Consider the following 57,671-nt stretch of genomic DNA (forward strand, 5'->3'; position numbering starts at 1 on the left):
ACGCGCCGCGGGCGCCGATCAGCTCCTCGTACGTGCCGACCTCCTCGATCCGTCCGTTGTTCATGACGACGATGCGGTCGGCATCGCGGATGGTGGACAGCCGATGGGCGACGATGAACGTCGTCTTGTCCTTGATCAGCTCCTGCATCGCTTGCTGGACGACATGCTCCGATATGTTATCCAGCGCCGAAGTCGCTTCGTCGAGCAGGATGATGCGCGGCTCCCGAATCATCGCCCTGGCGATCGCGATCCGTTGACGCTGGCCGCCGGACAGCTTGCCGCCGTGCTCGCCGATCATCGTATCCAGCCCCTGCGGCATCCCGTCGATCACGTCCCGCAGATTCGCCAGCTCAATGACGCGCCGCAGCTTCTCCTCTGGCACCTGCTCCAGTCCGTACGTAATATTATCGCGAATCGTGCCGGAGAAGAGCACCGTCGACTGCGGGACGACGGCGAGATTGTGCCGGTAGCTGCGCATATCCAGCTCGTCGAACGGAATGCCGTCCACCTTCACCGTGCCCGAGTTCGGTCGATAGAAGCCGATCGCCATATTCAGCACGGTCGACTTGCCGGCGCCAGATGCGCCGACGAATGCGATCGTCTCGCCCGACTTTACCCGCAGGCTGAAGTCCTCCAGCACATGCTTATCGGTATCGCCGTAGCTGAACCGGACGCGGTCAAATTCGATGTCGCCCTTTACGGGGCCGCATGGTTTCGTCCCCTTATAGGCTTCCGTATCCGTGGACAGCAGCACCTCCGAGACGGAGTGGATCGACTCCAGACCTTTGGCGATCTGCGGGTACACGACGATGATCTGGTTCACTGCCATTAGAATCGAAGAGAAGAAGCCTTGATACATCACGACATCGCCGACGCCGATAACGCCTCGTCCCGCCTGCCAACAGCTGAAGCCGAGGCAAAGCATTTGGAACAGCGTGAACGTCACCCAGCTGGACGAGCCGAACCACGCTTCCATCACGTCCAGCTTATACCCTTTGGACTTGATGCTGCGCAGCGTGCGATCCATCTTGTGGATCGCAGTCTCTTCCAGCCCGTGCGCCCGCGTGACGGGAATCATCTCGACCGTCTCCGCCACCTGTCCGGACATCTGCTCCACTTCCTTGCGGAATTCGCGGTTGCCCAGCTGAATGCGCCGGCGGAACGCGAAGACGATCGCGACCGCGAACGGGATGACGAGAACGAAGAACGAGGCGATCGTCAGGCTGGTCGTCAGCGTGATGGCAAGCGCCACGACGACGTTCAGCACCGCCGGCACGAATGCGTACATCATTTGCTTGGACATCGTCTCGATCGCCTCGACGTCGCGGAGCACCTTGGACTGCATGCGGCCGGATTTCATGTCGCTATGATAGGACATGGACAACCGCTGCAGCTTGCGGATCAACGTGCCGCGCAGCGCCGCTTCGATGTGCCGGGAAGCCCGGCTCATGAAGCTGACGTGCGCGATCTGAGTCGGAATGTTCTGCATGATGACGACCGAGACGATCGCCAGATCGATCCACAGCCATCCGAACCCCTGCACGCTCGGATCGCTGAGGTGGTTGATCATGTCCGCCGTAATAATCGGAATGACCCACACGGGCGAATGCTTAATTAAGAAAAAGAACGTCGACAGCGCCAGGTTAAGGCGTTGGCCGCGGTACAGGCTGAGCAGCGCCCTTAACGCCCTGCCCTGCTTAATATGTCCTTGCTCGAACAGCTGCTCGACGTCAAGCGGCTGCATATCGGCGGAAGAGGCGGTGTTCATGGCGCGGTCGCGTGCTCCCTCGCTTCATGCTCCAGCCGCTCGAGCATCTCCAGACAGGCGCGGCCGTTATGGTACGGGCATTTCCACGGATTGGCTTTGACCTTCGAGAGCGGCTCGCCGTTCTCCGTGACGCTCCAATACCACTCGCCGTATTGCTTGTCGACCAAGAAGGCTCGGATGAAACGCCAGGAATGAAGCGCGGCTTCCCGATACCGGTCCTCACCCGTCAGCTGATAGGCATTATAGAACCCCACCATCGCTTCCGCCTGCGGCCACCAATCCTTGTTCCGGTCGATCAGCCCTTCCGGCGTGCCTTCGTTCCACAGTCCGCCGTCCTCGTCGACGCCTTCCTTCAAGGTCGCATCCGCCATCTGAATCGCGACCGCCTTGGCACGTCCGAATAATTCGGCTTCGCCCAGCACATCGGCCGCTTCCGTAATCAGCCAGCTGCCCTCGATGTCATGGCCGTAGGAGATATGGGCGGATTGCACGCACCACGCGTCATCGAAGAACAAATGGAAGTGTCCGTTCGCCTTGTTCACGATGCGATCCAGCGTCAATTCGATGACGGCCGCAAGCTTCTGCTTCAGCTCATCCTCCGGCCATACGCGGTACAGGTTCGTATAAGCCTCCATGATGTGGAGGTGATTATTCATCGTCTTGTCTGCCTTCACGCCGTGATGGCTCAAGCTGTAATCCTCGAACCGCTCCCAATTGCGCGCGAGCGCCTCGAAGTAGCCGCCATGAACAGGATCGAAGGCATGTCGCTCCATCTGACGGAAAATCCCGACCGCAAGCTCAAGCGCCTCCCGGCTGCCGGTCGCGCGGACGTATTCCGACAACGCGTACAACGCGAACGCCTGACCGTATACCTGCTTCTTCTCGTCTACCGGCACGCCGAACGCGTCGACCATCCAATACATGCCGCCGTGCTCCGAGTCCGTGAACTTCTCCGTCAAATACCGGTAGGCGCGCTCGGCCAATTCAAGGTAACGCTTGTCATGCTTCGTCCGAAACGCGGAAGCGAACGTCCACAGCAGCCGCGTGTTCAGCACCAAGCTGCGGTGCGCCGCCGGATTCGGCGTTCCGTCCTCCGCGATTTCGCCATGGAACCCGCCCTTATCCGCGTCGACCGCGTGCGTCATCCAGAATTCCAAAATGCCGTTCTTTAATTCTTGCCCGATCTCTTCTTGCCATGCCGCTAACGACAAGCTCATATAGAATGCTCCTCTACTCTGTTCGTTCACTCCTGTTGTTCAACCGCGTCATCATTTGGCTGTCCGCAAGACGTACGGCATCGCATCCCTGCCTCGTGGGCGGACCCGCCGCCAATATGGGCGGAATCCGCTTACCGGTGGCGGACCCCGCCATACGCGCCGTGCCTTGCGGAAGCCGTTATAGAAGTCGGTCCTACGTCAATTGATTGAGCTTCGTCTGCACATGCACGTCATCCGGGCGGCATACCGCCGTAAGCTCGCCTTTCCCGTCCGCGAAGAACAGCACGCTGCGCTCGCGCTCCAGCTTGAAGGCGTAGCTGGCCCCCGTCGCCGGATCGCCGACCTCGATATCCGCATCGGTGCCCAGCTCCGAGACGAAGACGAACAAGCTGCCTTCGTTGAACGCAAGCTTACGTCCGTATACGCCAGGCAATTCGCCGCCTTTATGCCACGTAAGCTCGCTGCTCACTTTCGCCTTCGCAAGCGCCTGCTCGTAGACCGCTTGAATAACGTCCTTGCGCTCGTTGAGCTCGATCGGCAGCGGACACCAGACGACCGTGCCGCGTCCGGCTTGAACCGTAATCAGCTTCGCCGCTCCCGCGTCTCCCGCCGGCACTTCCTTGTTCGTATCGGCAATCCGCTGGCCGCCGAAGGATACCGGATAGAGGCGGCCGTCCAGGTCGAGCAGCTCTTCCCGGCGAATGTTGACGACATCCGTCTCGCCGAGCACGTTCGCCAGCCGCTTGTTCACGCCCCAATAGGCATCCAGGCTGACCGGTCCCGTGAGAAGCAGCGTGCCGCCCTTCTCTGTGATCCGCTCGAGCAGCTGCGCCATGGCTTCGTCGCGGAAGTTGTGCGCGCTCGGCACGATGATCAGCGGCACGTGCTCGTCGCCAAGCCGATCCAACTGGTACTCGCCGATGCCGCGTACCGGCAGCTTCATGTCGTAAGCGAGGAGTCTGACAAGACGGCTCGTTGCGTCGTAAGCCAGCCTGCGGTTGCCCAGATCGTTGGAATAAGGGAACACGACCGCGATCTCTTCCAGCTTGCGGCCTTCGAATTGACCGCCGACCTGCTTCATGAACGCGCCGAATTGGTACGAGACGTCCGCCTCCGGCTTCTCCGTGCCGTCCGCGCGCAGCGCGCCGATGTTCGATTCGTTCACGTTGTTCATGTAGAAGTTCGTGTTCCACACCCATTGCACCGCGCCCGCTCCGCCCGTCGCGAACGCATAGGCGTATTTGCGCTCCAGAATGTTCCGGAGCTCCTCTTCGCTCCGCTTGGCCTTGCCGTCCGCCGTCTCGACGTACATGATGCCGGTCTCCTGCACGAGGTTCGGCTTCTGCGGATCCTTCGTGAACACGCCGTCCCAGACGAGATTGTCCATCTCCCACCACGTATGCACGGTTGTGTAATCGACCGCTTCGGCGTAGAAGAACGGCGTCGGCCGCTGCGACGGAAGCCCTTCGTCCTGTCCGACCGTGACGAGCTGGTTCGGGACGATCCGTTTGATGGAAGCCGTCAACTCGGATGCCCATACATTGTGCATATCCATGGAGAAGAGACAGTAGTCAAGCCAGCGAAGCCCCCGCTTCATCCCGCCGACGTCCTGCACGCTGAAGTTGATGTCGGATGGCTCCGGCGCGATCGCGGACTCGAAATCCGGCAGCTCCGCCGGCGTCATGTTCCACCGCTCCTGGAGCGCTTCGATCGTGCCGTGCCGCTGGCGCAGCCAAGCGGTGAAGCGCGCCTTCTCGAACGGATCGCGCGCCGAGCGCGGTCCTTGGAACAGCCGCTTCGGATCGAACATCGTCGGCTCGTTGATGAGATCCCACTGCACGTTCTTCGTCTCGGTATGCCGGGAGACGACCGAGGCGATGAACCGCTTCTGCGCCTCGACGCTGCGCGGGTCGAGGTACGGATTCGCGCCCTCCCACGCTTCCGGCGTGAAGGAGAAGAAGTTGAACGTCAGCTCCAGTCCGTGCCGAGCCGCCGTCAGGATGAACGCGTCGATCGCCCGCAGCGTCTCTTCCGTCGTGTGGCCGTCGACGAACGCGAAATTCCGCCATGCCGTCCAGATGCCGGTGCGGATCAGGTTGATGCCCGCCTTCTCCATCTGCGCCATATCGCGGTTCCAGGCGGCGACGTTCGGCAGGAACAGGAACTTGCGCGCCACGTCCGAAGTCATGTACGTCATGCCCACGATCGGCATCGGCTTGCCGTTCTTCACGAAATAATCGCGTCCGCAGCTTAGCGATTCGCCCTGGGCAAGCAGCTCGCGGTCCATCCCCCAGAAGCCTTGGCGCAGCGTCCGGCGCTCGCCGTCGCTTGCTGTGATTGTGCAGACGACCTCGTACAGGCCTGCCTCCACCCCGATCGGGAGCGCGGCGCGCAAGAAGCCGATGTCGTTCGACGTCCTCAAGTCGCCTTCTCCGCTCCATACCTCGGCGCCTTCGCGCAATACGCGCAGCGCGTAACGCCACGAGCGCGAGTCAGCGCGGCGAATCGTCTGATATTGCAGCGACAGCACCGGCTTCTCGCCCGGCTCATAGCTCGCGTAGTTCGGCTTGACCCACGCCTCTGTCACCGGCCGTCCGGCGAATGCCGCCCACGCCTGCAGCGCCTGCGCGCCGCCATTCGTCCAGAACGCCTCCTTCAGCTCCTGGTTGATCAGCACCCAGCGCCCGCCGGCAAAATCGCCTTTCGTATGCTCCAGGAGCACGGCCGGCGCAGCCACTTCGCGGCCATCCTTCGAGATTCCCTTCAGCAGCGGATAAATGTGCGCGTCCATCGGGCCGCTCGAGCCGAGCTGATCCGGATGGTCGTCGCTGCGCGTCACGTGCAGGACAAGACCGTAGGTGTCCTCGATGCCGAACAGGGATTCATGCGAGGCGAACAACGGAAGATCCGCGTTATGCGCAAGCGCAGCGATCGGATCGCGTTTGACGCGAAGCGTCTCGTGGATCAGCAGCTGCGCATGGTAAGCGGTCTGCTCGCGCTCGGCCTTCCAGACGCCTCCTTCGTCGTTCACCGGAATCTTGAACGGCGCGCCGCCCGCATGCAGCAGTCCCTTGCCCTGGCGCAGATAACCCAGAATCGCACTCCAAGCCGCCTTCGGGAAATATGGCCCGTGCAGATGAACCAGGCATTCGATATGATCGTCGGCCAGCGCTTCGGCCAGTTCGTTCGCCTTCACAATGCGGAATGCGGCGCTCAGCTGCTCGATCGTCTCGGAAGACAGCGGCTGACCCGGATATGGAAATGTTTCATCATAAAATAATATCGGCTTCATAGGAGAGCCTCCTTGTTAGGTATGTTTGGTTCATGTTATGATTTTCTCAGTCAATTTAAGCGCTTTGTTAGCAACCGTCAAGAGGAGAATCCAAACTTATGGCCAAAATATCGATGCAGACCATCGCGGATCATCTCGGTTTGTCCAAGTATTCCGTATCGCAGGCGTTGTCCGGAAAGTCCGGCGTCAGCGAGGAAACCCGGCAGCGCGTTTGGGCTGCAGCCAAAATGTTAGGTTATCGTTTGGCAAAATCAGACATTGAATCGGCCGCCGCCGCTACGCCAGCCTCTTATATTCTGGTCTGGACCGATGAACGCCAAGCGCAGGATCCGGCTTATTGGGGACGCGTCCTGTCCGGCATATCTGCGGGCGCGAGCGCCATGGGCTGGCATTATGTGATGATCTCCGGCAGCGGTGGCAATACCGGACGTCCCTCGTTCCCTCATTACCTCGACGAAGGGCTATGCCTTGGCCATCTGATCGTCGGCCGAATGCCGACGGCATCGGTCGCCTCCATCTATCAGATGGGACAGCCGATCGTGCTGATCGATCACCGCGATCCGCTCATCGAAGCCGATTCAGTGTTCAACGATAATGCGGAGAGCGGCGCCCGGCTGGTCCGGCACCTGGCGCAAGCCGGCCGGCGTTCGCTGCTGTTCGTCGGCGACGACTCGTTCGCCGTCAGCTTCCGCGACCGGTGGACAGGATGCCGGCAGGCCGTGGAGGAGTTAGGCGGACGGGCATCGGGCTGCGTGCTGCGCAAGCTCACCTTCCGCTACAAGGAGACGGGGTGGCAGGAGAATCTGGGGCGCAAAGCGGAGCAGCTGCTCGCCGAGCATGACATCGACGCCATCGTCTGCGCCAACGACCACATCGCGCTGGAGCTCATCCAGCTGCTGAAGAAACGCGGCGTCGACATTCCGGGACGGTGCGCGGTCGCCGGCTTCGACAATATCGAGCAGGCCGCCTACTTCGATCCTCCCCTGACGACAACGGAATTGGCGAAGGAAGCGCTCGGCTACCGCGGTGTCGAGCAGCTCGCCCGCCGTCGGGAGAACCCCGGCGCGCTCGCGGAACGCATCGCGCTGTCCTCCCGGCTGGTCGTGCGTCAGTCCGGATAGACGGTACGAAAGGGGTTCGCACCTTTGATCCCACTTTTGATGTTCCCTCCCCCTTCCCCCTCCGCCGAGGGGAACCATAGGGCTTCGCCCTCTGGACTCCCGTTTTCGTGCTGGCACGTAAGGTGGTGGAAAGCGGGGGCTTTAGAGCGTGGCACGCTTTTGTCCTGGAGGACAAAGCTTCAGTAGGTTTTGAAATCAATCCTAAGACATAGGCCTGTCATATAGTCCATGGGGGGCTTCATCTAAACGGCAAGAAGGCTCGCGGCCCCAGGCCGCGAGCCTTCTTCGGTTCGACTTCCTTGCCCTCGCCTCTGCCAGGCGCGGACGCTTACGAATGATGCTTCTCCTTGTACTCCTTCGGCGTCATGCCGAACGTCCGCTTGAACAGCTTATTGAAGTAGACGGGATCAAAGTAGCCGACCAGCTGCGAGATTTCGTAATTGCGCAAATGCGGGTGATCGGTCAGGAATTGCTTTGCCTTCTCCATCCGCAGGCCGATGACATAGTCGGTCAGCGTGAGCCCTGTCCGGTTGCGGAACAGCCGGCTAATGTAGCTGGCGCTCATGCCGACCGTCTTGGCCAGCTGCTCGAGCTCGAAGTTTTTGTTGTACTCCGCATTCAAGATCCGCTTGAGTTCTTCGACCGCGTAGTGGTCCCGCTCTTCGCCTTCCGCAAGCCCATCCTCCGCCGCGCCCGATTCGGCCGCAGTCCCTTGATGGACGGACGCGAGCAGCTCGTGCAGCTGCGCCGTATCGACCGGCTTCAGCAAATAATCCTTTACGCCCATGCGCATCGCCAGTCTGGCGTATTCGAATTCCCCGTAGCCGCTCAGCACGGCGATCGGCAGATCGCGCCGCGCTTCCCGCACCTGCTCGATCAGCTTCAAGCCGTCCATCATCGGCATTTTAATATCCGTAATGAGCAGATCCAGCGCGTCCGGGGCCAATTCGAGCACATGCGTCAGCGCGTCTCTGCCGTTGGCATGGGAGCCGACGACGTTGATCGGCAAGCTCATTCTCGACATGATTTTGGCTAGTCCCAGACGTATGAATTCCTCGTCGTCCACAATGATGATGTTCAAGCCTTAACGCCGCCCTTCCGCCGAACCTGTCTATTTCCCACCAGTGTGCCGCATCGGCGGGGAAGTTGCAAGTCCCGCCTTTATTTGACCGCGCCGTTGGTTACCCCCGCGAAGATGTAACGCTGCAGGAACAGATAGAGCAGCGCCGTCGGAATCATGATAATGAGCAGCGCCGCGGACACCATCTGCCAATCGCCGCTGTTGTTGCCGAAGAACCGCATAAGCGACGTGGACACGACGACCTTCTCCGGACTTGGCAAATACAAGAGCGGCACGAAGAAGTCGTTGTAGATGCTGATGACCTTCAAGATCGCGATCGTCGCCGTCGCCGGCACGAGCAGCGGGAAGATGATCGTCGTGAAAATCTTAAGCAGCGACGCGCCTTCGATCATCGCGCTCTCGTCCAGCTCGTACGGAATGTTGCGGATAAACTGCAGGTAGATGAAGATCATGAGCACGTCGGCGCCGACATACAGCAGCACCGGTCCGCCGAGATGGTCGTGCAGGCCGAGTCCCTGAATCGTTTTGAAGTTGACGACCTGCGTCGTAATGCCCGGGATGATCGTCGCGAACATGAACAGTCCGATAATCAAGCCGCTGCCTTTGAATTGGAACCGGCCGACCGCATAGCAGAACGCCGAGCCGAGCGCGATGTTCAGGACAAGCGTGCACACGATAATGATCAGCTGATTGCCGAACGCCGACGTCATGTCCGCAGCTTGGTAGGCTTGGCCGAAGTTGCTGAAATTCAGGAAGCTGTCCGGCAGCGACGTCGCCGGCTTGAGATTGAATTCTTCGCGCGTCTTGAAGGCATTCGCCACGATGATGTATGGCGGGTAGAGCACGCCGAATACCGCGACGAGCAGGGAGAGGTATTTGACCGTCGTCCAGATCGGAGTTCGTCTTTCCATGTTAGTCTTGGCCTCCCCGGTTCAGAAAATAACGTTGTATCGAAAGGAGCACGACGACGAATGCGAGCAGCACGACGCTCATCGCCGACGCCAGTCCATAATCGTTGAACTGGAACGCCGTCTCCACGATTTTCATGACAAAAGTTTCGCTTGCGCCCGCCGGTCCGCCCTTCGTGACGATATACGGCAGATCGAATACCTCGAGCGCGCCGGTCACGGTTAGGAACAAATTGAGCTCGATGATCTTGTACAAATTCGGCAGCGTAATATGAAGGAACGATCTCCAGCCGCCAGCCCCGTCGATCGCCGCCGCTTCGTAGATATCCGACGGAATCGCCTGCAGTGCCGCCAGATAGACGACCATGTTAAAGCCCATGAACCGCCAGAACCCGATCGAAGCCAGCGTGTAGTTGATCATGCTCTCGTTGCCGAGCCAGCTCGTGTCGCTGGCGAAGCCCAGATGGCCAAGCAGGAAATTGAGCGAGCCTTGCGTCGTGTCGAACACGTAGCTGAACAAATACGCGACCGCGACGCCGTTCAGGATATACGGCAGAAACAGCATGAGCCGGAAGAAATTCCGCCCTCTTAGCTTGCCGTTCAGAATGACCGCGAAGTAAATGGCGACGATGTTCTGCACGATACCGATCGCGAAATAGGCGAAATTGTTTTTGAACACGCCGAAAATCTCGGGATTGCTGAACACTTCCTTATAGTTCTCCCAGCCGATATAGTCCGAAGACGGACTCATGCCATCCCAGTTCGTGAAACTGAGGCGAATCAGCTCTAGCGCGGGATAGTAAGCGAACGTCAAGAGCAGCAGCACCGGAACGGCGACGAACCCGATGATAATGATTTTTTTCTGCGTGGAAAAGTTTAATCTGCCCAGCATGTGAACCCTCCCTCCGATTCCTAACGCCTGACAAGGGGGGCAAGGTCCGCATGCGCCCGGAAGCGCCGCGTCCTTGCCCGGTTCGTTAGCCCCGGTCAAGCTTCTCGTCTATTGAAGCTTTTTTCTCGCTTTTGCCCATTGCTCATTCGCCTTATCGATGACCTTGATCGGATCCTTCGCCAGCACGAATTCCTGCACGAGCGCTTCTTGGTCGATTTTCGCCTCGTTCTGGATTTGGGTCGCTTTGTCGTTACCCGCCACCGCTTCGACGAACGTCGGTTTATAGCCTTTGAACTCGGCCAGCTGCGCAAGACCGGATTGCTTGTTCTTCAGCGTCGGGATGAAGCCCGCGAAGTCCTCGTAGCCGGATTCCTCGATCATCCAGTGAATGAACGCTTTGGCTGCCGCCGTGTTGCCGTCCTTGTTGACCGCGTAGAAGAAGTCGGAGCCAAGCGGCGCCTTCGGTGTGCCGCTATTGTCGGCTGGGAATGGGAAGAAGCCGACGTCCTCGGATTTCGCGCCCGCGCCGATGACCTGGTTGATGACCCAGTTGCCAAGGCCGTACATGGCGAATTTGCCGGTCGCGATGTCTTTCTTCGATTGCTCCCAGTTCGTGGAGTTGACGTCTTTCTCGAGGAAGCCCTTGTTGTACATCTCGCGGATGATGCTCCACGATTGGAAGTAAATGCTGTCCTGGGCGTAAGGCGTATCCGTCTCGGCGCGCAGGTTGGCGATGTCCGGCTTGCCGGAGATGATCGAGACGACGTCATTGGACCAAGCGCCGAGCGGCCATTTGTCCTTGAAGTTGGAGGCGAACGGCACGATGCCGGCGTCCTTCAGCTTCTGGCTCGCCGCGTAGAATTCGTCGAGCGTCTTCGGCGCTTCCGTAACACCCGCTTTCGCGAACGCCTGCTTGTTGTACACGATGCCGAATGTGTTGCCGCCGGATGAGACGCCGTAATTCTTGCCTTCGAACGACTTCAGGTCCTTGAAGTTCAGTTCGCCGGAGAACGGGATATCGTCGAGCGGCGCGAAATATTTCGGGAAGTCCGCGTTCGGGATCGCGTCGGCGATCAGCACGACATCCGGGTAGGTGCCGGAGGCGATGCGCACTTTGAGCTGCGCGTTATAATCGTTCGCGATCGACTCGAATTTAAGGTCGACGCCCGGGTATTTGGCTTCGAACTTCTTCTCGTAATCGTTGTACTCCTTGTCGATCATGTCCGTGCGGTTCGTCAGGAACGTAACCTCGCCCTTCACCTCGGTGTTGGCAGCGCCTTCATTCGTCGCCGCGCCCTCGCCTTCGGCATTGCCGCCAGCTGCGGCGTTCGTGTTGGCATTCGTGCCGGCATTGCCGCCTTCGGCAGCTTCCCGGTTATTCCCGCCGTTGTTGCCGCCCGAGCAAGCCGACAACGAAAGCATGGCGACAAGCGTCATCGCAAGCAGTGCTGATTTTCTCATTTTCCCATTCCCCCTGAAATATTGGTATCGCTTTCATCGAGCACATGGTTAGTGTATCTCACGACCAAACGAGTGGAAATGGTCTGAATTGTTATTTATAGTCTTACTTTTACTTTTGCTAAAAAAATCATAATTTTTGCCTAACTCGACCACTAAAATCACTTTTAACCGTTTTCATTTCGTGAATTTCCGAAATAATTAGGAGATTACAAAACAAATTGACGTTTTGTTATTCAATTGTTATGATCAGGGGCAAACGCATGAATATCTTAACTAGAGTGAGGCGATGTATGATGAGCATGAAGGATGAGCATGGCAGGAACGAACGGCTTGACATGAGAGACGAATACTTCGCGGGCATGACGTGGGGGTGGACCGGCGTCCGCGGGACGTGGGCCGCTCCCGAAGCGGAACGATCGATGACGTTGATGGCCGAGCGGCTCGGCGTCAATTGGACCGCCATATCGTTCGGGGCGCTGCAGGATCATCCCCAAGCGACCGAGATCAAATTCGAGGAAGAGCCGACGGTGACGGACGACGAAGTGCGCGGCGCGATCCGCCAGGCGAAGTCGCTCGGGCTGAAGGTCGTGCTGAAGCCGGTCGTCAATTGCCGGAACGGCACCTGGCGCGCGCACATTAATTTCTTCGACATTGACGTGCCGTGCGAGCCGAAGTGGTCGGATTGGTTCGCCTCCTATACCCGCTTCATGCTTCATTACGCGCGCATCGCCGAAGAGATGGGCGCCGATATGCTCTGCATCGGCTGCGAGATGGTGCAGACCGACCGCCGCGAGCGGGAATGGCGGCAGCTCATCGCGGACGTTCGCGAGGTATACTCCGGCCCGATTACGTATAACTGCGACAAATATCAGGAGAATCAGGTTGCTTGGTGGGATGCCGTCGACATCATCTCCTCGAGCGGCTACTACCCGATCGACGATTGGGAGGCGCAGCTGGATCGGATCGAGCCGACCGTGCGCAAGTTCGGCAAGCCTTTCTTCTTCATGGAGGCCGGCTGTCCGAGCCGCGAAGGGTCGCCTTATGTCCCGAACGACTGGGGGCTTGAAGGCGCGCCGAGCGAGCAAGCTCAGGCCGACTGGTACGCCGCCGCATTCGCGGCTTGCGACGCCCGCCCTTGGGTGCAGGGCTTCATGCTGTGGGATTGGCCGCCGAAGCTGTACGCGCCCGAGGATGCCGCAGGCAATGACGATTACTGCATGTACGCGAAGAAAGCCGAGCCGATCGTGCGCGATTATTACGGCAAACGCTTGAAGCAAGCGGTGTCCGGCCAACCGGAAGCGCGGTAATGGCCTGAGAAGCTCAAGTTATCTAGCACTCTTATCTCCCAATATTCACCATGCGACAAAAAGCCGACTTCGTGAAATCCGAAGTCGGCTTTTGTTGTGTATGCAAACCGGCTACCGTAATCCGGTCATCGCATAATAACACGGTACGCAAATGAATCTTTCGGGGGGCGTCACGACGTCCTTCTCCTCTTCTCTGGCGGTGCGGCCGCCATAAGGCATTAGCTCCATCTCGTTATCCGACCCGCATTGACAGCAGCGTTTGACTTCCATTTTGATCTCCTTCGCATGCCTTGCTCTCGATCATTTCACCTGCCTCCTGCATCCAAACCTTGTCGTATAGACGCACGAGCGGTATATCGTGGTCCCTGCTCACCTTCTCGCCCTTGCTTCCTTCCACTTCGCGTTCATGGACTGGAAGCCTTCGTCAAGATTCTTGGCCGCGACAAGCTCTTGAATGAAATCGCCGGACCAGAAGGCGATCTTCGCCTTGTTGGCGATCGAGAGGAACGTCTCGCTCGGCACCGTGCTCTCCAGCAGAATCGGATCATATGACAGAAATTCCTTGTACTGCGGCAGCGTCGGCTCTTTGTTCGTCTCCACGGACAGGAAGCCCGATTGCTCCACGTAGCCCGATTCGCGCACGAAGAACGTGATCCACGCCTCGGCCAGCGGCTTGTTCTCGCTGAACTTGCTGATGCCGACGAACCAATCCGGCGAGATCGGCGCGTATCGTCTGCCCGGCTTGTTATCGTAGGGGAACGGGAAGAAACCGATATCCTCGGGCTTCGCCCCCGCTTCGATCACCTGCTTGATCGACCAGTTGCCCATCAAATACATCGCGGCGCGTCCGGTGGCCAGCTCGGCCTTGGACGTCTCCCAGCTATTGGACATCAGATCCCGCTCCGTAAAGCCTTGATCGACCAGCGTGCGCACGATCGTCAGCGCTTGTCCCCATGCGTTGTCCGTTCGCCACGGGTCGTCGACCTCCGCCATCGCATTCAGCGTGTTCGGATCGCCGGTCATGAAGCTGACGAGCCGCTCGCCCCATTCCGTCATCGGCCACTGCGCGCCGTAGTTGATATAGACCGGCACGATGCCCTTCGCCTTCAGCCTCCGGCACGCCTCGTAGAATTGCTCCAGTGTTAACGGCACCTCGGTTACGCCCGCCGCGGCGAATGCCCGTTTGTTGTATACGATGCCGTCGGATGAGATGCCGGTCGCGATGCCGTACCGATTCCCCTGATACGATTTGAAATCCGCAAAATGGACGTTCTCGAACATCGACGCCGGAAGCGGCTCGAAATAACCGGACAGCTCCTTCGTCGACAGCTGGTTCGGCAGCAGCAGCACATCGCCTGCTGTTCGCGTCGCAAGCCGCATCATGACGTCGCTCTCGTAATTGGTCAACCCCTCGAAACGGATATCCACGCCCGGATGCGACTGCTCGAATTCGCGGGCATATGCGTCCATGGTACCGTTCTCCATGAGATCGATCCGGTTAGTGAGCACCGTCAGCCTGTTCCCCGCTCCCGCCGATTCGATGACAGAGCCGCCTGCCGGCTCCTTGTTCGCCTGCCCGCCTACGTCCCCCGCGCCGCTGCAGCTTGCCGCCAGCATTCCCGCGACGGCCACGGAGACGGTCAGCTTCATGTATCGCCAAGTCGTGCTCATCCCGCATCCCCTCCTCTCTCTACGCGTGTCATGCCGATGTCCGTTTGTTCGCCGCGCCTGGCCGCCATGAGCGGCAGCCGTATCGTGACCGCCGTGAAAAGCCCGGGCATGCTCTCGATGTCGAGCCCATACGCGATCCCCCCGTGCAGTTTGATCCGTTCGTTGACATTGACCAGCCCGATCCCCTCTTCGCCATCCGGCGCCCCGCGCATGAGCTTGGCGCGAAGCCGTTCGAGCGTCTCCGGTTCCATGCCAAGGCCATCGTCCTTCACGGTGATCTCCACGTAACGCTCCGTCTGCCGCGCCTCGATCTCGAGCGACATGTACGGCTTGTTGTCGTCCAGGCCGTGCAGCGTGGCATTCTCCACAAGCGGCTGCAGCAGCAGCTTGGCCATCGGATAAGCGAGCAGCTCGGGCGGGATTCGCGTCTGCAGCCGGAACCGGTTCGGATAGCGTCGGTTCAACAGCTGCACATAATGGCCGATATGGGCCAGCTCGCGCTCCAGCGTCACCTCTTCGTTCACGTTGCTGATGCTGTAGCGCAGCTGCTTGCCGAGCAATTGAATCATATCCGCCGCGTCGACGTCGTCGTTGAGTTCGGCGGCCATGCGGATCGTCTCCAGCGTGTTGTACATGAAATGCGGATTGATCTGGCTTTGCAGCGCATGCATCTCCGCTTCCCTTCGGCGGCTCTCGCTTCGGAAGATATCTTGAATCAGCTCCTCGATGCGCGCGATCATCCGATTAAACTGTCTGCCGAGTTGACCGATCTCGTCTCCGTATCGCACCTGGAATTTCGCCTTGAAATCGCCGTCCTGCACCGTTCGCATCAGCTGCATCATCTTGCGCAGCGGCTTCGTCAACGCGAACGACACCAGGGTGGAGATCAGCAGCGCGAGCGCGACGGTCCCGAGCGTGGCGGCCAGCGTGACGTTGCGGATGACTCTGGAATCCTTGGTCAGCGCGCGTTCGGGAATGGCCGCGATCGCCTTCCACTCCGTATTGGGGCTTGTCATATAGATGAACAGCTGGCGTTCGCCTGCCAGTTCCCCGTAGAAACTGCCTTGTTCGCCCTTCGCGTTCGCGTACATCGGCTCGTCCGATATATCGGCGGCCATCCGGGTCCGATCGGCGCTATAGATGACGCGCCCTGTCTCGTCCACGATGATGGTCTCGCCCTGCGTCACGTCATCCAGCGTCTTGATCTGGGCCTGAATGACCGACATATCCGCATCGACCGCGATTAAGCCGATCGGCTGAAGCGCCTTGTCGATGATTTTGCGGACGACGGTGAACGCGTACTTATCGCTGTTCAGCATGCTGACGTACTTCCGGGTTCCGAGCAGCACCGCTTCTCCTCCGGATACCGACGCCGCCGATTCCCACGCCCGATAGCTGTCCGCGAGGTTCTGCCGAAGTCCGCCGGATTCCGCCTGGCTGTAAGCGTTGCCATACAAATCGAAAATATAGACTGATGTCGCCCCGCGCTTAATGTTGTTGATGAACGAAACGTTGCCCTGAATGCCCCGCTGAATTTGCAGCAGCTGATCGAATGCCGGCGTCGCGGCCGCGTTCCCGTCCACGCCGATCTGCTCGCGCTGGGCGTAATATTCATTCGATCGGGACAGATTGAATTTGATGTCATCCTGATAGGCCGGAACGGAGGTCATGCTGACCATATCCTCGATGTAATCGTCGACCCGCCCCATCATGCCCTCCAGCATGTTCGTCGAATATCGGATGGCCGTCCGCTGCGTGGACTCCGCATAATTCACGTACGAGAAGTAGCTGATGAACGTCAGCGGCATGGTGACCAGCAGCAGGAACACCAGCAGCAGCTTCCGCTCCATGCGCATCTCGATCACCCGCGTCCATTGGCGGCGCAGGAATTGGCTCATTCTGTCATGTTCCTCTCTCTCGCGTTAGTCCCTTAAGTGTAAGCGATTTCGCTTGGCATGCCTAGAGGTGAGGGAAGGGGCTTCGCCCCTTTGAGCCCAGCTACTACCAACCTTTTCAAAACTTTCACTCTCGACATTTAGAACACCCTCGCCTCTTCAAGCTTTTTCCCTCGCCCCTTCCCCCTCCGCCGAGGGGAACCAAGGGCCCCGGCCCTTTGGATACCCGAATGTAGCGTGACTCGATACGCGGCCGTCTTCGATGTGTCCTTTCGTGCGTATACCGCATGTCCTAACGGACAAAGCTTTCGTTCGAGCTTCGTACGACACGTTATGCCTGGGGTGGTGACTCGTCTGTTCGAGTTGAAATGGCGCTTATGTGCTGACCATCGCTTTCGTCTGCTTCCGCAGACACGCTTTACTTTTTGGTTCACTATTAAAGACGCCGGCCGCTCTTTAAGCGACGGTCCGGCGTAAATGCGTTATTCCGCTTCGATCCGCGAGGCCACGACGCGGTCGCGGCCGCCGCGCTTGGCGGCATACAGGTTCCGGTCGGCTTCCGCGAGCAGTGTGGATGCTGCAGCCATGCCGGCGGCGGCCGTACAGACGCCCAGACTCGCCGTGACGGCTAAGCCCGGCGCGATCGCCCCCCAATCCGCCGTACGAATCGCCCCGCGCAGACGCTCCGCGAAGGCGAGGCCTTTGACCGCGTCATAGCCGGGACAGAGCAGCAGAAACTCCTCGCCTCCGAGCCTTGCGGCTTTGGCCGGCTCGATCGCCGCCGCATCCAAGATTTTGGCAACCTGCACCAGTACTTGATCGCCCTTCTCGTGTGACAGGGTATCGTTGATCTGTTTGAAATGATCCACGTCCATGAGCACGGCGGTCACATGCTGACCGCGCGTCGCGTTCATGAGCATGGCGTCGAGCCGTTCGCCGATGACGCGCCGATTGAACAGGCCCGTGAGCGGATCGCGCTGGGCCAGCTCGCGGAATCGATCACTGCTGCGTCGCGCCTCCTCGGTCTCGAACACGGCATGCAGGATCCGTGCTCTGGCCTCCCGTTCGGACGAACGGAGCGCGTCGGCTTCCGCATGATATTCCCGGTATTCTTCATACGCTTCCTTGTAGCGGTCCATGGCGGCGTATAGCTGGGCTTGCTCCAGCCGAATGCGGGCTACGAAGCCTTGAAAGCCGTGCTTCAAGCAATTGTCCCGGGCTTCATTCAATGTCTCTTGCGCGCGCTCGTGATGGCCTTGCAGGCGCTGCGCTTCCGCGACCGTTATTTGGCATTCGAACATCGCGAACAGATCGCCGAGCTTGCCGCCGCTCCGGTAGGCGTCGAGCAGCGGTTGGAGCGTGCGTTCCGCGGCATCCGGCCTACCCGCCAGCAGCCCGATGCGAGAGATCGTATCCAGCTGCGAGGGCACGAGCGGAATCCCGTGCCGCGAGGCGAAGGCGACCATCTGGCCCGCGAGACGCTCCGCTTCCTCCGCGTCCCCGACTTCATATCTCGTATACGCCATGTTGTTCAGCAGGTAGAGCTCCTGCTGCACGTGATGGATGGCGGCGTCGATCGCCATGATTTCTTGATATCTGCGCCTAGCTTCCTCGTATTCGCCGTTGGCATCGAGGGTGAGCGCAAGGACCATCAGATGATTGCCGCGCGTCTGCGGCAGCGAATCCTCCGGCAAATACTCCAGGGAATGAAGCGCGTGCTCAAGGGCGCTGGACATGTCGCCCAAGCGAAAGAAGAACGCCGACAGATGCCGGCAGCATCGGGCCAGCACGGCCATATCGCGATTCCGCTCCGCCCAAGCATGGATCCGCCGAATCGTCTGTCCGGCTTCCGCGAGATCCCCGCCGCGCATGACGGCGTTCGCTTTGATCAGCTGCGCCCTGCTGTGATACGCATCCGGCAGGCCGTTGGCCGTCAAGTCGCACGCCGCTTGGCCGACGGCAACCGCCAAGTCGACGTTCTCATAATGAATCATTTCCAAGTCGTTCAGCAATCGCGCATAGTCGTCCTCGTTCCGAAGCGTCGATCGTTGCGCCGTCGCCGCTTGCCGCCAATGCTCGTCGAGCAGGGTGAAGCAATACGGACAGCGACTCGTCACGGCCTGAAGCTCGGACCAGCCGATCATGATCTTGCATTGCGGGCAGCGATCAAAATGGAACTGCAAACGAAATAACCCCCCGCCTAATCTCTCGGATAATTCACGCTCATAATATCCATGAAAGGCACTTTATCGGTTCCTTCGGCAGTCTCGACATGAACCCGCCCCGTTCGGGAATCCATCTTGACGATCTGTCCGCGAACCGCCTCCTCGCGTCCCCAGACCGTCAGCAAGATGACGGAACTCTCTTGATACGCCTCCGTTAGCTGATTGCCCAGCTCTTCCAGCACGAACTCGTCCCGCGTAGGACGCTTTGGAATTTTTGCTTTCGCCATAATGTAATCCTCTTCTCTATCCGCGACCTATCGTCCGAATCTCGCAATAGGCAATAGTATACCATGAAGCGCCTACAGAAACGAAGCAAAACCGACATTTCTTCCTCGACAAACTTTTCCTCTATCAGGCGAAGCCCGACAAGACGAAATAAGAGTATAAACCACTTTCACAATGTCGCGACATGAGAAGGATAGAACAACGATGATGGGGGAAACATGACGTGAAGAATAGCCAGGATTTCCGTTCGCTCGAACTCATGCTGCGCGAGTACGGACATAACGGGCACTCCCACCTTTATTTTTCGGGAGACAAGCGGTTATTTTGGGCGAAGAGCGGCAAAGCGGTTATCGTATACCGCGATTATCATAACCGAAGCGTTGTCCTTGGCGATCCGATCGGAGAACCGGAAGACGTCAGCGCGCTGATCGGCGAGTTTGCGAACGCCTGCAAGAAGCAGCGTAGAATCCCCGTCTTCTATCAAGTCAAGACTGCGCTGCTCCAGGATTACCGGAATTCCGGCTTGAACCTGGTCAAACTCGGTGAAGAGGCACGGATCGACCTGGAAGGCTTCCATACGAACGGCAAGGCATGGGTCAAGCTGCGTACGCGGGTAAACAAGTTCGAGCGCAACGGCTGCCGCCTCGAAGTGCTTCGTCCGCCTTTCGCGCCGGACTTCATGGCGGAACTCGCGGCGATCTCGGCGGAGTGGCTCGGCAAGCGTAAAGAGAAAAGCTTCTCTGTCGGTGCATTCTCTGAGAAGTACGTGCGTCGTTTCCCGATAGCCGTCCTCCGCGAAGAAGACGGATCGATCGTCGCCTTCGCTACGCTAGGAGGCGGGGAACATAGGCCAAGCGAGCTTGCGGACCCTGCGTCCGCTCATTTGACGATCGACCTGATGCGCCATCGCGCGAGCTGCGCTCACGGTACGATGGACGTGCTGTTCATCCTGCTGCTGCATTGGGCCAAGCAAGCGGGATACCGTGAATGCAGTCTTGGCATGGCTCCCCTTGCGAACGCAGGCGAATCGACGATCGCGCGGCTTATTTATAAATACGGGAACCGCTTCTATAACTTCAAGGGACTTTACGAATATAAAAACAAGTTCGGCCCGCAGTGGGACGACGTGTTCGTAGCCGCGCCGGCTGGCTCCATGCCGGTGACGATGCTGCTGCTCGCCCTCATGATCAATAAAGGCAAAGCGAACCATGCCGGCGCGTTAGCAGCCGAACCGGCCGCCATTCTTACGATGCCCGAAAACCGCGTTGTTGCCGAGATTGGCGAAATGCAAACGTTTCGGTAAAGAAGCTCGCAAGGTAGAAAACATGACGCTCGAACGTTTATCGCAGACAATTGCTCATGAATGATCAAAAAAGCCGGCCACCTAGGCCGGCTTTTCCGCGTTGGTTCCACTCATCTCTTCGCGTTCCCGCTTCCAGTCCTCATGCTGCTTCAGCACTCGCGCCCAGATCGAATCCCGTTCGTCATCCGTATAAGCGACGAAACGTTCGCCGAACACATCCGCGAGCAGCGCCTGCCAATCCTCCTTCTTCTCGACCAGCGTCGTCGTGCAGCCGTCGGCATCCCACGCTTTCCAGACGCAGCCCCGCAGCTCGTTCATCGCCCGTTCGCCGCGCTGCCGCACAAGGAACTGATTCATCCACGGCGAATCCGGCGATTGGCTGTAATGCGCGTGATTCGGGTGGAACAACGCAAGATCCGAGACCGGCTCCGGCGCGAAATCGACGCCGATATAGCCGTGATGCGGATCATGCTCCAGCCGCCAGCCGCCTTCCGCCACGGCCGAAGGCTTCAGCTCATACGTGAACGGACCTTGCGGATAGCGTCCGTACGCAAGTGGAATCGGTTCGAACGGCATATCGCCTAAGCCGACGTCAATGACATAGCGTCGGGCGCCTTCATCGTCCGGCCAAGCAACCGTCAAGCCTAAATGAAAATTGTTGACGCCCGCTTCCCGTCCGATCGGCTGTACGCCCGCGCGATGCCAGGCGACGTCGTAGCCGAGCGTGCGCAGCAGCGCGCTGAATGCGCCATTCAGGTGAAAGCAGTAGCCGCTTCTTCCGTTCGTCATCAGACCGACGGAATCGCGAAGCGCCATCGATACCGGCCGTCCGGTATAAATATCGATCGTCTGCCACGGAATGCGTTCGACATGCGCGCGATGCAGCGCGAACAGAAAGTCCTTCGTCGGCGCTTCCGCGCCTTCGAAGCCAAGTCGGCGTAAATACGCATCGGCTTCCGTACTCGTTAACATGGAAATTCCCCCTTGCGCGTGACCCGCTTATGATAAGATAAGCGTATTCGAAATCTGTCCTGCCCGTAATGGTCAGTTTGAAGTTATTTCGAAAGACAGCTTGGCGAGGTGATCGTTATATTCAGCTTCCATCTTCATGATAATAGCCATGCGCCGCTCTATCAGCAATTGTATGCGCAGCTGCGGGATCAAATACGGTCGGGATCGCTGCCATACGGCTCTCGCCTGCCTTCGGTGCGCGCGCTGCAGGCCCACTTCAATATAAGTAAGACGCCGATCGAAACCGCCTATCAAATGCTCGTCGCCGAAGGGTATGCCGTCAGCCGGCCGCGCTCCGGTCTGTTCGTCTTGAATGAGCTGCAGCCTTTGCTTCGGGAAGATGTCCTCCTCACGGAGGAAGCGGAGTCCCGCATGTCCAACATCCGGTCGGGGACGCAATCCAACCCGCTTCGCCATGCCGACCGCAATCCGCTACCGCCCGTCCAGCCAAGCCAAATCGTCGATTTCCGGGCGTCTCGCGTCGACGCTTCCGCCTTCCCGCTGCGTCTGTGGCGCAGAAGCGTGCAGGAAGCGCTCGAGCAGCACGCGTTGGAGCTCGGGGCATACGGCGATCCGCAGGGGGAGTACGCCTTCCGGGCGACTATCGCGGACTATCTGCGTCAGTCTCGCGGCGTCCAATGCGGTCCGGATCAGATCGTGATCGGCAGCGGCATCCGCTACGCCGCGTCCTTGCTCGTGAAGCTGCTTCACAACGTGGACACGCTCGCTTGCGAGGATCCGGGCTTCGCCCCGTTCCCCGACTATTTCCGCCGAAGCGGCAAGCAGGTGATCGCTTTGCCAGCCGAGCAAATCGCGGCGCAGATCCGTCAGTCCGATGCGGGGGCCGTCTACATAACCCCTTCGCACCAGTTCCCGACGGGCAGCGTCCTCTCATACGGCGACCGCGAGCGTATGCTCCAATGGGCGTATTCGCGAAATGCTTATATTATCGAAGACGATTACGACGGCGAGTTCCGTTATAGCGGCAAACCGATTCCATCGCTGCAAAGCTTGGACCGAAGCGGCCGGGTCATCTATATCGGAACCTTCTCGAAGGCGTTCTCGCCCGCACTGCGCATGAACTATATCGTACTTCCGCAGGAGCTCGTCTCGCGCATGAGATCTGAACGGCTTCCGCTGGACGCCCCTTCGCGCATCGATCAATGGGCGATGACGCGCTTTATCGAGCAGGGCCATTGGTTCCGCCATATTCGGCGAATACGCGGTTTATACGGCAAGAAGCATGACCGCCTGCTGGCGCGAATCCAGGAATATTTCGGCGATCATGCCGCCGTTACGGGACATAGCGCGGGTCTCCATATTCAAGTGACGGTAAGGACGAACGCGAGCAGCCGCGAGCTCATTCGATTGGCTGCCGAAGCAGGGGTTGCCGTTTATGACGATAGCAACATGCTTGTCGGTTCGGACAGCATTGGCGCGAACGATGCGCCGGTTATCTATCTCGGCTTCGCGGGCTTAATGGAAAAGCAGATCGACGACGGGATTCGCTTGCTGCGCGAAGCATGGGCAGGGATACTTGACGAATAGCGGAAAGGCCAGCATCGCGATGGATGCTGGCCTTTCTTCTTGCTAACGTACAATTGCTCTTACTCGACAACGTTTGCCGGCGCCGCCGGTTTCGTCGCCAGCTCGGCAATACGCTCGGCGGACAACGCTTCTTTGAACACGTACAGCTCATCGATCAGGCCTTGGTACGGCGTATCCCAGAAATTAACGCCAAGACCGAACGATGCGGCGTTGGTGGAGAACAGATTCGGGAAGCCCGCGCCTTCGTACTTCTGCACGCCGTCCACGAATACTTTCAACATGCCCGAATCAACCGTGAACGCGACGTGATGCCACTCGTTCAGCGGAATTCTGGATTTCGTCGTCCCGTCGATCCAAGGGCTGCTGCCGGACCAAAGCATGGTATTGTCGTCCGGCCCTTGCGGGGTAAGAGACAGCCAGCTGCCATCCGTGCCGCCGAAGAACGCCGTCGTATACTTGGTGAACGCCGTTGGATTCAGCCACATCGACACTGTATATTTGTTGCCGGTAATCAACCCTGCCGGGAGCTTCACGCCGGAATTGCCGTCGAAGACGGCAGCTTGGCCGACTACGCCTTCGGCGTAGTTGATCGTTCCGCCTGTATTGTTCAGGCGATTGCCCGTTACTGTACCGTCTGCGGACTTGCCTGCGGCATCCTTCAAATGGCTGTCGAAGTTGTAGTGGGCGCTCAGCCGGTAATTCGGGTCGTAAGGCGCGACCGTGACTTGGAACGTCTTCGTGGCGGTCTGCTCGCCCTTCTTAATCGTAGCCGTCAGCGTCGCGTTCACGCTTGCTGCGCCTTCCGCCGGCTGATGGATGGTGCCGTTGGCCTCGATGACCGAAGCGTCGGACGTCGTCCATGCGATCTCGGCGCCGCGCGCGCCAACTGCCGGAAGCGCCAGGTTGTCCTGCAGCTTCGACGTATCGCCAAGCGTAAGCGCGCTCGTGACGTTCGCGACAAGCTGATTGTCGGAGATGCTTGGCTGCTGGATGCCCCATACGCTCACGCCTTCTCCGGAGATCGCGGAGAACGTCATCGTCTCGCGCTGCTGGAATTCATCCCAGCCGCGGACGAACACGCCTTCATAGCTGACTTCGCCTGCCGTGATCGTCGCGCGGTAGCCGTCCTTCAGCTCCCATGTGCCTTGAATCGAACCGGATACGGTATGGTCGGCGTTCAAGCGGATGTCCACGGAATTCGCGATATCGCCCGAGTACGTCAAGCCGTGGTTGACCCATTTGTAATCGCCCGGAATCAACTGCTCGTTTACCGACTGCGCTTTCTCGCCCGTATAGCGGGTCGGCGCGACGACGAGCCAGCCATCCTTGTTCATGAACATCTGATGCACGCGAAGCTCGTGGAACTCGCCCTTTTGCGGGAAGCGCGTATGGAAGAACAAGAAATATTTGCCTGCCGCCTCGTCGTAATAGACCGAATTGTGGCCGGAGGAGACGTAGCCGTAGCCAAGACCCAGATCCGGATCGCCGATCTCCCGCTTGAACTGGAAGTTGCCGATCATTTTGGCACCGTGTGCCGCGTTGTCGGTCCTGTCGTCAGGCAGTACCGCAGGCTGCTTGTCCGTATCCACGTAAGGACCGTCGGGGCTCGTGGAGCGGAATTGGCGCATGTTGTAGCCGCCTGTCGCGCCGAGCCAGCCGTACGTGACGTTCAAGTAATAATACTTCGTGGCTTCATCGTATACGATGAACGGCCCTTCGCCGGACTTGAAGTAACCGCCCGCGATTTTCGTGCCGAAGTACCGGTCGATCATGCGGCCGTCCGCGGTGACGCCGTCCGTCTTGGGATAGATGGCTTTGCCCGTCGCAGGATCGATCTCGAGCAGGAAGATACCGCCCGACCAAGAGCCGTACGTCATCCACAGCTTGCCTTCCGCGTCCTCGAGAATCGTTGCATCGATCGCATTCGGATAGTCCTTGTTGTTGAACGTCCCATCGGCGTTGAACCAATTCGAGTTCGTTCCGTCCAGCTTTTGCGCATCGATTAAAGATTTGATGTTCGTGTTGTCCCACTTCTTGTCCACGTTGCTGTTCGCGTCTTTGGCCGAATCGCGGGTAAATCCGGAATAGACGAGCGTATCGGCATAAATATAAGGGCCTTCGATCGTCTTCGATACGGCCAGGCCGATCGCCGAGCGAATGTACGTCGAGGATGCGCTGTAATACATCATGTACGCGCCCTTCGAGCCGTCCGCGTTCACGTAATCTTCATTCCAGAACACGTCCGGCGCCCAGACGGCGAAGCCGCCTTTGCTATCGGCGTCGTTCTCGCCCGCCCATTTGAACGAACCTGCGAGATTAGCGGACAAGTCGCCGAAGATTACGTTGTTCGGCGTTGTATAGCCGTTCGTGAAGGTCGTCCAGTTCATCAGGTTAGTCGATTTGGCCGCTTCGATGTGCGAGCCGAACACGTAGTAGGTGCTGCCGTTCTTAATCACCGACGGATCATGCACGGACACGTTGCCGAAGGTCGGTCCTGCCGGCGTCGTAGGCGGCGTGCTCGTGCCCGGCGACGGTGTCGTTGGCGGCACGACGACCGGCACGCCTCCGTCCTTGCGGACAACCCGCTTGTCGGTCGATTCGATCTTGCCTTTGCCGGTGACCGAGATTTCCTTGTCCACATGGATCTCCAAGCCTGCGATCGATGCATGCTCCCCTATGCTGAGAGCAGCGGCGCCATCCAGTACGAGCTTGTTAATCCGTCCGCTCGCCAGATCCAGGTTCGGCGAGGATTGCGACAGCACCTTGACCTGTTCGAACTCGCCGCTGAGTTGAACGGAAGACTTCTCCGGAAGCGATGGGCCGAGTTCGACGGATTTGAAACCGCCGCTTGCTTGCGTTCCTTCCTCTTCCAGCTTTGCGCCGGACGAGAGCGTCGTGTTGTTCACGGAGGTGCCGCCCTTGCTCGCGATTCTGATTTTGCCGTCCGCCTTGTCGACGTTCAGCGATTGAATGGAAGCGTCTTCAAGCGTAACCGTATGCTCGCCGCCGCCTGTGACGTAAACCCGACCTTCGACTTTGACGTTATCCAGCGTCACGTCGCCATCTCCCACGCCTTCGGTAATGTACAGATTGCCCTTCACCGTCGTATCGCGCAGCGTTACGCCGTCTTGGCAGATCACCACGTTGCGGGTGCTCAGCTCGCCGAATTCACCGGCCTTGTTCAGCACCGAACCGGCCAGCTCACGGAGCATGACGATCGCTTCCGCCCTGCTGAGCAGATTAGCCGGTTTGAACGTGCCGTCCGGTAAGCCTTTGATGTAGCCTTCTCCTCCGAGCGCTTGGACGGCCGACTGGCTCCATGCGGGCAGCGAGGCTGCATCCTTGAACGCCGGCGCCGTGCCCGTTCCCGCTTGCAGCGAGAATACGCGAGCGAGCATGACGGCTGCTTCCGCTCTCGTCATCGTCGCGCTCGGGCGGACGCGTCCTTGATCATCGCCTTCCAGATAGCCAGCGGCAAACGCTTTCATAATTTCCTTATAAAAGAAGTCGCTCTCCTTGATATCGGCGAACGTCGCCGAGCCAGCGGTCGTGAATCCGAACGCGCGGTTGATCAGCGTCGCGAACTCCGCTCTCGTTATCGTTTGATCCGGCTTGTAATGCCCTTCGCCGTAACCGTTCACCAGACCGCTCGCGGCCCACTCTGTAAATTCCTTCTCCGACCAATGTCCGGCAAGATCACTTGCTGCGGCGGGTTGCGAAGTCTGCGCCGTCGTCTCCGAAGCCATTGCCGTCCCTGGCAGCAGCATAGTCATCGCGACCGTCGCGGCCGCGTATTTCTTCATTTTCGATTTCATCCGTTCGCGTCTCCTTTTATGTCGAATAACGATCTTAGCGTTGAGATGATGCCCCGATTTCACCTCCTGCTCAGCTGGCACAGTCTTAATTAAATTAATATTTGTATTACCTATAAACATATTACTTAACTAATAGAATAGTAACTGTAAGCGCTTATTAAAGTCAATAACATGTCGAAAAGTTTTTGTAGCGTTTTCATTAATCTTTACGCAAATTCATTAATGTTAAATGCACCGTGCGATTCTGAACGCAAATTTAGCCATGCAGTCAAAAGGTGCTCGCATTCATGAATACTTATCATTCTCTAGCAAAAAGAAATGATAGAATGTGTTTACTTATACGAGATTCAACTGTGCGAGGGCGTATAAGTGCCTGTTCAAAAAGCCTAGCCTGCTTCCTGCTCTATAGCTGACTTTTTGAACGATCTTCACAAAACACCGAATATGGGAGGAAAGTTGATGATGTTCTCCAATCGTAAAGTCCGAAGGTATTTAGCGGCCGCGCTATCGGCCCAGGTAGCCTTGGCGGCGCTGCTGCCGTTCTCCGTTCCCGCGATGGCGGAAGGCCCCGCCGATCCCGCGCCCGTCATCCAGCCCGCCGGCACCGCGAACGGGAAGAAAGTGCTGTTCGATAATACGCACGGCCAGACCGCCGGCGCCGCGGATTGGGTCATCGACGGCGGGTTTTCGGATTTTGGCAACGCGCTCGCCACAGGCGGCTATTACGTCAAGGAACTGCGCAAGGCAGCCCCTATCACCCTCGCTGACCTGCAGGACTATGATGTGTTCGTCATTCCCGAGGCCAACATTCCGTACAAGACGAGCGAGCAAGCGGCGATGCTGCAGTACGTTCAAGGCGGGGGCAGCATTTTCTTCGTCTCCGACCATTACAACGCCGACCGCAACAAGAACCGCTGGGACGCCTCCGAGGTGTTCAACGGCTATCGCCGCGGCGCCTGGTCGAACCCCGCGCAGGGCATGAGCGCGGAGGAAGCCGGCTCGGCGGCCATGCAGGGCGTCGCAAGCTCCGACTGGCTGGCGGCGAACTTCGGCGTCCGGTTCCGCTACAATGCGATCGGCGACGTCGGCGCTACGAATATCGTCGCGCCCGCCCAGGCGTTCAACATTACGAGCGGCGTGACCTCCGTCGCGATGCATGCCGGCTCCACCCTCGCCATCATCGATCCGAACAAGGCGAAGGGGATCGTCTATCTCCCGTCCACGACCGCCAAGTGGGGCAACGCCGTCGATCAAGGCGTCTATGCGGGCGGCGGAGTCGCCGAAGGCCCTTACGTCGCCGTCTCCAAGGTTGGCGCGGGCAAGGCCGGGTTCATTGGCGACTCTTCGCCGGTTGAAGATGTGACGCCCAAGTATTTACGAGAGGAAACGGGCGGTACGAAGACCACCTATGACGGCTTCAAGGAAGCAAGCGACGCGAAGCTGCTCGTGAACATGGTGAACTGGCTGGCGACGCCGGAGAGCTATACGTCGCTGAACCAGGTAGCCGGCCTTACGCTCGATCAACCGACGCCGCTGCTGGCGATCGAGACGCCGCAGACGTCCACCGAACCGCAAGCCGAGCCATGGGCCGCACCGGCAGCCGGCTACAAATGGTGGGATTCCGCCACGTTCAAGTCCGGCTCCTACGGCTACGCTTCGACTCCCGGCGGCGGAGGCGGCACCGGCACGAACGTCTTCATCTCGGAATACGTCGAAGGCAGCAGCAACAATAAGGCGATCGAAATTTATAACGGCTCCGGCGCCTCGATCAGCTTGAGCGGGTATACGATCGCGCAGTCCAACACGACGGCGACGATCAGCCTGAGCGGTACGCTGGCCAGCGGCGGCACGTACGTCGTGGCGAACGCGAGCGCGTCCAGCGCCCTATTGGCCAAAGCCAACTTGACCAGCGCCTCGCTCTCGTTCAACGGCGACGATGCCGTGACCTTGAAGCAGAACGGAACGACGATCGATGTCATCGGCACGGCCGGCACGTCATTCGGCGCGGATAAAACCCTCGTGCGCAAGAGCACGGTCGCCGCAGGCAGCACGTCATATGTCGCGACGCAGTGGGATACCTTCGCGACCGATACGATTACCTATCTCGGCGCGCATGCTGGCGGTACGTCGAACTCGGCGCCGACCGTCGCCGCGCCCATCGCGGATCGATCCGCAACGGCAGGCGGCGGCTCGTTCACGATCGATGCTTCGGGGACGTTCCAGGATGCCAACGGCGATGCGCTCACATTGACGGCGGCATCGAACAACACATCGGTCGCCACTGTCTCGGTGAGCGGCAAGACGCTGACCGTCGCACCGGTCGCCGTCGGCACGACCGCGATAACGGTGACCGCCAGCGACGGCAAAGGCGGCACGGCCAGCGACGCGTTCACCGTCACGGTCACGAGCGCAACCGCCGCTTCGCTGTCCGAATCGTTCGACAACGGAACCAAGACCGCCTACACGGCAGGCAGCGTCACGCTGGGCAGCGGCGCCTGGTATTTCGACAACGCGCTGATCGGCAATTCGACCTCCGATCAGAAGAATGGCACGCAGTCGGCACGGGTTAGATCGGCAGGCTCCATCGCCATGAGCTTCAACGCCGCCAAAGCCGTCAGCGTCAAAGTCAAGCACGCCAATTTCGGATCAGACACCGGCGCGACGTGGAAGCTGCAGAAGTCGGTCAACAACGGCTCGACGTGGACGGATGTATCCGCCTCGTTCAGCAGCACGGCCTCCTTGACGGAACAGACCATCGCCGTCAACGAGACCGGCGCGGTGCGCTTCCGCCTTCTCGTCGCGGGGACTTCCGGCAGCCGTCTGAATTTCGATGATTTCCAGATCGTGAACTAAAGATAGCTGATACACGAAGAAGAGGCCGCGACGCTCGTCTATGCAACAACGACGAGCACGCGGCCTTTTCCTATGGTTGGTCGTAGATGATCTCTTCCAGACTTTCGGACAATCCGGCCGGGATTCGATAGCCCACATTCGTGTTCTCGAGCCGAACGAGCAATCCGTTCTGCTCCTCCTCGGTTCGTTGAATGTTCAAGTGGAACTCGCGCGAGTTCCCGTTATCCAGCTGAACCGTCATCTGAAAATACGCGCCATAATCGATGGCGCCGGCCATTTCTTCTGCCTCGTTAACCGCACGCGCGAATGCCGCGATCGATTGTCCGTCGTCGAATATCCGTTCCGTGAACGGCTTCCGCTCATCTTCCAGACAGCTCTGAATGCAGGTTAACCGAACGTCCGCGATTTGTTCGACATCCAGAACCGGTTCCTTGCTGCACCCTGTCAATATCACGGTCAGCGTTAGAACCCATACTGACGCAGCCACCAGCCATCTCATTGCTAACTCCCTCCTTCTAGTGAATACGATTCCGCCCACCTCCTGCCCTCCCGCGTCCCGTCGACGGCGACGAGCTCGGATGATTCGCTCAGCGCTAACGCAAACACCCCTGCACGGTTCGCAACCATGCAGGGGTGTTCGCTTGCCGCATGCAACAGACGGTGCGACTTTACTGTGCGGACGCGAGCTCGCGAATCGCGCCGTCCTCTTGCCCGACGATCAGCTTGTCCGCCATATCGATGAACAGACCGTGCTCCACGACGCCGGGAATGCCGTGCAGCGACAGCCCCAATGCCCGTGCATCCTCGATCGCGCCGAAGTGGCAGTCGACGATCAGATTGCCGTTGTCCGTGCGGTACGCGCCGCCGTCCTTCTGGCGGATCACCGGCTCGCAGCCAAGCGCGGCCAGCTTGCGGAGCGTCAGCTCATGAGCGAATGGGATCACCTCGACCGGCAGCGGGAATTTGCCCAGCCGTTCGACGACCTTGCTCGCGTCGGCGATGATGATTAACCGTTGGCTCGAAGCCGCGACGATCTTCTCGCGAAGCAGCGCGCCGCCCCCGCCCTTGATCAAGTGCAGCGCCCCATCCGCCTCGTCGGCGCCGTCGATCGTGACGTCGATTGCCTCGACCTCTGCGAACGGCACGATCGGAATTTGAAGCGATACGGCTAGTTCCTCGGACTGCACAGACGTCGCCACCGCGCGAATCCGCAGACCCTCGGCGACTCTACGGCCGATCTCCACGATCGCGTAATAGGCCGTCGAGCCGGTCCCCAGCCCGACGACCATGCCGTCCTTGATTTCCTTCACGGCTTCCACAGCCGCCAAACGTTTCGATTCCACTTGCGCTTCCTCCCTATATCGCTACGATTCCTCTATTCTACCTCGTCTTCCCCGACGAAGCCAGAGAAAAGGCAGCAGCGCAAACACCAGCACCAGCAGCAGCGCGAGGAGCAGCGCCGGTCCGAACCCGCGAGTTAGCCGATCGCCCAGCATGCTATAGGCGATGGTGACCGGGGCCGTGCCGATCACAGTCGCTCCGATGTACGGCAAGAATCGCACGGACGACAAGCCTGCGGCTACGCTCGTCACGTCGAACGGGACGACCGGAATGAGCCGCAGGGTGAAGACGGTGATGAAGCTGCGCTTCTCCAGCCGCTCCCGCCACGCCAAGATGCGGCCGGTCGGAGCCGAGAAGAGACGGCCGCCGAACTTGCGAGCCAAGACGAACACGAGAATCGAATCGCACGTGAACCCGATCATCGTGTAGACGGTTCCCCGGACGGGCCCGAAGGCGAGGCCCCCAGCCAAACACAGCACGGTCGCCGGGAAGAACAGCAGCGGTCGGATCGTGTACACGATGATATAGATGAGCGGCGACCAAACGCCGAAAGACAAAATATGCCGCTTCACGCCCTCCGGCGTGAAATGGAAGTAACGGTGATTCAGCAGCCACAGCGCGGCGGCGAGCAGCAGGAACGCCGCCGCTTTGACGATTTTCATGTTGCCGCTCCTATCGGTTAAGTTCGATTAGTCCTTCATATCGTTCCCAACCGAACCGGCATCTAACGGGAGCGGCGCCATTTTCAATCATCAGATCGGCACATGGGCCCGCCCCGCCAACCAGCCCCTCGCCAAAAAGGTTCAGGATTCCGCTTGGCCAGTCGCCTCCTTCAGCGCCTCGATATAAGCGACCGCCAGCTTGGACAACGCAAGATTGCGGTGACAGATCCAGCCGACTTGAATCGTCTCATCACAATCGAGCGGCACTGGAATGATGGCATTGCCGTTCAGGTCGGCGCTAAGCACGCCCGTCGAGATCGTGTAGCCGTTCAAGCCGATCAACAGGTTGAACAGCGTCGCGCGGTCGCTTACCCGGATTCGCTTCGGGTAGGTCAAGGTGCTCATAATTTCCTCCGCGAAATGAAACGAATTGAACTCTCCCTGCTCGAACGACAAATACGGATAGTCCTGCAGTTGATCGATCGTCACGCTCCGCTGCTTCGCCAGCGGGTTATGCACGCTAATGAAGATATGCGGCTTCGCGGTAAACAAGGGATGGAATACCAAATTTCCCGCCTTCAATAGCGACTGGATCACTTTCGAATTGAAATCATTCAAATACAAAATGCCGATCTCGCTTCGCATCGTCCGGACATCCTCGATAATCTCGTGCGTCTTCGTCTCCCTGAGCGCCATCTCGTATTGCGACTGCCCGTATTCCCGGACCAGCGAGACGAACGCATTCACCGCGAACGAGTAATGCTGGGTCGATACGGAGAAATGCTGCGGCGACGGCTTCGCGTCCATATAGCGGCTCTCCAGCAGCTCCGCTTGCTCGACCACTTGTCTCGCGTAGCCAAGAAACTCGGTCCCCTCCACCGATAACGAGATGCCCTTGTTCGTCCGCTCGAAAATCGTGATGCCGAGCTCTTCCTCCAAATCCTTGATGGCGTTCGACAAGCTCGGCTGCGAGATAAACAATCGCTTGGCCGCCTCGTTCATCGAGCCCCTGCGGGCGATTTCGATGACGTATTTCAATTGCTGCAGCGTCAACTGAATCCACTCCTCCGGCGGCATTCATTTGCAGACCGCGTATAGGTTAATAGCTACCATTATACTGACATCAAGAAGCAATGGGGACATGTGAACTTAAATTTTTTGAATTTCCCATGTCACCGTACTTGCTTTAACGCAATAAACTACTGAGGTGAAAGCGAGGCGAAAGCCCATCATTCCTCATGTTATTGGAGGCTATAACAACATGTCGACAACTGTAGTGGTACCGCAGAGCTATGAGCCGAGATTGAATCTGCTTCAGACCGAACGCGCCATTAAAGAGGTCAAAGATTATTTCGAGGGGGCTCTTGCGAATGCCCTTCAATTGACGCGGGTATCCGCTCCGATCCTGCTGAAGAACGGCAACGGGATCAACGATAACCTGAACGGCGTTGAGCGGATCGTCTCGTTCGATGCGCCGGCCGTCAAGGATGCGCAGCTGGAGGTCGTCCAGTCGCTGGCGAAATGGAAGCGCATGGCGCTTGCCCGATACGGAATCCCGGTCGGCGAAGGACTCTACACCGATATGAACGCCATCCGGCGCGACGAAGCGCTTGACAACCTGCACTCCTTATATGTCGATCAATGGGACTGGGAGAAAGTTATCGCATACGAGAATCGGACGCTCAATACGCTGAAAGCGGAAGTGCTGAAAATCTACGCGGCCGTTCGCCAAACCGAAGCGCATATTTGCAGCCGCTTCCCGCAGCTGACGCCGATTCTTCCGGAGAAATTGCAGTTCATCACGACGCAGGAGCTGGAGACGCTCTATCCAGACCTGACGCCGAAGCAGCGCGAGGACGCCATCGCCCAGCAATACGGCGCGGTATTCGTCATGCAAATCGGCGGCCTGCTGCGCTCCGGCGAGAAGCATGACGGCCGCTCGCCCGACTATGACGACTGGCAGCTGAACGGCGATATCGTCCTGTGGTACCCGGTATTGGAACGCGCCTTCGAAATCTCCTCCATGGGCATCCGCGTCGACAAGAATAGCCTTCTTCAGCAGTTGGCCGAAGCGGGCGAAGAGGCTCGTCAATCGCTGGAGTTCCATCAAGCGATCCTCAACGGCAAGCTGCCCTATACGATCGGCGGCGGCATCGGTCAATCCCGGCTGTGCATGTTCCTCCTGCGCAAAGCGCATATCGGCGAGGTGCAGGCTTCGGTCTGGAACGATGAAGTGCTCGCAGCATGCGAGGCAGGCAATATCCCGTTACTATAAAGCTTGGCTCCTTAAAGCCATACAAAAAAAAGAAGCAGGCCTTATCCTCAGGCCTGCTTCTTCGCGTTCTGCTTGTTCCATATTTTCTTCTGCATGATCAGCGTGACCATCGCGATAATGCCGGACAGGCCGAGGCTGATAAAAAATCCCCAGCGGATATCCGATTCCAGCACGACGCCGATGACCGCCGCCAGCAGCAGCGCGAGCCCGATGGCCGCGAACGTCTTGTCCTTCGCTTTCAGCTGGAGCACCTTGAGCGCGGAGACGATAATAAAGCCCCAGTTATACATCTGCATGATCCCCGCAGCCGTTGTGATGTAGGCGTATATTTTGCCAGGCAGCAGCAGCGCCGTCACGATGGATACCGAGATCCCTGCCGTGGCGAGCGCCAGCGAAGGCAGCGGAAGCTCCCGGAATTTCAGCTTGCGCTCGAACAGCTTCGGCGCATCGCAGTCTTTGGCCAGCGTGACGAGCAAATTCGTAACCGCGAACAGCGAGGCTGTCATCGTCGAGAACCCGGCGGTCACGATCGCCGCATTGAAGACATGCGGGAAGAACGACAGATCGTAGCTCTTTAGCGCCGTGACGAACGGACTTTCCTTCTCGCTGATCGCGTCGTGCGCGACCATGAAAGTGACCAGACCGATCGAGATCACATAGATGATCGTCAGCCCGATCAGCATGACGCTGCCGGCCTTCGACGCCTCCTCCTTCTTCTTCAGCTGCATCGACATCAGTCCGATCGTCTCGATCCCGCCGTAAGCATAGAACGCATAGATCAAGGAAGACCAGAATCCCCGGTAACCACCGGGTGCGAATGCATGCCAATGATCCGGCCAACCCGGCCTGGCATCGCTGCCGCCATGAATCCAGCCGAATAACGCCACCGCGGCCAGGATAATGAACATGAAGATCGCGGCCGTCTTCGTCACGGCCAAGATATTCTCGACCTTGTCGAAGCCTTTCGTGCCGAGCAGCACGACCGCGATGGCCAGCACCGCATAGATGGCGGCGAAGACCCACAGCGGAATCTTAGGGAACCAGAACTGCGACATCAGTCCGAGCGCCGTCAACTGGCTGCCCATAATCAAAATTTTGGAGCTCCAATAGTTCCAGCCGCTCCCGAAGCCGGCCCACTTCCCGTACGCTTTGCCCGCATAGTAACAGAAAGACCCTTCCTGCGGGTCTTCGCCGGTCATCTTGGCCAGCAAATGGAACACGATATACGTGCCGGCCGCCGCGATGATGAACGAAGCGACCATGGATGGACCCGTCATCTTGATCCCGATTCCGGAACCAAGGAAGTATCCGGTCCCGATCGTGCAGCCGATGCCGAGCAGGGAGAGCTGCCACCAGGCCAGCTCTCCTTGGCTTTTGTTGTCCCCGGGTTTCGTCGATGACTTGGAAGTTTGGGACATTGTTTGCACCGGCCTCTTAGCGGTTCATGTCCGTCAAGCCGGGGCTATGCTCGTTCGGCAGCTCCGGATTGTACGGCAGCGGGTAACCCGGAGGCGGTGGCACGACCTGCAGCTCTCCGCCGCTGCGGCTTGGTGATTCGCCGTTGAAGACTTCGGCAATACGCGTGTCGTCAAGACGGAAATTGAACAGCGCGTTGTTGAAGCCCATATCGATGTATTTGCGGCATTCCGGGTATTTGTTCAAGTCGTAATTCGGCACCGGGAACAGCTTGCCCCACTCGACGCCGAGCTTCTCGAGCGCTTTGGCGAACGCGTTCTGATGCGCGTTGTCGCGTACGATCAGGAAGGCAAGCGTCTCGCGAAGCGTTTTGTTCGCGCTCATCTCATAGATGCGCGACTTCTGCAGGACGCCGGTGGATTCCAGTACGAGATTGTCCATCAAATCGGCAATCAGATTGCCGTGCGCATAGACGTAGCTGCCCTGCCACGGCAACCCGGCCGCGTCGACCGGCAGCGAGCTTTGCGCCCCGACGATGAAGTGATGCGGATTGGCATGCTTGACCGATTCGTCCAGCGGAGCGCCATCGACGCCGGCGTTTCCCGGCAGCTCTTCGCCCGTGCCCGTAAGCAGCTGGTTGATCGTGTTCTGGACCAGCTCGACGTGCGCGATTTCCTCCAGGAAGATACCGCGGACCAAATCCCGGAATTCCGTGCGGTTACCGCGGAAATTGCTGCTTTGGAAAAAGAACTGCATCATCGTGCGCATCTCGCCGAACCGTCCGCCGAGCGCTTCCTGCAGAACCCGGGCCGCGGCCGGATCCGGCTTGTCCGGGACGATGATATTAATGAGATCTTCTTTGTAAAAATACATGCTTATTCCTCCCTAAAGGTAATGGACCGAAACCGACGTTCTATTTTGCTTTGTTGGCGGTCACCTTATGCCCGTGATAATCCGCTCATAAAACGGCGACGAACTCGCCATTATACTTAAAGGCCTGATTGCAGCCGCGACCATGAGCACGGCGGGCATTTTCCGACACAAAAGGAGGATTACGGGTGAGTTTTCGAAAGTACGCGGCCATAGCGGCGCTGGCCTCCGTTCCGCTCATGATGACCCTTGGGAATTCCATGCTCATTCCCATTCTTCCGGAGTTGGCTCGCGAGTTGGATGTCCAAGCCTTCCAGATTAGTCTGATCATTACTATTTATTCGGTCGTGGCCATTATATTGATTCCGATCGCGGGCTACTTATCAGACCGGTTCGGACGCAAGAAGGTCATGATCCCCGCTCTGACGTTGGCCGCCGCCGGCGGGCTGTTGTCCGCGCTCGCCTCTTCCATCGGCGACGGATCTTACATGCTCGTCATGGTGGGCAGATTCATTCAAGGCGCCGGAGCCGCAGGAGCCTTTCCGATTGTATTTCCGCTTACCGGAGATCTGTTTAAGGAGGAAGAAGAAGCCAGCTCGGTACTTGGGCTGGTGGAGACCTCCAACACGTTCGGCAAGGTGCTAAGTCCGATATTGGGCTCGCTGATCGCTTTATGGGCGTGGTACATGCCGTTTTATGCCATTCCGGTGCTCAGCATCATATCCGCGGCCATGATTTTGTTTCTCATCCATACGCCCAAACAGGAAAGCGACGAAGAGAAGCCGAAGTTCTCCGCGTTCCGGAAGCAGATCAAAACCATTTTTAAGAACGAAGGAAAATGGTTGTCGGGCGTGTTCATCAGCGGCGGCGCCGGCATGTTCGCCATCTTTACCACGCTCTTTTACTTATCCGAACAGTTAGAGACGCAATACGGGTATAAAGGCGTGTTGAAAGGCTCATTGCTGGCCATTCCGTTGTCTGCTTTGTGTCTGGCGTCTTTCCTTACGGGCAAATGGATCGGCGAGAAGAAAACGCTCATGAAATGGTTATCGGTTGGCGGCATGGCGCTTTTGTCCGCCACCTCGGTGCTGTGCGCCATTTCTCCACCTGCCACGCTTGTGATGTGGTTCGTCTGGATCGGCATCGGCTCCATCGGCATTGGCGTCATGCTCCCTTCTATGGATGCGCTCATCACCGAAGGCATTGAGAAGGAACAGCGCGGTACCGTGACGTCGCTATACAGCAGTATGCGATTCATCGGCGTGGCGGCAGGTCCGCCGCTCGCGGCCCTGCTGATGAAAAACGGCGCGAGCCCCGTTTTCTGGACGGTCGCCGGCGTATCGCTCTTTACCGTGGTCTCGATTCTGTGGCTCATCAAGCCTGAGTCGGAAGCCAAGAAGACGAAAGGCGGCGGCGCCGATCGTTTCGAACCGAAACGACAAAGCGCACCGGCCGCGAACAAAATGACGTAAAAATTCAATAAGACAGACAAGAGACCATGGCGCTGCTATGGCCTCTTTTTATTTATTTGGGGTAAGCCGTCTATAGACTGCGCGTGCAAGGCAATACTTGATGACGAACCGGACATTCATAAAGGAGTGCGAGAATGGGTATTCTGAAAGGAAATCCGAAAGACCAGCCGCTGCATTACGGCGAAATTTTCAACTTATGGACCTACTCGGCAAGAAAAAAATCGGCCATCTCGACGTATCAGCTTTATCTGTCGCACGCGGGCGACGATGACCTTAAACATCTGGTGGACAATCTCTTGACGCAGGCGCGGCAATCCGCGGCGGAATGCGACGAGCTGCTCATCCATAACGGCCACCTGCCGCCGCCGGCGCTTCCCGAGCGGCCGCCGGTTAAGCTGGAGGATATACCAGCGGGCGCGCGCTTGACCGATCCGGAGATCGCCATAGCCGTCGGCGACGATATCGCAACCGGACTTGTCGCCTGCAGCCAGGTCATCGCCAGCGCCATACGTCTGGACGTCGGTGCGCTGTTCGTCAAATATCACGCGCTGCATCTTGCATCGGCAGCCGCGGCGCTGGAGCTTAGCAAAGAAAAGGGATGGCTCATCCCGCCGCCCCTACAGATCCAGCGGCCGGAGCATTAATCTCGTTAACATCAAGAAGGGGGTGTCCCAAAAGTCATCAAAAGATGACCTTGGGATACCCCCGTTTTTTAAAAACAATGTCTGGGTTACCGCACCCACTGCGCGGTCACATGTTCTTCCGATCGCTGTTGTTCCCGGATTCCCTGAATGTAATGGGCGAAGGTAGGAATCCGCTCACAAAGGCGAACGCTGACGCTTCTCCAGAATCATGCGACCTGCTCCGTTTTGGCTAACCATTCATTAAAATTTCAAAACAAAAGAAGCCTGTCCTTGTTAGAATGGAAGTACCACCAACCATCTAACCAAAGGAGAGGCTTCTTTTGTACAAAGAATATACCATGGACCAACTGTCCTTGCCAATGGACTTGCAAGAAGATATCCCTCAAAACCATCTCGTTCGCATCGTCAATGATGCGGTCGACCGCTTAAATATGAACCTCTTCACCAAGGCCTATCCCGGCGGCGGTCGGGACAGCTACCACCCCAAAATGCTGACGAAGATCATCATCTACGCTTACACGCAGCGGATTTACTCCTCACGCCAAATTGCCAAAGCCGTTCGGGAGAACATCATGTTCATGTGGCTGGCTGCGCGGCAGCGCCCAGACTTCCGCACCATTAATCGCTTTCGTTCCGAGCGCATGAAAGACGTATTGGAATCCATTTTCACCGCCGTTCTTCAGTTTCTCATCGAAGCGAAGTACGTCAAACTCGAGCATTACTTCGTAGACGGGACCAAGATTGAAGCCAATGCGAACCGCTACACCTTCGTCTGGGGTAAGGCGGTCATTAAACACAAAATGAAACTGCAGGAGAAAGTACAGACCTTGTTCGCGACCATCGAAGAAGCGGAGAAGCAGGAAGATCAAGTCCTCCGCGGTCTGGATCTAAGTGAGCTTGGTGAAGCAGCAGACATGACGAGCGAAAAGCTGGAACATGCGGTGCAGCAGCTCGAACAACGACTCGAAGCGAAACCAAAGGACAAGCCGCTCAAGAAAACAGTTCGCATCCTTCGTAAAGACCTGCTGCCGCGACTCCAAAAGTACGAATCCCAGCAAACCATCTTGGGGAGCCGCAACAGTTTCAGCAAAACAGATCCAGACGCCACCTTCATGCGCATGAAAGAAGACCATATGCGAAATGGTCAGCTCAAACCCGGCTACAATGTACAGATCGGAACCGAGAACCAATTCATCCTAGGGTACAGCGTTCACCATCGTCCAACGGACACCAGATGCCTGAAGCCGCATCTGGAGAAAGTGAAACACGCATTAGGTGTACTACCTGGCACGATCATCGCGGACGCCGGCTATGGCGGAGAAGAGAACTACGCGTACCTGGAGCAAGAAAACGTGGAAGCCATTGTGAAGTACGCAACGTACCATCGCGAGAACACCAAGGCTTGGCAGCAAGACGTGAGCAAACTAGATAACTGGACGTACACCGCTGAAGAGGACAGCTGGGTATGTGTGGCGGGACAAACGCTTACCTTCCGCAGAGAAAGCAAAGAACGTACGGAAAGCGGTTATGAACTTCGCCACCGTCATTACCGTAGTGCCAGCTGCGAAGGATGTCCGCTAAAAGTAAACTGCACAAAGGCAGCTGGTGACCGCGAGATTAAAGTGAGCTTGGATTATCTTCGCTACAAGCAACAGGCACGTGAGCGCTTGAAGAGCGAAGAAGGCTACGCACTCTCGGTTCGACGAATGCATGAACCCGAGAGCGTATTTGGACAGATGAAGAACAACCGGGGATTCCGAAGATTCCTGCTTCGGGGCTTGCCAAAAGTGAGCCTGGAGGTCGGGTGGCTTTCGCTCGCCCATAATTTGCTGAAGAAAGCCGCAATGGACCGAAAATGGCAAATGGCGTCACAGGGATAAGACCCTGTAACGCCATTTTTTGTGCAATTGGAGGCCATTCGCGAGTTAGGAGTCACTTACTTCAACCCTTTTGAGACGGCCTCTCTTTGCACACGACGCGTGATGCATCGCCAATTGCCTATGAGCGTTCCTGCGAATTAGACGCCGGCGCCGACGGCCTCCGGACGTTTGATTTGCAGCGGCGGCGGCATCAGCCATCCTTTTTCTTTGCTCAGGCGCAGCATTTTCACGCCGATCGCGGCTTTGGTCGCATGATACTTGCCGAATAACGCGCCTACGTCCTCACGAACCGACATCCCCATCACCGTGCTGGCGGCAACCAGCCCGGCGGCCAGGTCGGCCGACACCATCGGGGCGATCTCCTGATCGGCGAATCTTGCGCCGATCGGAATCTCCTCGAGCTTCGCCTCGGGACGCTCCGGCAGCGTAGGGGCCGGCGTAAGGCCGTTGGCGATCAAAATTTCATCCAGTTCGCTGATTTCCAGCTTCGCTTGACGAATGTTCTCTTCGAGAATGTCGCGCAGCTCTTTATCGCCTGTATGGAATTTCAGCGCGCTGTACGAGGAAACGCAGCCCTTCGCTGTCGTCGACGCTTGCCAAATCGCGAAAATCTCGCCGTAGTGCAGCGGTTCGTCTTTCGGGTTGCCGCTTAATACGCCCATGTCGTGAACGCTCCTTTGAAGTGAGATAATGGCGTGCTCGGGCTGGTTCAGCCGAGAACATGATTAATATCTCCAACACCTTCGCGGCTATCCGATTGAGGAAACCTGCATTATTTTCCACGCCCAAAGTAGACATTGCGAGACTAGTCTCGCGATTAACCAGCCAATGCTTGGATGCCTTGATAGCCGAAATACGCGCCGAATCCGATCAGCGACACCCCTGACAGCACGGAAATCCCCATCAGGCTCTTCTCGTTCAGGAATCTGCGCATGCCGGTCGTCAGTGAAGCCACGCAGATATCCCAGAGCATCAACCCCAAGAAAATCATGCTGCTGTAGAGCAGCAGGTGGCTCGTGCCATAACTCGTGGCGGTTTTCGCTAGTATCGAACCATAGATGCCAAGCCAGAACAGGATGGACATGGGGCTCGTGATCGAGAGCATGAAGCCGACGAGGAAGCTTCGCCACAGCGAATCCTTGCGTCTGCCTTGGTACGCGATCGGAATTTTGTTGGCGGACTGAATGCTCTCGAAGCCGGAATAAATGAGGATGATCCCCCCGAAGAGCCACAGGAAGATTTGCACGATCGGAATGTTCAGAAACTGCACGACGCCCATGTAAATAAGCAGCATGAAGACGGCATCCGCCATCATCGACCCCGTCCCCACGATCCACGCATGCCAGAAGCCGTTCTTGATCCCCTTGTCCAGACGTGCGGAGTTGACGGGTCCGATCGGCGCTGCAAGCGTTAAGCCAAGCAATACGTAACTGATCAACAGCTGGATACTCAAGTCGCTATTCACTCCCGGCCCCTAAAGTGCAAACTTGTACACTGTATGCCCGGTTGTCCGATTTTATCCGCTTGTCCTGCATAAACCTACTACCAAAAAAACCTCTCGCAACCGGCATAGCCAGTCGTCGAGAGGTTCGCGTGCACGCGAGTGCCGCAGCGATCGCTTACGGAATCGCGGTCGGAGCCGAAGACCACTGCGCGCGGTCCCGGTTCCGGTCGAAGTGCCGAATGGTGAAGAGAATCGATACGAGTAAGAGGAGCTCGAAAATATTCGTCAGCGCGGAGCTGTCGATGTCGATCGGGATGGCTCTTCCTAGGACGAGCACGCCGACGCCGACCAGCATCCACGGCCATCGGCGCCGGAAGGTAAGAATCGCGCCGACGAGCAGCACGGCTGCGGCCGCAGCTAGCACCATGATCGGGTAGGAGGCTTCCGCCGACGTGCCGTAACGCAGCGCGCCGTATTCGTCCTCCAGCTTCAAGTTCGCCACCTCGCGGCTAGTGACGGCCAGCGACTGGTACACGATCAACCCCAGCGTGACGACCCATGCCAAGACGATCGGCAGCGACCGGTTGAACCATCCGCGAATGCGGGCGCTTCGTGCGATATCGACGGCGACGACGACGAGCAGCGGCGTGAACAAGGCGTGCAGCCAGAAGCGCGGATAGCTGAGGACGCGAAGCGTATCCCCTTCGCCGATCGCGCTGCCGACCGCGATGACCGCGTTGTCGTAGAACAGTCCGAACAAGACAAGCAGCACCAAGTCCCGCTGCTCCACCGTGCCTCTTCTCCTCATGACGGATAAACCGACGAACAGCAAGACCGCATAAGCGATCGCCATGGCGGCATAAATGTAACGGTCGATCGGAATCATTCCTTTCCGGCGAAAATGCGGTTCATGCGTCGGATTCGGAGGCATGACGTCCCTTAGGTTCTGCATGCCTCGAATTCCAGATACGTTTCTATACCCCGATTCTGCCGGTATGCCTCAGCTTCGACCGCTCTTCTTCCCTACCCCGCTTGTTGGCCTTGCGAATGTTCGTACAGCTCCCGATATTGGCCGCCGAGCTCGATGAGCTCCTGATGGCTGCCCTGCTCGACGATCTCGCCATGGCTCATCACGATAATTCGATCCGCCTGCATGATCGTCGACAGCCGGTGCGCGATGACAATCGTCGTGCGCTGCTTCGATACGATGCTGAGCGCATGCTGGATCAGCTGCTCGGTCTGGGAGTCGAGGTTCGCGCTCGCCTCGTCGAGGATCAACACCTTCGGCTTGAAGACGATGATGCGAGCGAAGGAGATCAGCTGCCGCTCGCCGGCGGACAAGCCGCTTCCCCGCTCTGACAGACGGGTGTCGTAACCGTCCGGCAGCTTCTGTACGATCGCGTCCGCCCCCACGAATTCGCACGCCCGCATGACGTCCTCGCGGCTGATCGACTCGTCGAACATACGCACGTTGTCGACGATGCTGCCCGAGTAGAGGTAAGGCTCCTGCTGGACGAGCCCGATCAGACGGTGCAGCGTCGCCTGCGGAATATCGCGCACGTCCGTCCCGTCGATGCGGATGCTGCCCTCCTTCACGTCGTAGAACCGGCACAGCAGGCTGATGAGCGAGCTCTTACCCGCCCCCGTAGTGCCCACGACGCCGATCATTTCGCCGGGATTAATATGCAGGTCGAGGCCTTGGATGATCGGGATGCCTTCTTCGTAGGAGAAGGAGATATGCTCGAAGTCGATCTCCCCTCTCACGCTGCCGAGCGGCTGCGCTTCTTCGGAGGCGCCTTGGCTCCCCTCAGTCGTGAGCGTCATTAGCTTGCGTGTAACAGCCCGCTCGGCCGACCGGGGCGCATCTTCCGTTTTGTCCGTGATCTCCGGCTCGGTGCCGAAAATCGTCCAGATGCGGGATACCGCCACGGTAGCGGATTGCAGCGTATTCCATTGCTGCGTAATCGTATTGATCGGCTGGAAGAACTGCCGGATATACGTGATGAACGCGTACAGGACGCCGAACTCCAGCTGCTTCCCGAGCACCGCGAATCCGCCGATCCACGTCACGAGCGCGATCGCGAGGTTGCTTAGGATATCGAACGTCCGGCCGAACAAGACATTCGTGCGGATCTCCCGCAAATTCGCGCGAAAATAGAGCGCGTTGCGTTCGTCGAACTGCCGCTCCTGCTCCTTCTGTTGATGAAACGCCTGTATGAGCCCCATGCCGGACAGATTCTCGGCTACGAATGCGACCATGCGGGATAACCGGGTCCGTGCAAGCTGGTACGTCGTGCGCATGAACGACCGGAACGCAATCGCAATCAGGAAGATGACAGGCAGCAGCACGAGGCTGTATAACGCCAGCGTCGTATCCAGCTGGAACATCAGCACGAGGATGAACAACAGCGTCAAGCCGTCCCGGAACAGGCTGAGCAGCACTTGGCTGAAAAATTGATTGAGCGCCTCGGTATCGCTGGATACGTGTGTAATGAGACTGCCGCTGGACATGCGGTCGAAGTAGCCCATCGACTGCTTCATGATATGACCGAACAGCTGCTTGCGGATTCGCGCGACGATGCTTTGGCCGATCTGCTGCAGCAGATTGTTCTGCAGATAAGCGAAGACGAAGCTGCTGACCGACAATCCCAGGTATACGGCGCAAATCAGCAGCAGTCCGCGAAAATCGTTCTTGCCCGCGAGCAAATTGTCGTCGATCGCGATCTTCATCAAGTATGGCTGCAGCAGTTCCGATAGAATGGCGACGACGGTGCATACCATAACGCCGGCAAGCGCCCATCGATGCGGCTTCACATAGCCGGACAGCGCCTTGAAGGCGGATATATATTGGGGCTTCTCGTCCTGCCGTCCGGGATCGCCCTTCTGATCCGCTTGCCAATTATGAATCGCTTGTGCCGGTCGCATGCTGGCTCCCCTCCTCTTGAATGGCGTGAAGATCGGCGTAAAGTCCCGGCTGCTCCAGCAGCTCTCGATGCGTGCCGCGCTGTACAATCACCCCATCGTCCATCACGATGATCTCGTCCGCGTGCTTGATCGCGCTAATCCGGTGGGCTATGATGATCGTCGTCTTGCTGCGGCGCTCCTGCTGAATCGAGTCGATAATGTCCTTCTCGGTCACCGCGTCGACGGCGCTGACGCTGTCGTCGAGGATCATGACGGGCGCCCGCTTGATCAAGCCGCGCGCCAGGCTCGTGCGCTGACGCTGACCGCCGGACAAGGTAAGCCCGCGCTCGCCCAGCCTCGTCTCGAAGCGCTCCGGTAGCTCGTCGATATTGGCATAGATCTGCGCTTGGCGCGCGGCGGTCTCGATCAGCTCCGCAGCGGCCGTCCGGTCGGAGAAGGCGATATTCTCCCGAATCGTCGTGCTGAACAAGAAGCCATCCTGCGGCACGTAGGCGATCTGGCCGCGAAGACTTGCGAGCGTCAGCTCTCTCACGTCCGCGCGCCCATAACGAATGGTGCCCGACGGCGGATCGTAGATCCGGAGCAGCAGCTTCATTAGCGTCGTCTTCCCGCTCCCCGTTCGGCCGATGATGCCGAGCGTCGAGCCCGGCGCGATCCGGACGCTGACGTCCTTCAGCACCGGCTCGGCGGACGGACTGTAGGCATAGGTCAATCGATCGATCTCGATGGCGGCGGCCGATAGATCCGCTTCTGTCGCCGCGGCCGATTCGACGATATCCGGCGTCTGCGAGAGCAGCCCGTTCAATCGCTCGAGCGACGCCCGCGAGCGTTGGATCGAGTTGATGACGTTCCCGATCTGCTGCAGCGGGTTCATCAGCATCCGGACATACAGCGTCAGCGCGACGAAGTTGCCGAGCGACAAGCTGCCCGCGATCGTTAAATATCCGCCGAACGCAAGCGCGATGATCAGCGCGATGGTGCCCAGGAACGGCACGAGCGACTGGAAGAAGGACGACACCCGCACCAGGCGCAGCTGCGCGGCGCGTATATCGTCGACGGTCTGCCCGAACCGCTTGTTCATGATCGGCTCCACCGCGAATTTCTTCGTGACGCGGATGCCGCCGAACTGCTCTTCCGCGGTCTCCGTCATCTTACCGAGCGCCTCCTGCACGTCAAGCGATCGCTGTCTGATAATCGGTCCAAGATAGACGACGATGAACGGAATGAGCAGCAGCGGGAACACGCTGGCCCCGATAAGATACAACGGGATGCCGCTGATGATCATCATCGTCATGGCCGACAACAGCAGCATCGTCGCGTTCGCCGTCTGATTAATGCCCATGGCGATCGACTCTCGGACCGCCGTCACGTCGTTCATGAAATAACTAAGCAGCTTGCCGACGCCATTCTTCGCGTAGAAGCGCTCGCCCATGCGCGTGAAGTGGCGGAATAGAAGACCTCGCACGTTGCGTTCGAATTGGCGTCCCACATACATGACGAGGTACATGGCGATGCCGCTGAACACGACGCTGCCAAGGCCAATCGCGAGCAGCTGCAGGCTGTAATCCGCGACAAGTCCGCGCGTCAGCTCGCCGCCGGACAGCTTGTCGGTGAAGGCGCCGAGCACCTTCGGATAGAACACGTTGATCAGGTTGGAGACGAGGTGAAACGTAATCGACAGCACATAGACGGGCCAGCTTTGGCGGAAGAAGTCCGCCAAAATCCGTTGCGATTTCACGTAGCGCTCACTTCCCTATTCCTTTAGGTTGGCTATGCTATGGGGGATGCGGGTTCCGCGGACTTTATGGGGCTTCGTCCGCTTCCGTCCGGTCCTCTTCGAGAATTTGACGGAGCGAGAAGCGCAAGCCGTGCAGCGCGGCGCGCAGCATGGCCGCTTTGGCCGGGTCCTGGAGCGCCTCGCGCTCCGCTGCTTTCATCAGATGGATAAGTTCCTTCCCCGCCGGTGTCAGACGGCGTTTGCGCTGAGGGGGCTCCACCGGCGGCTGCTCCTCTCCGACCTCTGATGCCGGCTGTTCGGCTTCCCGAACAATCGCTTGCCCTGCATGATCCTGAAGCTGCTGGAACTCCTTCTCCGCCTGCAAATACGCCTTGCCTTCCGAGGTGATCTCGAATACTTTCTTGCCGTCCACCTTGGATGCGGTGACGAAGCCTTGATCGCGCAGCATCTGGAGCGTCGGGTAGATCGTGCCCGCGCTAGGCTTGTAGGTGCCGTCCGACTGCTCTTCAAGCGCTTTCATCATTTGGTAGCCGTGCATGCCGGAGCGCAGCAGCAGCTCGAGCAGCGCGTATTTCACGCCGCCGCGGCTGAAATATCTCCGACCCGTACCGGTCGAATCGCGCTCGGAGCCGTCGTGTATGAACAGACGTTCCTCCTCTTGCCAGACACTTGCCATAGCCTGCCTCCTTTCCCGATATATCGTATTACCACCGATTCTATACGATATATCGCAAACTGGCAATTGCTGCCGTCTATTCTTGCGCGACCGCGTGGCGCGCAGCAATAAGGCTGATCGCCGAAGCTCCGCCTAGTCGCGACTTATTCGCCGGTCGATCGGATCGACCGCCCGTTGGCTAAGCCGTAAATGTATTAGCAGCAAAAAAAAGATGACACCTGCACGTACAGGCATCATCTCGGTTATGAGGCGCAAGTCTTTCTAGCAAAGACTGCTAGTAGATTAGGAGGCTTTACATGCTAACGCTGGCTAGCCTCCTCTTGGCAGCTTAGACATCCGCCGCGCAGCGGAATCCCATATGCCCTGTCGAGCTGTCCGGCGTGTTCGACGTTCGGGCCGCGACCCGGTAGCGGTTGCAATAGGACCGATGGCAGAGATACGATCCGCCCTTGAGGGTTCGCGTCGCGCCCGCCGCGACTCCGCGCGGATTGACGCTCTCTCCGGAGCGGTGGTATTCCGGGCTGAACCAATCGCTGCACCACTCCCATACATTGCCGGCCATATTATACAACCCATAGCCGTTCGGTTCGAACGACCGCGCCGGTGCCGTGCCGGCATACCCATCCTCCGCCTCGTTGACGCGCGGGAACGTGCCCTGCCAAATATTGCAGCGGTGCTCGCCGTCCGGCGTCAGCTCGTCCCCCCATGGATAACGCCTGCCGTCCAGTCCGCCCCTTGCCGCATACTCCCACTCCGCCTCGGTCGGCAGCCGCTTGCCCGCCCACTTCGCATAAGCAGAAGCGTCATGCCAGGAGATATGCACGGCCGGATGCTCCAATCGGTCTTCGATGCTTGTCCCGGGGCCTTCCGGCGCTCGCCAATACGTGCCCTCTACGCTCCACCACCAGGGCGCGCTCTGCACGACCGAGGTGACGCTCGGACGGAGACGCTCCGGCACGAACAGATGAAAGACGAACGACCAGCCGAACTGCTCCGCTTCCGTCACATAGCCGGTCGCGTCGACGAACGCCTGAAATTGCGCGTTGGTCACGGCCGTCTCGTCGATATAGAACGGGTCAACGGTCACGAGACGGGACGGGCCTTCTCCGTCCAGCGGGAATACGTCCTTGTCGTCGGTTCCCATACGGAATTCGCCGCCGGGAAGCAAGACCATGCCGGCTCTGACTATGGCCCCCGCAGCCCCGTCTGCAGACGCGTCCCGCTCCGCTCGCTCCGGGTGCTCGAGCACCACCGGATCCCCTTCCCTGGAGGAAGCCACCAACTCCGCTGCCGACGCCGCTTCCGCTCCTGACGCGATCGGCTTAAGCTCCGTCCCTCGGCTTGCAGCGCACCCGCACCCGCAGGAGGTTTGAATCTCTTTCATCGTCGTTCACGATCCCTTCTTCGCATGACTGCCGCTTGTTGAAACTAGCTTATCACCTGAATTCCGAGTCGTAAAGTATGAATTGTTGCCCGCCACAAGGAAAGGAAATCCGCCGCTGCCCCGCTCAGGATGCGGACATCTACCGCGACCATGCTATCGCTAGTTTCATAGAGTACTGGGAGAGACCGCTTCTTCCCTATGTTCGCCGTAGTTCTAGCGTCTCGCCAAGCGCTTCAGGGAAAGGAGGAATAAGGATGCCCTTTTCAACCGGAACGATAACCAACACGCGGGCGACCGGCACCGCCTCTTCGACCCTCGTCATCAGCACGCGCAACTTGAACATCGCGGCCGCTTCGACGATTTCGATCCAAATTTTCGCGTCCGTCGACTCGAACACGTTCTACACCGCTTATGTCGATTCGTTCGTCCTTGCCGCCAACTCGTACAATGTCCGCACCTATGTTATCGGCGGGAACGTCGCCTACGAAGTCCAGGTGAACTCGTCCGCTTCCCAAGTGCTGTTCTCCGTCTTCGGCATTGACGAATTTGGGAACATGGTCCCGAATCAAGGCCGCACGCAGGCGGAGCTCAGCTTCATCGCGCAGCTCAGCCCGATCATTTAATGTACGCGGCATGTATCGATTCTTGTAATGTAGTAACGGCAAAAGCCTGCCGCGTCATCCGACCGGCAGGCTTCCTGCTGTTCCCTATCGACTTCCCGCGCCGGAACGCGCTTGTTCCCGGTAATCGTTCGGCGTCGCGCCCGTCGCGCTCTTGAACACGCGGTTGAAATGCCTCACGTTGCCGAAGCCCGTGCTCTCGGCGATCACCGTCACCTTCTCGCTGGAGGCGGCAAGCCGCTTCTTCGCCTCGTTCACCCGCAGGTCGGTCCAATACTCGACGAGCGACTTGCCCGTGCGCTGCTTGAACAGCGTCGAGAAGTAAGCGGGGTTGAGAAACACCTGCTCGGCCACCTCGGTCAGCGTCAGCTGCTCGCGGTAGTGCTGATTCACGTAACGGATCGCTTTCTCGATCGGGTCGCTCTCCGGCTGCCGCCGGCTGCCCGCGATGCAATCGGCCAGATGGCTAAGATAGGCCCGGCAGCACTCGATCAACTCGGCGCGCGACGTAATCGCGCACACGTCCAGCAGCACCGCTTGAATCGTCCGGTCGCCAAGCCATGCCTTCGTAAGGACGAGCTTCTCCGCCTCCTCGTAATAATGAAGCAGCAGCTTGCAAATTTGCTGATGAATCGTCTCCGGACTTCGCGCCTTCGCGCACAGCTCCGCGATCATCTCGGCCGCGAGCTGACCCGCCTGCGCCGCTTTCCCTTCGAGCACGGTCGTCTCCAGCGAAGACCACGACCACTCGCGCAGGTTCGAGGCCAGCTCTTGACTGCTTTCTTTAGTCTGCGCGTAGGAGATCACCCTGTCCCCGCCGACGATGAGCCGGTGCAGGAGGGCGATCTTCGCCTCATGGAACGAACGCGGAATCGCCTTGATTCCTTCCACGGCGCTCCCAAGCCCGATGGTAACCGTCAAGTTGGACAAGGAAATCGTGCGCCTGCGGACCGATTCCGCCAGCTCCATGAGCGGATTGACCGATGCCGCGCCGCAGTCCAGATTGACGAGCGCGACGACTTCCGTATCGGAGAGCACGAAGGAGAAGCCGTTCGCTCGCTGGTCCAGCAGCTCCTGCACGACCTGTTGGATGTACAGCTGGAAGAGACTCGGGTCCGCCTTGCCGTAACGATCCCGGTCCAGCGCATCTTTGTCCAGCTTAATCACCATGCAGGCGAAGCATGGCGCGCCGAACGTCAAGCCGATTCGCCCGAGCAGCGCCAGCTCGTTCTCGTTCACATCTCCGCGGAGCAGCCCGGCGACGAGATGCTCGCTCACGTGCTGCCGGATTTGCCTGGCGTCCGCGGGTTCCGCCGCGAGCAGCTCGGGCACGGCGGCTGATTTGGCCAGCTCGCCGCGCAGCTTGCGCAGCGTCTCCAGCAGCTCCTCGCGCTCCACCGGCTTCATCAGATAATCCCGCGCGCCGTGCCGGAGCGATTGCTGCAAATACGTGAACTCGTCATAACCGCTAAGCACGACGACGTGTATGTGGGGGAACCGTTCCTTAACGATCTGCTGCAGCTGAATGCCGTCCATGCGCGGCATGCGAATGTCGGTCAATACCACATCCGGCTTCAGCTGCTCCACCTGCTCCAGCGCTTCGCAGCCATCCTTGGCTTCTCCGGCGATCTGCCAGCCGTCCGAAGCGGATTCGATCATTTTGCGCAAGCCTTTGCGAAAAATCGTTTCGTCGTCCACAATGAGTATCGTTGGCATTACCCGGCTCCTCTCTGTGCCGCCGCCTTGGCTGCCGGCATGCGGATCGTCACTTTCAGCCCTTGGAAGGGCATGCTCTCCAGCTGCAAGCCATACTGCTCCCCGTAATGCAAGCGAATGCGCCGGTGTACGTTCAACAGCCCGTTGCCGCTCGTGCCCCCTAGATCCCGATCGTTCAAGAGCCGCTCGCGCATATCGGCCAGACGTTCGGCGGTCATGCCGATGCCGTCATCTTCGATCACGATGGACAACGTCCCCTGCGATTGGAAGCAGGTCAGCCGGATCAAGCCGCTGCCGATCCCCTTGTCCAGGCCGTGATTAATCGCATTCTCGACGATCGGCTGGATCATCAGCGGAATGACCGGCACATCGGCAAGCGAGGGGTCCGTCTCCAATTGGAAATCCAGTCGTTCCTCATAGCGCATTTGCTGGATCGTCATATAGCCCTTCACGTGCTCCAGCTCATCCCGCAGCGTGACGATCTCCTTGCGGCCGCTGAGCGAATAGCGCAGCAGCCGGCTCAAGTTGTTCGTCATCTTCACGACTTCCCGGTTGCCCTCCACCTCGGCGTACATCGAGATGGAACCGAGCGTATTGTAGAGGAAATGCGGGTTGATCTTGCTCTGAAGCGCCGCGATCTCGGCATCCTTCTCGCGGATCTCCGTCTCGTAGAGCCGGTAGCCGAGCTCGCTCAGCCGCGACACCATCGTGTTGAACGCGCTGCCGAGCTGGCCGACCTCGTCCCAATGGCCTACCGGAAATCCCACGTTCAAATCGCCGCGCTCGACCTTGCGCATGAGCGTCCGCAGCATGCGCAGCGGCTTCGTAATGCGGAAGGCGATCACGACCGAGACGAGTACCGCGAGTCCGATGCATACTGTACCGGCCAGCAGGATCGAATTGCGCACGACGAGCGAATCTTTCATCAGCTCCGCCACGGGCACGACGCCGACCGTCGTCCAGCCCGTCACCGCCGAGGCGACGTGCGCGACGAGCAAGCTGCGGCCATCGGCGTTCATGTGCGTCACGCCTTCTCCCTCGAGCTTGCCCAGCTCCGGATAGACGGCCGTTTCCTCCTTGCGCAGCACGAGATCGCCCGCGCCGTCGGTCATATAGAGCGATTCCTTGCTTCCCATGCTCACCTGCGCGAGCAGCTTCCGGACGGCAGCCGGGTCGATATCGATGACGATATAGCCGAGCGTCTCGCCGCTGTCGAAGCTGCGCAGCTCGCGGGCGATCGAGAATACTTGATAGACGCTGCCGCTGGTCGACCGCACCTCGTGCGTCGTGATGAACGTCGGCTGGCCGAACTTGCCTCTGGCTTGCTCCAGCCACTCCGCTCCCCCGTCCAGCTGATACGTGGTCATATACTGGCTTTCAGGCAGCACGACGTAGGAAGCGCCGCGTTCGCCATACAGCGAAATGCCCATGATGTCGACGCGGCCGTTCAGAAATACTTTGGAGACGAAATTGTTCAGCTGCCCGATCTCCGCCAGCGTCAGCGGTTCGCCCGGGGAGCGGGGAGAAGCGAGGAAATCGAGAATTTCCTCGTATTGGTACGGCATGAGCGACAGCCGATTGAGCTCGTTCATGTACGTATCGATATTGAGCGTCACCTGCTTCAGCGTCTGCAGCTGATAGCTGCCGACCTGCCCCTCCATCTTGGCGGCGAAGCGCCCGAAGGCGAAGAAGCCCATCGCGCCGAGCGGCAGCACGATCAAGAGAACCTGGACGAGAATCAGCTTGCGGGCGAGCGCCAAATTGCCGAACCATTGCTGCATATTCCGGATTCTTCTGCGCATCCCGATCACCTGCCCTGCTTCGCCAGCTCGAGATTAATCTGAGCGGAAGCGGCCCGGAGCGTCTCTTCCGGCGACTGCTCGCCGTAGTTCATCCGCTCGAATTGCCGGATGATCGTCTCGATGAAGCTCCACTGCTTCGTATGCTTGGGCCAAAAGACGACCGAATTGGCGGCAGCCGCATAGTCGCTGCGATAATTGAGCGCACGGAATGCTTCCGTCTGCACGATGCTGCTTACGCTCGGCACATGGCCGGCTTCCGACCATTTGGCCCCGTGCTCGGCGACCCACTTCATGAACGTCATCGCGGCCTGCCGCTTCTCCGGCGGCAGCTCGTGCCGCGTCGGAATCGTCAGCGTATGGGAATCCGCCCATGCGGCCGGCTTATCGTACAGCGTCGGCAGCGGAACGACGCCGAAATTCAGACCGTCCGCCTTCTCCAGCGCCCCCGTCGCCCAGACGCCGGTGATCAGCACCGCGGCCTTCCCCTCGTGGAACAGCTTGAACGCATCGGGGATGTCCGGCGGAATGAGATGGCTTTCATATAAGCCATGGATATATTTAAGCGCTTTCAGCGCGGCCGGATTGTCGATCGCGGCATGCGTGCCCTTCGCGTTGTAGAATGTGCCCCCGCCTTGAATCTGATTGTACAGGCTCCACCACAGCCAGACGGAATCGATCCGCGTGCTGGGCTGAGCGAGCGGCGCGACGTCGGCCGGCACGGCCTGCCGGATACGCGTCAAGAACGCCGTGAAACCCGCTTCGCCGGTACCGATGACCGGCTTGCCATCTCCGCTCAACACGCCCGCCTGGGCGAGAAACGTCTTGTTGTAATACATGACCAGCACGTGCGTATCCAGCGGGACCGCGAATACGCGCCCTTGGAACTGCGTCGCCTTCAGCACGGAAGGGTTAAAGACGCCGAAGTCCAGCCCCGCCTCCTCGGCAGGCGCGGACAAATCCTCGATGTAGCCGTTCTGCACGAACTGCGGGAGCGAGGTCGCGTGGATGACGGCGACGTCCGGCGCGTTGCCGGACAAGACCGCGGTGCGCAGCCGGGAATAATAGTCATCCAGCCGCGAATTCATCTGCACGACGTGGATCCCTTCGTGCTCCTCGTTGAACTGGTCCACCAGCTCGGTCATGAAGACGTTGTCGCCTCCGCTGAACGGCGTCCAATACTCCAGCTGGACCGCTGGCGATGCCGCCGCCTTCCCCGCATCCTCCGCCTCCGCACCGTTCTGGCTGCACCCGGTCAATAGCAGGCTTGCCGCCATAGATGTGATCAAACTTAGTCTGGTAAATGCCAAGATGGACAAGCCTTTCATGACCAGCGCCTCCTATACACTACTTCATTGTCGTTCGATCGAGATAATCGATCCGCAGCTCTGCGGTCGCATCCTCCAGTATAAGGGCGTTCACGCCCGCCTTCAATCGCAATGTGACGGATTGTGTCGCGAATGCATTGCGGTCGCCGGCAGCAAATTCCAGCGTAGCCGCTTCGCCATCCTCCTTGCGTACGGTCAGCTTCGCCGGACCGCCGGAGGGGTTGGACGCGGCAATGCGAAGCTCGTATTCGCCGGTCTTCGGGACGATGACGTTCGGGAACCGCACACCTTCGCCTTCGCCTGGCGTAAGCTTCACGAGGCCGCCGCCGGAAGCGTACACATTCTCGTCCGGTTCGCCCTGGCTGCCGATCTCGGCGAATTCCGCTTCGTACCGCGGCAGCTCGATCGCTTCGATGACGGCTCCCGTGCCGCTTGCCGTTACGCGGATGCTGTTCATGCCCGCTTGGAGCGGCACGTCCGCATACGCATAGCCAGCAGCGTCGGCAGGCTGAAGCTCGATGGCGATCGACTCGCCGTCGTTCGCGCTTACGGTGCCCTGCAGCGCGTCGCCGGTTGTGTTCCGATAATGAATCATCAGCGGGGCGGTCGTTTTCACCCGGGCCGGGATCAGATCGAACGATGCTTCGGCGGCCCCTTGCGGGTCTGCTCGGAATACGCCGGTGCCCGAAGGAACCGCGATCGCCTCGTCCAGGCCGAGCGGCTTGCCGAGCGCAAGGTTCCCCGCTTCGTCCCAGACCAGCTTCTGCGCGCGCGCCTTGCGGTTGCTCCACCCGTCGCCCGGACCGCTGGTCGCATGATAGACGATCCACTGCTCCGCGCCGTCCGGCGACGTCGTGAACGAGTTGTGGCCCGGACCGAATACACCCGCCTCCTCGTCCATACTCAGAATCGGCTGCTCGCGCTTCGTCCAGCTGGCCGGATCGAGCGGATCTGCCCCTTTCGTAAGCGACAGCATGCCCAGCGCATAATGAGGCGTCCAGCTGCCCGCGCCCGAATACACGATATGCACGTTCCCGTCATGATGCAGAATCGATTGCCCTTCATTAATGTAAGGGGGACCGCCCGCCTTCTCCCAGTCCAAATCCGGCTCTGACAGCAGCACGCGCGGACCGCTGATCGTGAGCGGATCGCTCATGGGCGCGATGTACGTATTCTGCTGCACGTTCACGTCGCCTTCCCAGCCCGACCAGACGAAATACAGCTTCCCGTCGATTTCCGCCGCCAAGCCGTCGATCGCCCACTTATCCGTATCGTCCGTGATTTGCCCTTTGAACGAGTAGCTGCCCATGGGATCGTCCGTTTCCGCTTCGAGCGCGAACATCCGATGATTCTCGTTGCGGCCGTCGTCGGCCGCAAAATAGATGTACCATTTGCCCTGGATAAATTGAATTTCCGGCGCCCACAGCTCCGCCGAGTAATTCGTCCCGACATCCGGGTACCAGACCGTCTTCCGCTCCGCGTCCTTGAAGTCGATCGTCCGGGATTTCATCACCATGACGTCCGCGCCGTTATGCGTGAACGTCATATAATAGTAGCCGTCCTTGTAGACGACGCTCGGATCCGGCGTATCGATCTCCGCCAGCGTATTCTTGAACGTCCCGCCGTGCCCGTTATAGACCCAATCGGACGATTCCCGATCCTTCCCCGTATTCATCATCCAGCCTCCCCACCCCATCGCGATGACGATCAGCGCGGCTGCGCCGATGAGCCATCGTGTTGTCGTTGCTTTCATCATGGCCTTCCTCCCGATACCTGCAAGGTGTAACACGGCTGCCGCATTCTAATGGCAGTACCGTGCGTAGACTTCGGCGCGCATAAGTTCGAAAAGAGACCTCGAGAGGTCTCCGTTCCACGCCGCATGTCGGTTTTATTTCACGCCCGCCTGCGTGATCGCCTTCACGAACGAACGTTGTCCGATGATGAAGACGATCAGCACCGGCAGCGTCGCGATGACCGTCATCGCCATCAGCTTGCCGTAAGCCTGCGTATAGCTGCCCTGCGCCATCATCGCGATGCCGGCCGTAATGGTGCGCATCTCCGGCGACGTGGTGGCATAGAGCGGCCAGACGAAATCGTTGTAGATGCCCATGAAGGTGAAAATCGCCAGCGTTACCATGATCGACACCGAGGCCGGCAGCAGAATCCTCGCGTAAATTTGCCACTTGTTCGCGCCGTCGATGCGCGCCGCCTCCTCGATCTCCTTCGGGAACGAAGCGAAGAACTGGTACAGCAGGAAGACGCCGAACGCGCCCGAGGAATACGGCAGAATAAGCGCGGCATACGTGTTGATCAAGCCGAGCGCGTTGAACTCCATGTACATCGGCAGGAACGTCAGCACGCCCGGGATCATCATGGACCCGACGAACATCGGGAACATGAGCTTCCGCAGCGGCAAATCCTGCAGCCTTGCGAGCGCGAATGCCGCCATCGACGAGAACAGCAGCACGATGGCCGTGCCCGCCGCGCCGACGAACAAGGAATTGGTAATCCAGCGCGTGATCGGCACGTTCATCAGCTCGCCTTTTAACCCTTCGATATAATTCTCGAGCGTCGGTTTGACCGGAATGAGATTCATCTGTCCGGCCAGCGCCTCGAAGTCGTTCTTGAACGACGTCGACACCATCCAGATCAGCGGCAGCAGGAACAAGACCGCGAGGATAACCGCAAGCGTGATCAGCAGCGTTTTTCTCATGCGGACTCCTCCTTTCTCCCGTAAGCGATCTTGTACTGCACCGCCGAAATAATAATGATGATGAGCGCCATCAGAATCGCCATCGCCGAGGCCGAGCCGACCTGCTTGCCTTTGAACGCCTCGTCGAGCACGTTCATTAGCAGCACCCGCGTGCTGTCGCCCGGGCCGCCGCGCGTCAGCAGGAACGGCTGGGCGTAGACGTTGAACGATGCGATCGTCGAGGTGATAATGATGAACAGCATGACCGGTCGGATGGAAGGCAGCGTGATGTTGACGAATTTGCGCCACGCGTTCGCGCCGTCGATCGAAGCCGCTTCATAATAATCCTCGGGCACTTCGTTGAGCGCGTTGATGAAAATAATCATGTTGAAGCCGATCGTCCACCACAGCGTCGTCAGCACGAGCGACACCCACACCCATGGCAGGTCGGTCAGCCACGCGACCGGATCGACGCGAAGCTTCGCGAGCAGGCCGTTCAGGAAGCCGGCGTTCGTGTCGAACATCATGAGCCAGATGACGGCCATGACCGAGCCGGAGATCGCATACGGCATGAAGTAGAACGTGCGGAACAGTCCGCGGATGCGGCCCGGAATCGCGTTCAGCAGCATGGCGAGCGCAAGGCCGAGGATGACGAGCAGCGGCACCGAGTAGAGCACGAACTGAAGCGTGTTCCACAAGCCGACGGTGAACTGCTCGAACAAATACGTCCCCGGCGTGAAAATTTGAACGTAGTTGTCGAGTCCGACGAATTCATGCGAATCCGACAGCAGCTCGAAGTTATGGAACGAAATATAGAGACCGTACAAAATCGGAATCAGCAGAAAGGCGCAAAAGCTGAGCAGGTACGGCAGAATAAACAGCGATGAGGTGAATCGGGATTGCAGCGAGCTCTTCGTCAAGCGCGTCCCCTCCTTTGGGTTAATGGTCGTGCGGCGGTCAGCCTTCAGCGCGGCGGCTGGCCTGGATGCAAGAGAACGAGGAGGCGACAAGCGCCTTCCCCGTCCTCCCGTCCTGCATGCTGCCGGCTGGTACCGCTCGCGGCAGAGGTTACTTCTTCATCGCTTGACGGGACTTGGCGACCGCGTCGTCCATCGCCTTCTGCGCGTCTTTCTTGCCCAGCAGCGCGCTGCTCAGCTCGCCCCAGATCGGATCGGAGATCGTCGCCCAGTTAAGCA

At 58.8% G+C, this 57,671-nt stretch carries 43 protein-coding genes (2 of these 43 only partly in view); 10 read left to right on the top strand and 33 right to left on the bottom strand.

The features are described from left to right. The 3 genes from ACFSKT_RS04400 to ACFSKT_RS04410 form a co-directional block, all read right to left on the bottom strand. Nucleotides 1-1,768, bottom strand: the 5' portion of a protein-coding gene (locus ACFSKT_RS04400) for an ABC transporter ATP-binding protein (RefSeq protein ID WP_377720580.1). 29 nt of this gene lie to the left of the window's left edge; 1,768 of the gene's 1,797 nt are visible here — the first part of the coding sequence; the start codon lies at nucleotides 1,766-1,768; its stop codon lies off the left edge, out of view. Continuing rightward, nucleotides 1,765-2,985, bottom strand: a complete 1,221-nt coding sequence (locus ACFSKT_RS04405; RefSeq protein WP_377720581.1) for an AGE family epimerase/isomerase — start codon at nucleotides 2,983-2,985, stop codon at nucleotides 1,765-1,767. The genes ACFSKT_RS04400 and ACFSKT_RS04405 overlap by 4 nt, the downstream gene beginning before the upstream one ends. Nucleotides 2,986-3,178: 193 nt before the next feature. Then, nucleotides 3,179-6,277 (bottom strand): beta-galactosidase, encoded by a 3,099-nt coding sequence (locus ACFSKT_RS04410; RefSeq protein ID WP_377720582.1) that lies wholly within the window; start codon nucleotides 6,275-6,277, stop codon nucleotides 3,179-3,181. A gap of 98 nt (nucleotides 6,278-6,375) precedes the next feature. Here ACFSKT_RS04410 and ACFSKT_RS04415 point away from each other — a divergent pair, with 98 nt between their 5' ends. Continuing rightward, entirely contained in the window at nucleotides 6,376-7,398 is a 1,023-nt protein-coding gene (locus ACFSKT_RS04415; RefSeq protein ID WP_377720583.1) for a LacI family DNA-binding transcriptional regulator, read from the top strand. A gap of 328 nt (nucleotides 7,399-7,726) precedes the next feature. On the opposite strand, the gene ACFSKT_RS04420 is transcribed toward ACFSKT_RS04415, so the two are convergent. The 4 genes from ACFSKT_RS04420 to ACFSKT_RS04435 form a co-directional block, all read right to left on the bottom strand. After that, the gene (locus ACFSKT_RS04420; RefSeq protein WP_377776305.1) at nucleotides 7,727-8,479 is read right to left on the bottom strand and encodes a response regulator transcription factor; all 753 of its coding nucleotides are present in this window, start codon (nucleotides 8,477-8,479) and stop codon (nucleotides 7,727-7,729) included. An 80-nt stretch (nucleotides 8,480-8,559) separates the two neighbouring features. After that, nucleotides 8,560-9,390, bottom strand: a complete 831-nt coding sequence (locus tag ACFSKT_RS04425) for a carbohydrate ABC transporter permease (protein ID WP_377720585.1) — start codon at nucleotides 9,388-9,390, stop codon at nucleotides 8,560-8,562. Nucleotide 9,391: 1 nt separating this feature from the next. Further along, nucleotides 9,392-10,279 carry a carbohydrate ABC transporter permease gene (locus ACFSKT_RS04430; protein ID WP_377720586.1) on the bottom strand — a complete coding sequence of 296 codons (888 nt, stop codon included), beginning with the start codon at nucleotides 10,277-10,279 and terminating at the stop codon, nucleotides 9,392-9,394. 108 nt (nucleotides 10,280-10,387) lie between these two features. Continuing rightward, nucleotides 10,388-11,740, bottom strand: a complete 1,353-nt coding sequence (locus ACFSKT_RS04435; RefSeq protein ID WP_377720587.1) for an ABC transporter substrate-binding protein — start codon at nucleotides 11,738-11,740, stop codon at nucleotides 10,388-10,390. Nucleotides 11,741-12,033: 293 nt separating this feature from the next. On the opposite strand from ACFSKT_RS04435, the gene ACFSKT_RS04440 reads away from it, so the two are divergent. Then, nucleotides 12,034-13,047 carry a glycoside hydrolase family 113 gene (locus ACFSKT_RS04440; RefSeq protein WP_377720588.1) on the top strand — a complete coding sequence of 338 codons (1,014 nt, stop codon included), beginning with the start codon at nucleotides 12,034-12,036 and terminating at the stop codon, nucleotides 13,045-13,047. Between the two features lie 369 nt (nucleotides 13,048-13,416). Here ACFSKT_RS04440 and ACFSKT_RS04445 read toward each other — a convergent pair whose 3' ends face one another. From ACFSKT_RS04445 to ACFSKT_RS04460, 4 genes are all read right to left on the bottom strand, one after another. Then, nucleotides 13,417-14,718: an ABC transporter substrate-binding protein gene (locus tag ACFSKT_RS04445; protein ID WP_377720589.1), complete on the bottom strand. Its 1,302-nt coding sequence runs from the start codon at nucleotides 14,716-14,718 to the stop codon at nucleotides 13,417-13,419. Further along, the gene (locus tag ACFSKT_RS04450; RefSeq protein WP_377720590.1) at nucleotides 14,715-16,616 is read right to left on the bottom strand and encodes a cache domain-containing sensor histidine kinase; all 1,902 of its coding nucleotides are present in this window, start codon (nucleotides 16,614-16,616) and stop codon (nucleotides 14,715-14,717) included. The genes ACFSKT_RS04445 and ACFSKT_RS04450 overlap by 4 nt, the downstream gene beginning before the upstream one ends. Before the next feature lie 479 nt (nucleotides 16,617-17,095). Then, a complete protein-coding gene (locus ACFSKT_RS04455) occupies nucleotides 17,096-18,796 on the bottom strand; it encodes a tetratricopeptide repeat-containing diguanylate cyclase (RefSeq protein WP_377720591.1) in 1,701 nt (566 codons plus the stop codon). Nucleotides 18,797-18,813: 17 nt separating this feature from the next. Beyond that, complete coding sequence (locus ACFSKT_RS04460) at nucleotides 18,814-19,065, bottom strand: YolD-like family protein (RefSeq protein WP_377720592.1); 252 nt, start codon at nucleotides 19,063-19,065, stop codon at nucleotides 18,814-18,816. A 221-nt stretch (nucleotides 19,066-19,286) separates the two neighbouring features. Here ACFSKT_RS04460 and ACFSKT_RS04465 point away from each other — a divergent pair, with 221 nt between their 5' ends. After that, complete coding sequence (locus tag ACFSKT_RS04465) at nucleotides 19,287-20,366, top strand: phosphatidylglycerol lysyltransferase domain-containing protein (RefSeq protein WP_377720593.1); 1,080 nt, start codon at nucleotides 19,287-19,289, stop codon at nucleotides 20,364-20,366. An 81-nt stretch (nucleotides 20,367-20,447) separates the two neighbouring features. On the opposite strand, the gene ACFSKT_RS04470 is transcribed toward ACFSKT_RS04465, so the two are convergent. Continuing rightward, entirely contained in the window at nucleotides 20,448-21,338 is an 891-nt protein-coding gene (locus ACFSKT_RS04470; RefSeq protein ID WP_377720594.1) for an arylamine N-acetyltransferase family protein, read from the bottom strand. 108 nt (nucleotides 21,339-21,446) lie between these two features. On the opposite strand from ACFSKT_RS04470, the gene pdxR reads away from it, so the two are divergent. Further along, on the top strand, nucleotides 21,447-22,925 hold the full coding sequence (gene pdxR, locus ACFSKT_RS04475; protein ID WP_377720595.1) for a MocR-like pyridoxine biosynthesis transcription factor PdxR: 1,479 nt from the start codon (nucleotides 21,447-21,449) through the stop codon (nucleotides 22,923-22,925). 59 nt (nucleotides 22,926-22,984) lie between these two features. On the opposite strand, the gene ACFSKT_RS04480 is transcribed toward pdxR, so the two are convergent. Beyond that, a complete protein-coding gene (locus ACFSKT_RS04480; protein WP_377720596.1) occupies nucleotides 22,985-26,740 on the bottom strand; it encodes a LamG-like jellyroll fold domain-containing protein in 3,756 nt (1,251 codons plus the stop codon). A 462-nt stretch (nucleotides 26,741-27,202) separates the two neighbouring features. Between ACFSKT_RS04480 and ACFSKT_RS04485 the strand changes: the two genes are divergently transcribed. Then, nucleotides 27,203-29,593 (top strand): lamin tail domain-containing protein, encoded by a 2,391-nt coding sequence (locus tag ACFSKT_RS04485; protein WP_377720651.1) that lies wholly within the window; start codon nucleotides 27,203-27,205, stop codon nucleotides 29,591-29,593. Between the two features lie 70 nt (nucleotides 29,594-29,663). On the opposite strand, the gene ACFSKT_RS04490 is transcribed toward ACFSKT_RS04485, so the two are convergent. The 4 genes from ACFSKT_RS04490 to ACFSKT_RS04505 form a co-directional block, all read right to left on the bottom strand. Continuing rightward, nucleotides 29,664-30,092, bottom strand: a complete 429-nt coding sequence (locus ACFSKT_RS04490; RefSeq protein WP_377720597.1) for a YhfM domain-containing protein — start codon at nucleotides 30,090-30,092, stop codon at nucleotides 29,664-29,666. A 169-nt stretch (nucleotides 30,093-30,261) separates the two neighbouring features. Then, nucleotides 30,262-30,936, bottom strand: coding sequence for a ribose-5-phosphate isomerase RpiA (gene rpiA, locus ACFSKT_RS04495; protein WP_377720598.1), 675 nt, complete (start codon nucleotides 30,934-30,936; stop codon nucleotides 30,262-30,264). A gap of 21 nt (nucleotides 30,937-30,957) precedes the next feature. Next, nucleotides 30,958-31,596, bottom strand: coding sequence for a TVP38/TMEM64 family protein (locus ACFSKT_RS04500; protein ID WP_377720599.1), 639 nt, complete (start codon nucleotides 31,594-31,596; stop codon nucleotides 30,958-30,960). 141 nt (nucleotides 31,597-31,737) lie between these two features. After that, nucleotides 31,738-32,649: a LysR family transcriptional regulator gene (locus ACFSKT_RS04505; protein ID WP_377720600.1), complete on the bottom strand. Its 912-nt coding sequence runs from the start codon at nucleotides 32,647-32,649 to the stop codon at nucleotides 31,738-31,740. Between the two features lie 208 nt (nucleotides 32,650-32,857). Here ACFSKT_RS04505 and asnA point away from each other — a divergent pair, with 208 nt between their 5' ends. Then, nucleotides 32,858-33,871 (top strand): aspartate--ammonia ligase, encoded by a 1,014-nt coding sequence (gene asnA / locus ACFSKT_RS04510; protein WP_377720601.1) that lies wholly within the window; start codon nucleotides 32,858-32,860, stop codon nucleotides 33,869-33,871. A 47-nt stretch (nucleotides 33,872-33,918) separates the two neighbouring features. Here the strand turns inward: asnA and ACFSKT_RS04515 are convergent, their stop codons facing one another. Further along, nucleotides 33,919-35,289: an amino acid permease gene (locus ACFSKT_RS04515; protein WP_377720602.1), complete on the bottom strand. Its 1,371-nt coding sequence runs from the start codon at nucleotides 35,287-35,289 to the stop codon at nucleotides 33,919-33,921. Between the two features lie 16 nt (nucleotides 35,290-35,305). Then, nucleotides 35,306-36,160, bottom strand: a complete 855-nt coding sequence (locus tag ACFSKT_RS04520) for a manganese catalase family protein (RefSeq protein ID WP_377720603.1) — start codon at nucleotides 36,158-36,160, stop codon at nucleotides 35,306-35,308. Nucleotides 36,161-36,345: 185 nt separating this feature from the next. On the opposite strand from ACFSKT_RS04520, the gene ACFSKT_RS04525 reads away from it, so the two are divergent. The 3 genes from ACFSKT_RS04525 to ACFSKT_RS04535 all read left to right on the top strand — a co-directional run bounded on the left by ACFSKT_RS04525 (nucleotide 36,346) and on the right by ACFSKT_RS04535 (nucleotide 40,153). Continuing rightward, entirely contained in the window at nucleotides 36,346-37,629 is a 1,284-nt protein-coding gene (locus ACFSKT_RS04525; protein WP_377720604.1) for an MFS transporter, read from the top strand. Between the two features lie 134 nt (nucleotides 37,630-37,763). Further along, a complete protein-coding gene (locus ACFSKT_RS04530; RefSeq protein ID WP_377720605.1) occupies nucleotides 37,764-38,273 on the top strand; it encodes a DUF3231 family protein in 510 nt (169 codons plus the stop codon). Between the two features lie 320 nt (nucleotides 38,274-38,593). Continuing rightward, nucleotides 38,594-40,153 carry an IS1182 family transposase gene (locus ACFSKT_RS04535; protein ID WP_377776306.1) on the top strand — a complete coding sequence of 520 codons (1,560 nt, stop codon included), beginning with the start codon at nucleotides 38,594-38,596 and terminating at the stop codon, nucleotides 40,151-40,153. A 137-nt stretch (nucleotides 40,154-40,290) separates the two neighbouring features. Here ACFSKT_RS04535 and ACFSKT_RS04540 read toward each other — a convergent pair whose 3' ends face one another. The 7 genes from ACFSKT_RS04540 to ACFSKT_RS04570 all read right to left on the bottom strand — a co-directional run bounded on the left by ACFSKT_RS04540 (nucleotide 40,291) and on the right by ACFSKT_RS04570 (nucleotide 48,320). Then, nucleotides 40,291-40,815 carry a DUF3231 family protein gene (locus tag ACFSKT_RS04540; RefSeq protein WP_377718868.1) on the bottom strand — a complete coding sequence of 175 codons (525 nt, stop codon included), beginning with the start codon at nucleotides 40,813-40,815 and terminating at the stop codon, nucleotides 40,291-40,293. 155 nt (nucleotides 40,816-40,970) lie between these two features. Next, nucleotides 40,971-41,606: a LysE family transporter gene (locus ACFSKT_RS04545; protein ID WP_377718869.1), complete on the bottom strand. Its 636-nt coding sequence runs from the start codon at nucleotides 41,604-41,606 to the stop codon at nucleotides 40,971-40,973. Between the two features lie 166 nt (nucleotides 41,607-41,772). Further along, nucleotides 41,773-42,549: a hypothetical protein gene (locus ACFSKT_RS04550; RefSeq protein WP_377718870.1), complete on the bottom strand. Its 777-nt coding sequence runs from the start codon at nucleotides 42,547-42,549 to the stop codon at nucleotides 41,773-41,775. A gap of 71 nt (nucleotides 42,550-42,620) precedes the next feature. Beyond that, nucleotides 42,621-44,522, bottom strand: a complete 1,902-nt coding sequence (locus tag ACFSKT_RS04555) for an ABC transporter ATP-binding protein (RefSeq protein WP_377718871.1) — start codon at nucleotides 44,520-44,522, stop codon at nucleotides 42,621-42,623. Continuing rightward, nucleotides 44,497-46,260, bottom strand: a complete 1,764-nt coding sequence (locus ACFSKT_RS04560) for an ABC transporter ATP-binding protein (protein WP_377718872.1) — start codon at nucleotides 46,258-46,260, stop codon at nucleotides 44,497-44,499. Before ACFSKT_RS04560 ends, ACFSKT_RS04555 begins: the two co-directional genes overlap by 26 nt. A 64-nt stretch (nucleotides 46,261-46,324) precedes the next feature. Next, nucleotides 46,325-46,936 carry a PadR family transcriptional regulator gene (locus ACFSKT_RS04565; RefSeq protein WP_377718873.1) on the bottom strand — a complete coding sequence of 204 codons (612 nt, stop codon included), beginning with the start codon at nucleotides 46,934-46,936 and terminating at the stop codon, nucleotides 46,325-46,327. Between the two features lie 328 nt (nucleotides 46,937-47,264). Further along, nucleotides 47,265-48,320: a formylglycine-generating enzyme family protein gene (locus tag ACFSKT_RS04570; protein ID WP_377718874.1), complete on the bottom strand. Its 1,056-nt coding sequence runs from the start codon at nucleotides 48,318-48,320 to the stop codon at nucleotides 47,265-47,267. Nucleotides 48,321-48,574: 254 nt separating this feature from the next. On the opposite strand from ACFSKT_RS04570, the gene ACFSKT_RS04575 reads away from it, so the two are divergent. Beyond that, nucleotides 48,575-48,943, top strand: a complete 369-nt coding sequence (locus ACFSKT_RS04575; RefSeq protein WP_377718875.1) for a hypothetical protein — start codon at nucleotides 48,575-48,577, stop codon at nucleotides 48,941-48,943. A gap of 84 nt (nucleotides 48,944-49,027) precedes the next feature. On the opposite strand, the gene ACFSKT_RS04580 is transcribed toward ACFSKT_RS04575, so the two are convergent. From ACFSKT_RS04580 to ACFSKT_RS04610, 7 genes are all read right to left on the bottom strand, one after another. After that, on the bottom strand, nucleotides 49,028-50,656 hold the full coding sequence (locus ACFSKT_RS04580; RefSeq protein WP_377718876.1) for a response regulator: 1,629 nt from the start codon (nucleotides 50,654-50,656) through the stop codon (nucleotides 49,028-49,030). Further along, nucleotides 50,656-52,458 carry a cache domain-containing sensor histidine kinase gene (locus ACFSKT_RS04585; RefSeq protein ID WP_377718877.1) on the bottom strand — a complete coding sequence of 601 codons (1,803 nt, stop codon included), beginning with the start codon at nucleotides 52,456-52,458 and terminating at the stop codon, nucleotides 50,656-50,658. Before ACFSKT_RS04585 ends, ACFSKT_RS04580 begins: the two co-directional genes overlap by 1 nt. A gap of 5 nt (nucleotides 52,459-52,463) precedes the next feature. Beyond that, the gene (locus tag ACFSKT_RS04590; RefSeq protein ID WP_377718878.1) at nucleotides 52,464-53,783 is read right to left on the bottom strand and encodes an ABC transporter substrate-binding protein; all 1,320 of its coding nucleotides are present in this window, start codon (nucleotides 53,781-53,783) and stop codon (nucleotides 52,464-52,466) included. 19 nt (nucleotides 53,784-53,802) lie between these two features. Continuing rightward, a complete protein-coding gene (locus tag ACFSKT_RS04595) occupies nucleotides 53,803-55,539 on the bottom strand; it encodes a family 43 glycosylhydrolase (RefSeq protein WP_377718879.1) in 1,737 nt (578 codons plus the stop codon). A gap of 132 nt (nucleotides 55,540-55,671) precedes the next feature. After that, nucleotides 55,672-56,496 (bottom strand): carbohydrate ABC transporter permease, encoded by an 825-nt coding sequence (locus tag ACFSKT_RS04600; RefSeq protein ID WP_377718880.1) that lies wholly within the window; start codon nucleotides 56,494-56,496, stop codon nucleotides 55,672-55,674. Continuing rightward, a complete protein-coding gene (locus ACFSKT_RS04605) occupies nucleotides 56,493-57,395 on the bottom strand; it encodes a carbohydrate ABC transporter permease (RefSeq protein ID WP_377718881.1) in 903 nt (300 codons plus the stop codon). The genes ACFSKT_RS04600 and ACFSKT_RS04605 overlap by 4 nt, the downstream gene beginning before the upstream one ends. Nucleotides 57,396-57,543: 148 nt before the next feature. After that, a protein-coding gene (locus tag ACFSKT_RS04610; protein ID WP_377718882.1) for an ABC transporter substrate-binding protein crosses the window boundary here: on the bottom strand, nucleotides 57,544-57,671 show its 3' portion. 1,213 nt of this gene lie beyond the right edge of the window; 128 of the gene's 1,341 nt are visible here — the last part of the coding sequence; its start codon lies off the right edge, out of view; it ends in the stop codon at nucleotides 57,544-57,546.

This window comes from Paenibacillus xanthanilyticus, from assembly GCF_042682185.1.
Taxonomy (GTDB): domain Bacteria; phylum Bacillota; class Bacilli; order Paenibacillales; family Paenibacillaceae; genus Paenibacillus_Z; species Paenibacillus_Z xanthanilyticus.

Bases quoted from the DNA above. Each gene is read 5' to 3' on its own strand.
- ACFSKT_RS04540 (WP_377718868.1), bottom strand. From the start codon at position 40,815: ATGGGCGTATTAAGCGGCAACCCGAAAGACGAACCGCTGCACTACGGC.
- ACFSKT_RS04450 (WP_377720590.1), bottom strand. From the start codon at position 16,616: ATGAGCCAATTCCTGCGCCGCCAATGGACGCGGGTGATCGAGATGCGC.
- ACFSKT_RS04445 (WP_377720589.1), bottom strand. From the start codon at position 14,718: ATGAGCACGACTTGGCGATACATGAAGCTGACCGTCTCCGTGGCCGTC.
- ACFSKT_RS04490 (WP_377720597.1), bottom strand. From the start codon at position 30,092: ATGAGATGGCTGGTGGCTGCGTCAGTATGGGTTCTAACGCTGACCGTG.
- ACFSKT_RS04595 (WP_377718879.1), bottom strand. From the start codon at position 55,539: ATGATGAAAGCAACGACAACACGATGGCTCATCGGCGCAGCCGCGCTG.
- ACFSKT_RS04405 (WP_377720581.1), bottom strand. From the start codon at position 2,985: ATGAGCTTGTCGTTAGCGGCATGGCAAGAAGAGATCGGGCAAGAATTA.
- ACFSKT_RS04485 (WP_377720651.1), top strand. From the start codon at position 27,203: ATGTTCTCCAATCGTAAAGTCCGAAGGTATTTAGCGGCCGCGCTATCG.
- ACFSKT_RS04415 (WP_377720583.1), top strand. From the start codon at position 6,376: ATGGCCAAAATATCGATGCAGACCATCGCGGATCATCTCGGTTTGTCC.
- ACFSKT_RS04500 (WP_377720599.1), bottom strand. From the start codon at position 31,596: ATGAAAATCGTCAAAGCGGCGGCGTTCCTGCTGCTCGCCGCCGCGCTG.
- ACFSKT_RS04575 (WP_377718875.1), top strand. From the start codon at position 48,575: ATGCCCTTTTCAACCGGAACGATAACCAACACGCGGGCGACCGGCACC.
- ACFSKT_RS04520 (WP_377720603.1), bottom strand. From the start codon at position 36,160: ATGTATTTTTACAAAGAAGATCTCATTAATATCATCGTCCCGGACAAG.
- ACFSKT_RS04410 (WP_377720582.1), bottom strand. From the start codon at position 6,277: ATGAAGCCGATATTATTTTATGATGAAACATTTCCATATCCGGGTCAG.
- ACFSKT_RS04430 (WP_377720586.1), bottom strand. From the start codon at position 10,279: ATGCTGGGCAGATTAAACTTTTCCACGCAGAAAAAAATCATTATCATC.
- ACFSKT_RS04590 (WP_377718878.1), bottom strand. From the start codon at position 53,783: ATGAAAGGCTTGTCCATCTTGGCATTTACCAGACTAAGTTTGATCACA.
- ACFSKT_RS04565 (WP_377718873.1), bottom strand. From the start codon at position 46,936: ATGGCAAGTGTCTGGCAAGAGGAGGAACGTCTGTTCATACACGACGGC.
- ACFSKT_RS04425 (WP_377720585.1), bottom strand. From the start codon at position 9,390: ATGGAAAGACGAACTCCGATCTGGACGACGGTCAAATACCTCTCCCTG.
- ACFSKT_RS04570 (WP_377718874.1), bottom strand. From the start codon at position 48,320: ATGAAAGAGATTCAAACCTCCTGCGGGTGCGGGTGCGCTGCAAGCCGA.
- ACFSKT_RS04440 (WP_377720588.1), top strand. From the start codon at position 12,034: ATGAGCATGAAGGATGAGCATGGCAGGAACGAACGGCTTGACATGAGA.
- ACFSKT_RS04515 (WP_377720602.1), bottom strand. From the start codon at position 35,289: ATGTCCCAAACTTCCAAGTCATCGACGAAACCCGGGGACAACAAAAGC.
- ACFSKT_RS04470 (WP_377720594.1), bottom strand. From the start codon at position 21,338: ATGTTAACGAGTACGGAAGCCGATGCGTATTTACGCCGACTTGGCTTC.
- ACFSKT_RS04480 (WP_377720596.1), bottom strand. From the start codon at position 26,740: ATGAAATCGAAAATGAAGAAATACGCGGCCGCGACGGTCGCGATGACT.
- ACFSKT_RS04435 (WP_377720587.1), bottom strand. From the start codon at position 11,740: ATGAGAAAATCAGCACTGCTTGCGATGACGCTTGTCGCCATGCTTTCG.
- ACFSKT_RS04600 (WP_377718880.1), bottom strand. From the start codon at position 56,496: ATGAGAAAAACGCTGCTGATCACGCTTGCGGTTATCCTCGCGGTCTTG.
- ACFSKT_RS04460 (WP_377720592.1), bottom strand. From the start codon at position 19,065: ATGGCGAAAGCAAAAATTCCAAAGCGTCCTACGCGGGACGAGTTCGTG.
- ACFSKT_RS04580 (WP_377718876.1), bottom strand. From the start codon at position 50,656: ATGCCAACGATACTCATTGTGGACGACGAAACGATTTTTCGCAAAGGC.
- ACFSKT_RS04550 (WP_377718870.1), bottom strand. From the start codon at position 42,549: ATGCAGAACCTAAGGGACGTCATGCCTCCGAATCCGACGCATGAACCG.
- ACFSKT_RS04530 (WP_377720605.1), top strand. From the start codon at position 37,764: ATGGGTATTCTGAAAGGAAATCCGAAAGACCAGCCGCTGCATTACGGC.
- ACFSKT_RS04585 (WP_377718877.1), bottom strand. From the start codon at position 52,458: ATGCGCAGAAGAATCCGGAATATGCAGCAATGGTTCGGCAATTTGGCG.
- ACFSKT_RS04555 (WP_377718871.1), bottom strand. From the start codon at position 44,522: ATGCGACCGGCACAAGCGATTCATAATTGGCAAGCGGATCAGAAGGGC.
- asnA (WP_377720601.1), top strand. From the start codon at position 32,858: ATGTCGACAACTGTAGTGGTACCGCAGAGCTATGAGCCGAGATTGAAT.